The 55,152-nt window shown below is 53.5% G+C and carries 66 protein-coding genes (2 of these 66 cut by a window edge); 21 read left to right on the plus strand and 45 right to left on the minus strand.

Translation table 11 applies throughout. From position 1 onward, the window contains the following. The 3 genes from NTE_RS12895 to NTE_RS12905 all read right to left on the minus strand — a co-directional run. Window positions 1–149: the 5' end (the start) of a hypothetical protein gene (locus NTE_RS12895; RefSeq protein WP_148701387.1), read on the minus strand. 385 nt of this gene lie to the left of the window's left edge; only the first 149 of its 534 coding nucleotides appear in the window; its start codon is at window positions 147–149; its stop codon lies beyond the left edge, outside the window. 32 nt (window positions 150–181) lie between these two features. Further along, window positions 182–601 carry a hypothetical protein gene (locus NTE_RS12900; RefSeq protein ID WP_148701388.1) on the minus strand — a complete coding sequence of 140 codons (420 nt, stop codon included), beginning with the start codon at window positions 599–601 and terminating at the stop codon, window positions 182–184. Between the two features lie 175 nt (window positions 602–776). After that, the gene (locus NTE_RS12905) at window positions 777–1,646 is read right to left on the minus strand and encodes a plastocyanin/azurin family copper-binding protein (RefSeq protein WP_148702171.1); all 870 of its coding nucleotides are present in this window, start codon (window positions 1,644–1,646) and stop codon (window positions 777–779) included. A 110-nt stretch (window positions 1,647–1,756) separates the two neighbouring features. Between NTE_RS12905 and NTE_RS12910 the strand changes: the two genes are divergently transcribed. Further along, a complete protein-coding gene (locus tag NTE_RS12910) occupies window positions 1,757–2,671 on the plus strand; it encodes a cobalamin-binding protein (protein ID WP_148701389.1) in 915 nt (304 codons plus the stop codon). 6 nt (window positions 2,672–2,677) lie between these two features. Here the strand turns inward: NTE_RS12910 and rpsJ are convergent, their stop codons facing one another. Both rpsJ and tuf read right to left on the minus strand, forming a co-directional pair. Next, window positions 2,678–2,989, minus strand: coding sequence for a 30S ribosomal protein S10 (rpsJ, locus tag NTE_RS12915; RefSeq protein WP_075054640.1), 312 nt, complete (start codon window positions 2,987–2,989; stop codon window positions 2,678–2,680). A gap of 10 nt (window positions 2,990–2,999) precedes the next feature. Continuing rightward, on the minus strand, window positions 3,000–4,313 hold the full coding sequence (tuf, locus tag NTE_RS12920) for a translation elongation factor EF-1 subunit alpha (RefSeq protein ID WP_148701390.1): 1,314 nt from the start codon (window positions 4,311–4,313) through the stop codon (window positions 3,000–3,002). 189 nt (window positions 4,314–4,502) lie between these two features. Between tuf and fbp the strand changes: the two genes are divergently transcribed. The 3 genes from fbp (at window position 4,503) to NTE_RS12935 (ending at window position 7,439) form a co-directional block, all read left to right on the plus strand. Beyond that, window positions 4,503–5,627, plus strand: coding sequence for a fructose-1,6-bisphosphate aldolase/phosphatase (gene fbp, locus NTE_RS12925; protein ID WP_148701391.1), 1,125 nt, complete (start codon window positions 4,503–4,505; stop codon window positions 5,625–5,627). Continuing rightward, window positions 5,624–6,295, plus strand: a complete 672-nt coding sequence (gene tpiA / locus NTE_RS12930; protein WP_148701392.1) for a triose-phosphate isomerase — start codon at window positions 5,624–5,626, stop codon at window positions 6,293–6,295. The genes fbp and tpiA overlap by 4 nt, the downstream gene beginning before the upstream one ends. Window positions 6,296–6,383: 88 nt before the next feature. Next, the gene (locus NTE_RS12935; protein ID WP_148701393.1) at window positions 6,384–7,439 is read left to right on the plus strand and encodes a class I SAM-dependent methyltransferase; all 1,056 of its coding nucleotides are present in this window, start codon (window positions 6,384–6,386) and stop codon (window positions 7,437–7,439) included. Here NTE_RS12935 and NTE_RS12940 read toward each other — a convergent pair. After that, the gene (locus NTE_RS12940) at window positions 7,429–8,061 is read right to left on the minus strand and encodes a trimeric intracellular cation channel family protein (RefSeq protein WP_148701394.1); all 633 of its coding nucleotides are present in this window, start codon (window positions 8,059–8,061) and stop codon (window positions 7,429–7,431) included. The genes NTE_RS12935 and NTE_RS12940 overlap by 11 nt on opposite strands. Window positions 8,062–8,162: 101 nt before the next feature. Here NTE_RS12940 and ppdK point away from each other — a divergent pair, with 101 nt between their 5' ends. Further along, on the plus strand, window positions 8,163–10,847 hold the full coding sequence (gene ppdK, locus NTE_RS12945; protein WP_148701395.1) for a pyruvate, phosphate dikinase: 2,685 nt from the start codon (window positions 8,163–8,165) through the stop codon (window positions 10,845–10,847). Window positions 10,848–10,952: 105 nt separating this feature from the next. Here ppdK and NTE_RS12950 read toward each other — a convergent pair whose 3' ends face one another. Then, on the minus strand, window positions 10,953–12,455 hold the full coding sequence (locus tag NTE_RS12950) for an MFS transporter (RefSeq protein ID WP_226987011.1): 1,503 nt from the start codon (window positions 12,453–12,455) through the stop codon (window positions 10,953–10,955). A 375-nt stretch (window positions 12,456–12,830) separates the two neighbouring features. Beyond that, window positions 12,831–13,631 (minus strand): class I SAM-dependent methyltransferase, encoded by an 801-nt coding sequence (locus tag NTE_RS12955; protein ID WP_148701396.1) that lies wholly within the window; start codon window positions 13,629–13,631, stop codon window positions 12,831–12,833. A 160-nt stretch (window positions 13,632–13,791) separates the two neighbouring features. Between NTE_RS12955 and NTE_RS12960 the strand changes: the two genes are divergently transcribed. Beyond that, window positions 13,792–13,956: a TFIIB-type zinc ribbon-containing protein gene (locus NTE_RS12960; RefSeq protein ID WP_148701397.1), complete on the plus strand. Its 165-nt coding sequence runs from the start codon at window positions 13,792–13,794 to the stop codon at window positions 13,954–13,956. Here the strand turns inward: NTE_RS12960 and NTE_RS12965 are convergent. Both NTE_RS12965 and NTE_RS12970 read right to left on the minus strand, forming a co-directional pair. Then, complete coding sequence (locus NTE_RS12965; protein ID WP_148701398.1) at window positions 13,953–14,183, minus strand: C2H2-type zinc finger protein; 231 nt, start codon at window positions 14,181–14,183, stop codon at window positions 13,953–13,955. The genes NTE_RS12960 and NTE_RS12965 overlap by 4 nt on opposite strands. Continuing rightward, a complete protein-coding gene (locus NTE_RS12970) occupies window positions 14,184–14,621 on the minus strand; it encodes a hypothetical protein (RefSeq protein WP_226987012.1) in 438 nt (145 codons plus the stop codon). A 156-nt stretch (window positions 14,622–14,777) separates the two neighbouring features. Here NTE_RS12970 and NTE_RS12975 point away from each other — a divergent pair, with 156 nt between their 5' ends. Next, entirely contained in the window at window positions 14,778–15,122 is a 345-nt protein-coding gene (locus NTE_RS12975) for a P-II family nitrogen regulator (protein WP_148701399.1), read from the plus strand. Window positions 15,123–15,140: 18 nt separating this feature from the next. Here NTE_RS12975 and NTE_RS16965 read toward each other — a convergent pair whose 3' ends face one another. Continuing rightward, the gene (locus NTE_RS16965) at window positions 15,141–15,296 is read right to left on the minus strand and encodes a hypothetical protein (RefSeq protein ID WP_193354074.1); all 156 of its coding nucleotides are present in this window, start codon (window positions 15,294–15,296) and stop codon (window positions 15,141–15,143) included. A 218-nt stretch (window positions 15,297–15,514) separates the two neighbouring features. Here NTE_RS16965 and NTE_RS16745 point away from each other — a divergent pair, with 218 nt between their 5' ends. Continuing rightward, window positions 15,515–15,682, plus strand: coding sequence for a hypothetical protein (locus NTE_RS16745; RefSeq protein ID WP_158385557.1), 168 nt, complete (start codon window positions 15,515–15,517; stop codon window positions 15,680–15,682). Beyond that, window positions 15,669–16,313 (plus strand): DUF1326 domain-containing protein, encoded by a 645-nt coding sequence (locus tag NTE_RS12980; RefSeq protein WP_148701400.1) that lies wholly within the window; start codon window positions 15,669–15,671, stop codon window positions 16,311–16,313. Before NTE_RS16745 ends, NTE_RS12980 begins: the two co-directional genes overlap by 14 nt. Window positions 16,314–16,339: 26 nt before the next feature. Here the strand turns inward: NTE_RS12980 and NTE_RS12985 are convergent, their stop codons facing one another. From NTE_RS12985 to purM, 10 genes are all read right to left on the minus strand, one after another. Next, window positions 16,340–16,684, minus strand: coding sequence for a P-II family nitrogen regulator (locus tag NTE_RS12985; RefSeq protein ID WP_148701401.1), 345 nt, complete (start codon window positions 16,682–16,684; stop codon window positions 16,340–16,342). Window positions 16,685–16,832: 148 nt separating this feature from the next. After that, window positions 16,833–17,477 carry a hypothetical protein gene (locus tag NTE_RS12990; protein WP_148701402.1) on the minus strand — a complete coding sequence of 215 codons (645 nt, stop codon included), beginning with the start codon at window positions 17,475–17,477 and terminating at the stop codon, window positions 16,833–16,835. A gap of 87 nt (window positions 17,478–17,564) precedes the next feature. Next, complete coding sequence (locus NTE_RS12995) at window positions 17,565–18,329, minus strand: SDR family NAD(P)-dependent oxidoreductase (RefSeq protein WP_148701403.1); 765 nt, start codon at window positions 18,327–18,329, stop codon at window positions 17,565–17,567. Window positions 18,330–18,395: 66 nt separating this feature from the next. Further along, a complete protein-coding gene (locus NTE_RS13000) occupies window positions 18,396–19,355 on the minus strand; it encodes a DHH family phosphoesterase (protein WP_148701404.1) in 960 nt (319 codons plus the stop codon). Then, window positions 19,352–20,011, minus strand: a complete 660-nt coding sequence (locus tag NTE_RS13005) for an HAD family hydrolase (protein WP_148701405.1) — start codon at window positions 20,009–20,011, stop codon at window positions 19,352–19,354. The genes NTE_RS13000 and NTE_RS13005 overlap by 4 nt, the downstream gene beginning before the upstream one ends. A gap of 86 nt (window positions 20,012–20,097) precedes the next feature. Beyond that, window positions 20,098–20,544, minus strand: a complete 447-nt coding sequence (locus tag NTE_RS13010) for a hypothetical protein (protein ID WP_148701406.1) — start codon at window positions 20,542–20,544, stop codon at window positions 20,098–20,100. A gap of 81 nt (window positions 20,545–20,625) precedes the next feature. Continuing rightward, on the minus strand, window positions 20,626–21,042 hold the full coding sequence (locus tag NTE_RS13015; protein ID WP_148701407.1) for a hypothetical protein: 417 nt from the start codon (window positions 21,040–21,042) through the stop codon (window positions 20,626–20,628). A 52-nt stretch (window positions 21,043–21,094) separates the two neighbouring features. Next, entirely contained in the window at window positions 21,095–22,741 is a 1,647-nt protein-coding gene (gene lysS, locus NTE_RS13020; protein ID WP_148701408.1) for a lysine--tRNA ligase, read from the minus strand. A gap of 2 nt (window positions 22,742–22,743) precedes the next feature. Further along, window positions 22,744–24,348 (minus strand): tRNA uridine(34) 5-carboxymethylaminomethyl modification radical SAM/GNAT enzyme Elp3, encoded by a 1,605-nt coding sequence (locus NTE_RS13025; protein WP_226987013.1) that lies wholly within the window; start codon window positions 24,346–24,348, stop codon window positions 22,744–22,746. Between the two features lie 48 nt (window positions 24,349–24,396). After that, a complete protein-coding gene (gene purM, locus NTE_RS13030; protein ID WP_148702175.1) occupies window positions 24,397–25,434 on the minus strand; it encodes a phosphoribosylformylglycinamidine cyclo-ligase in 1,038 nt (345 codons plus the stop codon). 277 nt (window positions 25,435–25,711) lie between these two features. On the opposite strand from purM, the gene NTE_RS13035 reads away from it, so the two are divergent. The 3 genes from NTE_RS13035 (at window position 25,712) to NTE_RS16750 (ending at window position 26,528) form a co-directional block, all read left to right on the plus strand. Beyond that, window positions 25,712–26,023: a DUF190 domain-containing protein gene (locus NTE_RS13035; RefSeq protein ID WP_148701409.1), complete on the plus strand. Its 312-nt coding sequence runs from the start codon at window positions 25,712–25,714 to the stop codon at window positions 26,021–26,023. A gap of 100 nt (window positions 26,024–26,123) precedes the next feature. After that, entirely contained in the window at window positions 26,124–26,324 is a 201-nt protein-coding gene (locus NTE_RS13040; protein ID WP_148701410.1) for a hypothetical protein, read from the plus strand. A 51-nt stretch (window positions 26,325–26,375) separates the two neighbouring features. Continuing rightward, window positions 26,376–26,528, plus strand: coding sequence for a hypothetical protein (locus NTE_RS16750; protein WP_158385561.1), 153 nt, complete (start codon window positions 26,376–26,378; stop codon window positions 26,526–26,528). A 14-nt stretch (window positions 26,529–26,542) separates the two neighbouring features. On the opposite strand, the gene NTE_RS13045 is transcribed toward NTE_RS16750, so the two are convergent. From NTE_RS13045 to NTE_RS13100, 12 genes are all read right to left on the minus strand, one after another. Beyond that, complete coding sequence (locus tag NTE_RS13045) at window positions 26,543–27,493, minus strand: urease accessory protein UreD (RefSeq protein ID WP_193354075.1); 951 nt, start codon at window positions 27,491–27,493, stop codon at window positions 26,543–26,545. Next, complete coding sequence (gene ureG / locus NTE_RS13050; protein ID WP_148701411.1) at window positions 27,493–28,161, minus strand: urease accessory protein UreG; 669 nt, start codon at window positions 28,159–28,161, stop codon at window positions 27,493–27,495. Before ureG ends, NTE_RS13045 begins: the two co-directional genes overlap by 1 nt. Window positions 28,162–28,203: 42 nt before the next feature. Further along, window positions 28,204–28,905 (minus strand): urease accessory protein UreF, encoded by a 702-nt coding sequence (locus NTE_RS13055; RefSeq protein ID WP_148701412.1) that lies wholly within the window; start codon window positions 28,903–28,905, stop codon window positions 28,204–28,206. After that, window positions 28,895–29,419 carry an urease accessory protein UreE gene (locus tag NTE_RS13060; protein WP_148701413.1) on the minus strand — a complete coding sequence of 175 codons (525 nt, stop codon included), beginning with the start codon at window positions 29,417–29,419 and terminating at the stop codon, window positions 28,895–28,897. The genes NTE_RS13055 and NTE_RS13060 overlap by 11 nt, the downstream gene beginning before the upstream one ends. A 3-nt stretch (window positions 29,420–29,422) precedes the next feature. Continuing rightward, window positions 29,423–29,824 (minus strand): hypothetical protein, encoded by a 402-nt coding sequence (locus tag NTE_RS13065; protein ID WP_148701414.1) that lies wholly within the window; start codon window positions 29,822–29,824, stop codon window positions 29,423–29,425. 14 nt (window positions 29,825–29,838) lie between these two features. Next, window positions 29,839–31,395, minus strand: coding sequence for a TCP-1/cpn60 chaperonin family protein (locus tag NTE_RS13070; RefSeq protein ID WP_158385563.1), 1,557 nt, complete (start codon window positions 31,393–31,395; stop codon window positions 29,839–29,841). A 156-nt stretch (window positions 31,396–31,551) separates the two neighbouring features. Continuing rightward, window positions 31,552–33,279 carry an urease subunit alpha gene (gene ureC, locus NTE_RS13075; protein ID WP_148701416.1) on the minus strand — a complete coding sequence of 576 codons (1,728 nt, stop codon included), beginning with the start codon at window positions 33,277–33,279 and terminating at the stop codon, window positions 31,552–31,554. 20 nt (window positions 33,280–33,299) lie between these two features. After that, window positions 33,300–33,668, minus strand: coding sequence for an urease subunit beta (locus tag NTE_RS13080; protein WP_148701417.1), 369 nt, complete (start codon window positions 33,666–33,668; stop codon window positions 33,300–33,302). A 112-nt stretch (window positions 33,669–33,780) separates the two neighbouring features. Continuing rightward, entirely contained in the window at window positions 33,781–34,083 is a 303-nt protein-coding gene (locus NTE_RS13085; RefSeq protein WP_148701418.1) for an urease subunit gamma, read from the minus strand. A gap of 172 nt (window positions 34,084–34,255) precedes the next feature. After that, window positions 34,256–34,849, minus strand: coding sequence for a hypothetical protein (locus tag NTE_RS13090; RefSeq protein WP_148701419.1), 594 nt, complete (start codon window positions 34,847–34,849; stop codon window positions 34,256–34,258). 84 nt (window positions 34,850–34,933) lie between these two features. Further along, entirely contained in the window at window positions 34,934–36,049 is a 1,116-nt protein-coding gene (locus NTE_RS13095) for an urea transporter (protein WP_148701420.1), read from the minus strand. A gap of 257 nt (window positions 36,050–36,306) precedes the next feature. After that, complete coding sequence (locus NTE_RS13100; protein ID WP_148701421.1) at window positions 36,307–38,640, minus strand: sodium:solute symporter family transporter; 2,334 nt, start codon at window positions 38,638–38,640, stop codon at window positions 36,307–36,309. A 143-nt stretch (window positions 38,641–38,783) separates the two neighbouring features. On the opposite strand from NTE_RS13100, the gene NTE_RS13105 reads away from it, so the two are divergent. After that, window positions 38,784–39,326 carry an Lrp/AsnC family transcriptional regulator gene (locus tag NTE_RS13105; RefSeq protein WP_226987015.1) on the plus strand — a complete coding sequence of 181 codons (543 nt, stop codon included), beginning with the start codon at window positions 38,784–38,786 and terminating at the stop codon, window positions 39,324–39,326. Window positions 39,327–39,336: 10 nt separating this feature from the next. On the opposite strand, the gene NTE_RS13110 is transcribed toward NTE_RS13105, so the two are convergent. The 8 genes from NTE_RS13110 to NTE_RS13145 all read right to left on the minus strand — a co-directional run bounded on the left by NTE_RS13110 (window position 39,337) and on the right by NTE_RS13145 (window position 45,012). Then, complete coding sequence (locus tag NTE_RS13110; protein WP_148701422.1) at window positions 39,337–40,200, minus strand: ParB/RepB/Spo0J family partition protein; 864 nt, start codon at window positions 40,198–40,200, stop codon at window positions 39,337–39,339. Between the two features lie 404 nt (window positions 40,201–40,604). After that, window positions 40,605–40,808: a hypothetical protein gene (locus NTE_RS13115; protein WP_148701423.1), complete on the minus strand. Its 204-nt coding sequence runs from the start codon at window positions 40,806–40,808 to the stop codon at window positions 40,605–40,607. A gap of 209 nt (window positions 40,809–41,017) precedes the next feature. Continuing rightward, on the minus strand, window positions 41,018–41,491 hold the full coding sequence (locus NTE_RS13120; RefSeq protein WP_158385565.1) for a universal stress protein: 474 nt from the start codon (window positions 41,489–41,491) through the stop codon (window positions 41,018–41,020). Window positions 41,492–41,565: 74 nt separating this feature from the next. After that, window positions 41,566–42,069: a hypothetical protein gene (locus NTE_RS13125; RefSeq protein ID WP_226987016.1), complete on the minus strand. Its 504-nt coding sequence runs from the start codon at window positions 42,067–42,069 to the stop codon at window positions 41,566–41,568. A gap of 71 nt (window positions 42,070–42,140) precedes the next feature. Further along, window positions 42,141–42,323 carry a hypothetical protein gene (locus NTE_RS13130; protein ID WP_148701426.1) on the minus strand — a complete coding sequence of 61 codons (183 nt, stop codon included), beginning with the start codon at window positions 42,321–42,323 and terminating at the stop codon, window positions 42,141–42,143. A 207-nt stretch (window positions 42,324–42,530) separates the two neighbouring features. Then, window positions 42,531–43,052: a hypothetical protein gene (locus NTE_RS13135; RefSeq protein ID WP_148701427.1), complete on the minus strand. Its 522-nt coding sequence runs from the start codon at window positions 43,050–43,052 to the stop codon at window positions 42,531–42,533. A 77-nt stretch (window positions 43,053–43,129) separates the two neighbouring features. Then, window positions 43,130–44,653: a high affinity choline transporter 1 gene (locus NTE_RS13140; RefSeq protein WP_148701428.1), complete on the minus strand. Its 1,524-nt coding sequence runs from the start codon at window positions 44,651–44,653 to the stop codon at window positions 43,130–43,132. Between the two features lie 83 nt (window positions 44,654–44,736). Next, on the minus strand, window positions 44,737–45,012 hold the full coding sequence (locus NTE_RS13145; RefSeq protein ID WP_148701429.1) for a hypothetical protein: 276 nt from the start codon (window positions 45,010–45,012) through the stop codon (window positions 44,737–44,739). A 178-nt stretch (window positions 45,013–45,190) separates the two neighbouring features. Between NTE_RS13145 and NTE_RS13150 the strand changes: the two genes are divergently transcribed. The 3 genes from NTE_RS13150 (at window position 45,191) to NTE_RS13160 (ending at window position 47,599) form a co-directional block, all read left to right on the plus strand. Continuing rightward, window positions 45,191–45,949, plus strand: a complete 759-nt coding sequence (locus NTE_RS13150) for a ParB/RepB/Spo0J family partition protein (RefSeq protein WP_148701430.1) — start codon at window positions 45,191–45,193, stop codon at window positions 45,947–45,949. Between the two features lie 99 nt (window positions 45,950–46,048). Beyond that, window positions 46,049–47,197: an agmatinase family protein gene (locus NTE_RS13155; protein ID WP_148701431.1), complete on the plus strand. Its 1,149-nt coding sequence runs from the start codon at window positions 46,049–46,051 to the stop codon at window positions 47,195–47,197. 3 nt (window positions 47,198–47,200) lie between these two features. Next, the gene (locus NTE_RS13160) at window positions 47,201–47,599 is read left to right on the plus strand and encodes an urease subunit gamma (protein ID WP_148701432.1); all 399 of its coding nucleotides are present in this window, start codon (window positions 47,201–47,203) and stop codon (window positions 47,597–47,599) included. Between the two features lie 86 nt (window positions 47,600–47,685). Here the strand turns inward: NTE_RS13160 and NTE_RS13165 are convergent, their stop codons facing one another. Next, window positions 47,686–48,528 carry a HoxN/HupN/NixA family nickel/cobalt transporter gene (locus tag NTE_RS13165; RefSeq protein ID WP_158385567.1) on the minus strand — a complete coding sequence of 281 codons (843 nt, stop codon included), beginning with the start codon at window positions 48,526–48,528 and terminating at the stop codon, window positions 47,686–47,688. Between the two features lie 197 nt (window positions 48,529–48,725). Further along, complete coding sequence (gene nikR, locus NTE_RS13170; RefSeq protein WP_148701434.1) at window positions 48,726–49,172, minus strand: nickel-responsive transcriptional regulator NikR; 447 nt, start codon at window positions 49,170–49,172, stop codon at window positions 48,726–48,728. A gap of 129 nt (window positions 49,173–49,301) precedes the next feature. Here nikR and NTE_RS17390 point away from each other — a divergent pair, with 129 nt between their 5' ends. Further along, window positions 49,302–49,433, plus strand: coding sequence for a hypothetical protein (locus NTE_RS17390; protein WP_264357915.1), 132 nt, complete (start codon window positions 49,302–49,304; stop codon window positions 49,431–49,433). Here NTE_RS17390 and thsA read toward each other — a convergent pair. Continuing rightward, on the minus strand, window positions 49,427–51,136 hold the full coding sequence (thsA, locus tag NTE_RS13175; RefSeq protein WP_148701435.1) for a thermosome subunit alpha: 1,710 nt from the start codon (window positions 51,134–51,136) through the stop codon (window positions 49,427–49,429). The genes NTE_RS17390 and thsA overlap by 7 nt on opposite strands. 221 nt (window positions 51,137–51,357) lie before the next feature. Between thsA and NTE_RS13180 the strand changes: the two genes are divergently transcribed. From NTE_RS13180 to NTE_RS13195, 4 genes are read left to right on the plus strand one after another with little or no spacing between them, the layout of a single operon-like run. Then, window positions 51,358–51,660, plus strand: a complete 303-nt coding sequence (locus NTE_RS13180; RefSeq protein ID WP_148701436.1) for an urease subunit gamma — start codon at window positions 51,358–51,360, stop codon at window positions 51,658–51,660. A gap of 11 nt (window positions 51,661–51,671) precedes the next feature. Next, window positions 51,672–52,040: an urease subunit beta gene (locus NTE_RS13185; RefSeq protein ID WP_148702178.1), complete on the plus strand. Its 369-nt coding sequence runs from the start codon at window positions 51,672–51,674 to the stop codon at window positions 52,038–52,040. Further along, on the plus strand, window positions 52,037–53,749 hold the full coding sequence (gene ureC / locus NTE_RS13190; protein ID WP_148701437.1) for an urease subunit alpha: 1,713 nt from the start codon (window positions 52,037–52,039) through the stop codon (window positions 53,747–53,749). Before NTE_RS13185 ends, ureC (NTE_RS13190) begins: the two co-directional genes overlap by 4 nt. Before the next feature lie 54 nt (window positions 53,750–53,803). After that, window positions 53,804–54,058 carry a hypothetical protein gene (locus NTE_RS13195; RefSeq protein ID WP_148701438.1) on the plus strand — a complete coding sequence of 85 codons (255 nt, stop codon included), beginning with the start codon at window positions 53,804–53,806 and terminating at the stop codon, window positions 54,056–54,058. A 32-nt stretch (window positions 54,059–54,090) separates the two neighbouring features. Here NTE_RS13195 and NTE_RS17185 read toward each other — a convergent pair whose 3' ends face one another. Further along, window positions 54,091–55,152: the 3' portion of a DUF7475 family protein gene (locus NTE_RS17185; protein WP_226987018.1), read on the minus strand. Its footprint extends 141 nt past the window's final position; 1,062 of the gene's 1,203 nt are visible here — the last part of the coding sequence; its start codon lies beyond the right edge, outside the window — the gene reads right to left on this strand; the stop codon is at window positions 54,091–54,093.

The following is a 55,152-nucleotide window of genomic DNA, read 5'->3' on the forward strand; positions in this document are numbered from 1 at the left end:
GACCATTCAGGCTGAATAGCGATGTCAAGGCTTTTTTTGCCACCAGCGGCTGGCGCTCCTGTCTGCGCGTGTGCAGCAGGAATCACCGCAAACCCGGCGGCCAGGATTGCGGCAAGTGCGACGGAAAGGTATAGCGTTGTAGACACCATATTGCACCTAATGCCCCGGCCAAGGTAATAAATTATAGCCCCTTTTGGAACCTTGCGCGGAAAATCGTCGATACAAGCGCGATGCCGGCGGCAGCGGCTAGTATTATCATGGCAGGCGCAAACTCGGGTGTTACCGTCACGTCAAAATTGGCCCCCTCGCCAAGTCCGTCGATGTTTGCAATCTTGATCGTGTACGGCCCCTGTGCAGAAAATTCTACGGTCTGCGTACTTGCAGCGGCTGCTGCTTCAGAAGTCTGCGAGTGCCGGTGCACCACTTCCTGTCCGCTTGCCGACGAGACTATGATAAAATCGTAGGCGACGTCTTCCAGCTCTCTGCCGGTTTCAGGCTCGATGAATCGTATTTTGAAGGTGTTGTCTGTGCCAATGTCTGCCGGCGTCCATTCAATCTTTACCAGAAACGTCCCCTGATCGCTTGTAGATTCCAGCATCACCGGATTCGCGTTACCGGCGGCTTGTGCGAAGGCAGGAGGAGGTTGCAAGAAAAAAGGCAAAGCGAGCAATAGTGCTGCCGCAGCAAAATGCACTAACACGGACGACATTGTGTTTGTCTGCCAGTTCTAATAAAGAGTGTGGTGTTTGAAAAAGAAAAGGAAAAGGGAGGAGGTCTTATAGCCTAAATCCAAAGGCCTGTCCCTTAAAGCGCGCGACGCCTATCACTGCCACAAGCGACACTGCAAGTACCAGCGCTGCAATCACGCCAAACTCTGGCACGACCATGGTTCCAGTGATGTCAACCGATGTAGCGCCGGTCGGTGCTGTGAACTTGATCGTCGTCGAGTCTGTCGAGTTTGTTGACGTAAATTGCACGGTCTGGCCGTTTGCGGTGACACTCTGTATGCCACTTATCATGGCTTTTGGCAGCGTCAGTTCCATTTCGCCGGCTTTGTCAAAAGCCACGTTGACCGACTTGCCCGCGGTGATAGTTGCAGTAGTCACCTTGGAAGTTGCAGACTTGCTGGTCACTGTGTAGCTCTTGCCGTCAAGCTGAGCTGTGGCCGTTCCTTGCTGCATGGTTGCGTTTCCGCCGCCAGTAGCGTTGCCACCAGTAGTAGTGTTACCACCAGTAGTAGCGCCGCCTCCGCTGCCTGCCGCTGCTACCTTGAGATCGCCGACCATTGCAGGGTGGAGCGAGCAAAAGTATGGATAGTCTCCTGCCTCCGTGGCCTTCCATTCAAAAGTCTTGCTTGGAGGTATGAGCACGGGGCTTCCGTCTTCCTTGAGGCCGAACTTTTTGTCGGCGGTGCCTCCGGTGCCAGAGTTCACAGTGTGCAGAGCGCCATCCTTGTTGGTCCATATCACGGTATCGCCCACATTAGCCTGCGCCGGGTTTGGAGAAAATGCGTCGTTTGTCTTTGTCGACGCTCCCGGCACGATGGTGATGTTGACAGTGGCTGCAAAGGCGGCCTGGCTAGGGATAGCCAATACGGCCGCCAGAATAGCCGTCATGCCTACGGCTAGTGCTATCTTTGCGTTCATTGATAATTGCGAGTGCGATGGGGTTAAAAGACTTTTGGATTACTGCTCTGTAGGCAGACCCCAAGTATAAGGCAGGTTTTTAACGCACGCGCCGTTTTATTGGAGATACCGTGCGCATAGTCTCGTTTCTGCCAAGCGCCACAGAGACGCTGTACGAGCTTGGTCTCGGACATCACATAGTCGGCGTGACTCACGAGTGCAAGCACCCGCCTGCCGCGCGGAAAAAGCCGCAGGTCATACGCCCGTCTTTTGATCCTGCCAGCATGTCTGGAAAAGAAATTGACAGCAAGATAGTCGAGCTTGTGCGGTCGGGAGGCGACATTTACATAGTTGACGAAAAGGCGCTAAAAGAAGCCGACCCGGAGCTTATCGTGGCTCAGGGGCTCTGCGAGGTCTGCTCTCCCTTTACAAAAGAGATAGGAAGGGCGGTAAGCATCCTTGGCGGCAGGCCCGACGTGCTGGTGCTTGACCCGCACGACCTTGACGACGTGCGGGTAAGCATCATGGACGTGGCAGAAAAGGTCGGCAGGGTAAAGGAGGGCCGCAGGCTGGTGTCGTCGCTTCAAAGGCGCATCGACGCAGTGCGCGCATTGAAAATAAAAAACAGGCCAAAGGTGGCGTGCATAGAGTGGGTCGACCCGCCGTTCACCGCCGGTCACTGGGTTCCGCAGATGGTCGAGTACGCAGGCGGCACAAACGGCTTGAGCGCTGCAGGCGAGCAGTCGCGCAGAACAGATTTGGAAGAGATTTCAAAATTCGACCCCGACATCATTGTCATGATGCCGTGCGGCTTTGGAGTAAAGAGGACGCTTGAAGAAATGAAGGTCCTCAAGGGAAATGCAAAGTGGGAGTCGCTTCGCGCGGTGAAACAAAAGAACGTCTATGCGGTGGAATCGGGCGCGTATTTCAGCAAGCCCAGCCCGCGAACCGTCGTCGGCCTGGAGATACTTGCCAAGATAATCCACCCCGAAGCTGCGAGAAAGATAAAGGTGCCAAAGGGCAGTTACAAAAAAGTAGTAAAGTAGAGAAAGTTATTGGGTCAGCGAGACTTCGATGTAGACGTCGTCAGGGATTTTCAGGCGCATAAGCTGCCTTATTGCCCTGTCGTCGGCGCCCACGTCGATTACCCGCCTGTGGATGCGAAGCTCGTACTTGTCGTACGTGTTCGTTCCCTGGCCGCACGGCGACTTTCTCGTCACCACCTTCATGCGCTTGGTCGGCAAGGGGTGGGGCCCGCGCAGCTTGATGCCGCTCTTTTCCCCGATGCCCTTGATCTCGGTGCACACGCCTTCAAGCGTGGTGAGGTTCGTGCTTGTCAGTTTGATTCTTGCTGCCTGTGGCATTGAGATTCACTTACTTTTTGTTCGGGTCGTACTTTTCGGTGATGTTCAGGACGACGCCTGCGGCGATGGTTGTTCCCATGTCGCGGAGCGCAAACCTGCCGATCTCCGGAAAGTCCTTGAACGTCTCGATTGCAAGCGGCCTGACTGGCTTTATCTTGACGATTGCCGCGTCACCCGTCTTTAGGAACTTGGGGTTCTCCTCTGTCGTTGCACCGGTCCTTGGGTCAATCTTGCTCACAAAGTGGGAGATTGTCGCCGCGACCTGCGCAGTGTGCGCGTGAAGCACCGGCGTGTAGCCCGGAGCGATTGCGGTCGGGTGCGAGATGACGATGATGCGTGCCTCAAATTCCTTTGCGACTGCCGGCGGGTTGTCTGACGGGCCGATAATGTCGCCGCGCTTGATCTGCTTCTTGTCGACGCCTCGGAGGTTAAAGCCGACGTTGTCGCCTGCCTCTGCCGACTCGAGCACTGTGTGGTGAGTCTCGATGGACTTGATTTCACCGACGGCGCCTGATGGCATGACTACGACCTTGTCGTTTGGCCTCATCTTGCCTGTCTCCACCCTGCCTACCGGCACGGTGCCGACGCCTGTGATTGTGTAAACGTCCTGTATTGGAACCCTGAGTGGCTTGCCGATTGGCTTCTCTGGCGGCTCGAACGCGTCAAGTGCCTCCGCAAGGGTCGGGCCCTTGTACCACGGCATGTTCTCGCTCTTCTTGACAAGATTATCGCCCTTCCAGCCGGACACCGGCACAAAGTTGACCTTGGCTATGTTAAAGCCGACAGACTTTAGCATCTTCTCTACGTTGTCCCGGACTTCCTTGTAGCGTGCCTCCTGGTAGCCGACATCGTCCATCTTGTTCAATGCGACTACAATCTGGCCGACGCCGAGCGTCTTGGCAAGGAACGCGTGCTCCCTGCCCTGTCCTCCCGGCTCGATGGATGCCTCTGTCTCACCCGGCTTGACCGAGATGACGAGGATGGCCGCGTCAGCCTCTGACGCGCCCGTGATCATGTTCTTGATAAAGTCCTTGTGACCCGGAGCGTCAATCAGCGTGAAAAAGTATTTTCCGGTCTCGAATTTCTGGAAAGCAAGGTCGATGGTGATACCTCTTTCGCGTTCGTCCTTGATAGAGTCCATGACCCATGCGTACTTGAAAGTGTCACCCTTGCCGGTTGCCTCGGATTCTTTTGCATATGCATCAATAGTTCTCTGGTCAATTGCACCGAGATCGACGAGCAAGTGACCGACAGTAGTAGATTTACCATTATCGACGTGGCCTGTAACCACAATGTTCAGGTGTGGCTTTTTGCTAGCGCTCATAGGGCAAGAACGCTTCATGGGCTTTATTTATATTTCGCCTGCGATTCTTGCGATTTCTTGTACGCCTCACTCGCAAATTTTTTGCAGCCCATGCATGTGCGAGAGGCTTGATGTGCAAAATGTTCATTTGAACAGGAGAGAATTATCGGAAGAGTTTTAAGCCAAGAACCGCGACTTTTTTCTTCAGACATGCGGATCACGATCAGCGCAATCAAGGCAGACATTGGAGGCATTGGCGGCCACACCCGCCCAAGCGACGAGCTCGTTGACGCGGTAAAGAACTTTGTAGCCAAGAACTCAAAGGGGATGCTTATCGATCATTACATCGGCTATAGCGGCGACGACATTCACATCATAATGACGCACACGCTTGGAGTCGACAATGAAAAAATCCACAAGCTGGCGTGGGACGCGTTTACAGAGGGCACAAAGGTGGCCAAGGAGCAGGGGCTGTACGGCGCAGGCCAAGATCTATTGAAGGACTCGTTCTCTGGCAACGTCAAGGGCATGGGCCCGGGGGTAGCAGAGATTGAAATGGAGGAACGCCCAAGCGAGGTGTTTTGCATTTTTGCAGCCGACAAGACAGAGCCGGGCGCATACAACTTTCCGCTTTGGAGGATGTTTGTCGACGCAAGGAGCAACACCGGGCTTTTGATAAACGAGCGCCTTGCAGAGGGCGTCGTATTTCGGATAATGGACGTCATGTCCGGCAAGGTCGCCGATCTAAAGATGTGGCAGGACAAGGCAGAGCTTGAGGCGGCCCTGATGTATCCCGGCAGGTACGTGGTTTCCGCGGTGTTTTCAGCAGACATGTCTGAGCAGATAGTGTCCGCGTCCACGGACCGCCTGCACAACATCGCCGGCACGTACGTCGGCAAGGACGACCCGATCATGATAGTAAGGACGCAGAAGAACTTTCCGGCGACCGAAGAGGCGGGAAGCGCGTTTAACGACCCGCACTATGTGGCAGGCAACACGAGGGGGAGCCACCACATGCCACTGCAGCCAGTAAAACTCAATTCGCCGGCAAGCCTCAACTACTCCATACCCATCGTATCATGCCTGCTTTTCAGTATGCACAACGGCAAGCTGACCGGCCCGCACGATGGCTTTGGCACTGCAGACTGGGACCTCCAGCGCATGTGGGCGGCAGAGCGCGCCATGATAATGCGCAACCAGGGCTTTATCCATCCTGCAACTCTCATCCCAGAAGAGCTAGAGTACAACAAGGGCTACCAGGCGCGCATGAGCAAGCTGGAATCCAAGTTCCGCGACCTCGACGCGCAGAAGAAGGGCAAAGCTGGCAAGCGTTGAACCGGCCTTTCATCATCAATTTCAAGAATTATGGCGAGGCGTCTTCGGCAGAAAAGACGCTCGAGCTTGCAATGGCGGCGCAGGACGTTGCAAAAAGACTGGGAGTCGAGGTGGTGGTTGCGCCCCCGCAGCCGGCGCTTGCGCTCGTCTGCAAAAGCGTTGACATTCCCGTAGTAAGCCAGCACATCGACGACGCGCAGCAAGGCTCGACTACCGGGTTTTTCGTGCCAGAGATCGCAAAATTGTACGGCGCGTCAGGCTCTTTGATAAACCACAGCGAGCACAGGATCGGCGTTGATATTATCGCAAGCTTGGTAAAGAGGCTGCGCTCGCTGCAGATGACGTCAATAGTGTGCGCCCGCACGCCTGACGAGGTGGCAGCGATATCGAAAATGGAGCCGGACTTTATCGCAATCGAGCCTCCAGAGCTCATAGGCTCTGGCAGGGCAGTGTCAAAGGAAAACCCGGCCATCATAACAGATTCGATAAAGGCTGCAGGCGGCAGGTCAAAGGTGATCTGCGGCGCAGGCATCACCGATGAAAGCGACGTGGCAAAGGCAGTCGAGCTTGGCTCGTACGGCGTGCTGGTCGCTTCTGGCATAATCAAAGCCAAGTCGTGGCCTGACAAGATAGCCGAGCTTGCGCAGGGCATGAAGAAAATATCGTAATAATAATAGAAGATACGCAGAGTAAAGAGATTCTGTAAAGATCTGGAAAATTTCTTAAATATTCAGTCTTGCTGAAGTGCGCACAGATATGGTCGACGAGGCAAAGTTGAACGAGTTTATCGGCAAGGTGGTAAGCGACATGGGAGGAGGGGCAGGAGTACTCCTCGCATTTGTCGGCGACAGACTGGGACTGTACAGGGCGATGGCAGGTGCGGGCTCTATTACTGCAGACGCGCTTGCACAAAAAACAGGCACCAACCCGCGCATGATAAGAGAGTGGCTTGCAAGCCAGGCTGCAGGCGGGTACGTGTCGTACGACGCCAAAACAGGTGAGTACATGCTGCCGGAGGAGCAGGCGATGGCGCTTGCGCAGGAAGGAGGCCCGGCGTTCATGCAGGGCGGCTTTCAGATATTGGTGTCGCTTTTCAAGGACGAGCAAAAGATAATCGAGGCGGTAAGGACCGGAAGGGGGCTTTCGTGGGGCGACCACGACAAGTGCCTGTTTGAAGGCACCGAGCGCTTTTTCAGGCCGGCGTACAACGCAAACCTCATCAGGAACTGGATACCGGCACTTGACGGCGTGGAGGCCAAGCTGGTAAAGGGCGCCAAGATGGCAGACGTCGGCTGCGGCCATGGCGCATCGACGATACTTTTGGCCAAGGCGTACCCAAACTCCAAGTTCTACGGGTTTGACTACCACGAGCCTTCCATTGAATGGGCAAAAAAGCAGGCAGAAAAAGAAGGGGTTGCAGACAGGGTGACATTCCAAGTGGCCAAGTCCACAGACTTTGCTGGCGACGACTATGACGTTGTTGCGTTCTTTGACTGCCTGCACGACATGGCCGACCCATATGGCGCGGCGGCCCACACGTACAGGGCGCTCAAGAAAAAGGACGGCACGATGTTCATAGTCGAGCCGTACGCCGAAGACAGGCTGGAGGACAACCTCAACCCGCTTGGGAGGCTGTTCTACTCTGCTTCGACTACCGTATGCGTGCCGGCGTCACTTGCGCAGGGCGGGCCGGGGCTTGGCGCGCAGGCAGGCGAGAAAAGGATACGCGAGGTAGTCGAAAAGGGCGGCTTTACCAGATTCAGGCGCGCCATGAAAAGCCCAGTGAACCTTGTGTACGAGGCTAGACCCTAGGCCTCGGCAGGTTCCAGTTGTACTTCATCGCAAACATGCGAAGCCCCGTTACAAGCGCGATGCACGGTATGGCCGCGACGTTGACGTCGACTCCGGCGGCAAGCATCCCAAAAAACACGACCACGCCGGCAAAGCTTGCAGACGCGTACAGCTCTTTGACAAACACTATCGGCACTTCATTGACAAAAACGTCGCGCAGTATCCCGCCCCCGATTGCGGTCACTATGCCTGCAAACGCCATCGCAAGGAAATTCATCCCAAACACGCTGTAGGCAAACGACGCGCCGATTATGGTAAAGACGCCAAGGCCTACTGCGTCAAATTTCAGGATAAGCCCCTCGTAGTGCTTGAACGACCTGTAGAGGAAAAAGATCGCAACTGCCATCCCTATCGTTATTATAACATAGAACGGGTTTGCTATGGCGACGGGCGGTATCCTGCCAAATATCACGTCCCGGAGCACGCCGCCTGCAACGCCGGTTATCGTGGCAAGTATGATGATTCCGACGATGTCGGACTTATGCTCGACTGCCTTGAACGCGCCGGTGGCTGCGAACGCGGCAGTCCCAAAGAGGTCTAGGAACTGGATGAGCGTGGAAACGGAAAGGCCGGGGTCCGCCAAGGCCGGCTAGCTCTGGTTAGGCATTGATTTGAAACTATCGGTGTGTACAACGTTCATAACGTTTTAAACCAGCAGTTGGCAAGCTTTATTACAAAAAGAACATGAGCACAAGCGCGATTGCCAAGCCGATATACTTCTTTGACGAGGCTGACGGCAAGAACAGGGCACTCCTTGGAGGCAAGGGCGCCGGCCTTGCGGAAATGACAAAGCTGGGCCTGCCAGTCCCACCCGGCTTTATAATCACGACTGACATTTGCGAAAAGTTCTACGAGGCAGGCAAGCGCCTGCCGGACGGCCTGATGGACGAGGTGCGCAAGTCCATCCGGCGCCTTGAAACGATAACTGGCAAAAAGTTTGGCGACGCAAAAAACCCGCTTCTTGTCTCCGTCAGGTCAGGCGCGCCGGTGTCGATGCCGGGCATGATGGACACGATCCTCAACCTCGGCCTGAACGACCAGACGGTGGAAGGACTTGCCGCGCAGAGCGGCGACGTCAGGTTTGCGCTTGATGCCTACCGGCGCTTTATCCAGATGTTTGGCAAGATAGTGCTTGGCGCAGACGACAGGCAGTTTGAAAAAGCGTTTGCAGGAAATAATAATAATGGCATCTCTGGCGAAAAGGCGCTGCGGCAGGTCATCGCGTCGTTCCGCTCGCTGTGCGAGGCAACGGGCAAGAGGTTTCCTGACGACCCGTACAAGCAGATAGAGCTTGCAATCGACGCGGTGTTTCGCTCGTGGATGGGCAAGCGCGCAGTAGAATACCGCAGGCAGTACGGAATCACGCCGGACATGGCAAACGGCACCGCAGTCACGGTCGTGGCGATGGTGTTCGGCAACATGGGAAACGACAGCGCGACAGGCGTCGTGTTTACGCGAAACCCCGAGACAGGCGAGAAAAAGCTGTACGGCGACTATTTGGTTAACGCGCAGGGCGAAGACGTCGTGTCGGGCAAGGCAAACCCAAGCCACATCGACCAGATGGAAAGCGAGATGCCGAAGGTGTTCAGCCAGTTGAGCCAAGTCTGCCAGAAACTGGAAAACCATTTCAGGGAATGCCAAGACGTCGAGTTTACCGTCGAACGCAGCAGGCTGTACATCCTGCAGACAAGGACGGCCAAGATGAGCGCAGGTGCAAGCGTCAAGACGTCGGTGGACATGTACCACGAAGGCCTCATCAACAAGGTCGAGGCGCTGCAGCGAATTGACCCGGAGGGCCTTGAGCAGATACTGTACCCGAGGATCGACAGCCATGTAGTCAGGCAAAAGCCGGTTGCCACAGGGGTTGCGGCATCGCCGGGCGCGGCAAGCGGTATCGCCGTTTTTGACGTAGCAAAGGCAGAGGCGATGGGCAAGCGCGGAGACAAAGTCATCCTCGTCAGAGAGGACACCAAGCCGGACGACGTGCCGGCGTTCTTCCAGTCAGTCGGCATACTCACCACTAGGGGCGGCAAGACCTCGCACGCGGCGGTGGTGGCAAGGGGCATGGGCAAGCCGTGCGTAGTTGGCTGCTCGCAGATAGAGATAGACCCGGAGGGCGCAAGCTTCTCCGTCAACGGCAGGGTGGCAGTCACAGAAGGCCAAAAGATAACTATTGACGGATCGACAGGCAGGGTGTATACAGTTGAAGTGCCCACCGTGGCTCCCGAGATAACGTCAGAATTCAAGGAGATCCTGCAGTGGTCGGCCGAGATGAAGGCGATAAGGATCCGCGCAAACGCCGACACGCCCGAGAGCGCGACTCTGGCAAGGAAGTATGGCGCAGAAGGCATCGGGCTGTGCAGGACAGAGCGCATGTTCAACCAGCACGACAGGATCGCGCTTTTCACAAAAATGGTCATGGCCGAGACGGAGCAAGAGCGAGAAAAAGCTCTGGCGGAACTTGAGCGCCTGCAAAGGTCCGACTTCAAGGCGATATTCAAAGAGATGCAGGGGTTGCCGGTGACTATCAGGCTCCTTGACCCGCCGCTGCACGAGTTCCTTCCAAAGGAAGAAGACCTGATGATGCAGATTTTCGAGTTAAAGTCGGAGGGCGGGCACAGGGCAGAGGCAGAAATGCTAAAGCGCGAAAAGATGCTCAGGCGCGTGCGCGAGCTTTCCGAGATAAACCCGATGCTCGGCCACAGGGGCGTCAGGGTCGGGATAACGTTTCCAGAGATATACGAGATGCAGATACGGGCAGTGTGCGAGGCGGCGGCTGACCTCACAAAAGAAGGCGTCAGGGTAGAGTCGCAGATAATGGTGCCGCAGGTGGCAACCGTCAACGAGCTTGCAACCGTCAGGCACATGTTCGAGTCTGTAAAACGCGAGGCCGAGCACAGGCACAGGATCAAACTAAAGATAGTCTTTGGGAGCATGATCGAAGTCGTCAGGTCGTGCCTCGTGGCAGACGAGATTGCTCACGTAGCTGATTTCCTCAGCTTTGGCACGAACGACCTCACGCAGGCCACGTTCAGCTTTAGCAGGGAGGACGCTGAAGGCAAGTTCCTGCCCTTTTACCTCGAGAAGGGAGTCATAGCGGTCAACCCGTTCCAGAGCATAGACCAGAAAGGTGTGGGGCGGCTGATGAAGATGACGATAGAGATGGCAAGGAAGGTGAAAAAGGACATGGAGATAGGCATCTGCGGCGAGCACGGAGGCGACCCCAAGTCCATCGAGTTTTGCACCACCATCGGGCTTGACTATGTGAGCGCCTCTTCGCACAGGATACCCATCGCCATCCTTGCAGCGGCCCAGTCGGCCATCAGGGGCAACAAGAGCGGCAAGCTGTCCAGATTCCTGACTGATTGATCAAAAAATGTGGTTGTTTTGTCAGGTTCAGTCCAAGACACACATCCATACGCCCTATTGGTCAATTGTTGTTAGTGCTGCAGTTGTTGTCGCTATCAGTTGTTGCTAGTGTCCAGCGAATCCGCCTTTGTCTGCCTCTCGCTGTTCCCCAGTCATTACCGCAGGCGCGATTTTTCTCCTTGCCACAGAGAGCGCCATGACAACAGACGCAATTGACACCAGCGCCGCCGTGAGGAATATCATGTTGTACGCGGCCTCGGTCGGAAACGTGCCTGGAACTCCCGGGACGGTCCCCTGGTCCATCTGCTGGAACATTCCGGCAAACGACGGGCCAATCGACATTCCGACTAGGTTGAGGAGCATCGCCATCCCAAGGGCAATTCCGGTCACCTGCATCGGCACCGAAAGGAGTATCACGTTAAACGCGCCGGTGATTGAAAGCGAGAGCCCGGCTGCGATTATCCCAAGCCCAACCGATACAATGTCTTCTGTCGAATGGAACGCCAACAGGCTAAAGAATCCCATAGTGCTGATTGCAGTGCCTATCAACAATAGCCTGACGTTGCCGACTTTATTCAAGAGGAATCCCGACATTATCGTCCCTGCAAGCAGTACGATCATGAAGGGAAGCTGAACCCTTGCGGAGGTTATCGCGTCCCCTCCAAACCCAAGCGGCTCGGGGCTCCTCACCATGACAGGGATAGTCTGGTACACCATGAACATGGACATGAAGACCAGCATGATGACGATGACGGGAGGGAGGAAGAGCTTGCTGGTCATTATCTTCAGGTCTAGCAGAGGCATCTGCACTCTCTTTTCGATGGCGATAAATGCCGCAAGAGATGCCCCGGATGCCGCAAAGAGGCCTGCAAGCTGGTACACTGAATTGTCGCTGTTGGTTTCAAGCAGCGATATGCCTGCCAGAAATGTGACTATCGTGGCGGCAAGTGCTAGTGTTCCTTTTATGTCGATTTTCTGGGCATTTGATAGATTACCGCTGCCGCCCGCTTCCATTGTCGGCATTGGGATATGCCGGACGTGCACGAACTTTACTATCACAAGCAAGAGCGCAATTGCGGCAGGCAGTATCGCCAGAAACGTCGCCTGCCATCCAAAGTTCTGGATTATGGCCGCGCCGGCTACCAGGCCGATGACGGCTCCGCCGGAAAATGTAGAGCTGAATATGGTCTGGCCTATTGCAAGCTTTTTCTCCGGAAGGACTTCTCTGATGATTCCAAAAGCAATAGGGAACATCGCCATCCCGACTCCCTGCGCCACTCTCGCCGCGACCATTATTTCGATGCTGTGGGCAAACCGTCCTGAAAGGATGCCCATTGCATAGACTGCCATCACTATGAGCAGTATCTTTTTCTTGCCATAGATGTCAGAGAGCTTGCCGGCAATCGGCGTCATGACCGCTCCCGCAATTATGTAAGATGCAAGTATCCACGACGAGGTGCTGTACGAGATGTGGAAATCGCGGATGAAATCCGGGATCGCTGGCAGTATCATCGTCTCGTCAAACATGACAATCAGGCCAAGGCAGCTCAGGATTATGAGCGTCCTCCATCCCGAGCTATTCACGTCTTGTTTTTCTACGCTACCCACTCGCTTTTCAACTACCTACACGTATTCTAGAACCGGCTCGAAAGCCAAAGAGCTGTAAAGGTGCTAGGCAACGTCAAGCAAATCCCAGGCTCTCTGTCTTGCGCTGTCACGGAACGGTTATCTTGTGCCTTCTGATAATTAAACGTTTGATTCTTCAATCTCGGGTGTTTCTCAAACCGCGGCACGAATTGCCTCAGGTTTTGCGTAGCGGATCCGGCTTTATCGTTCACAGGTGTATGTTCTTGGATAGCATATAATGGATTCCGCCCCAAGGGGAGGTTTTACTTGCCGACTCTTGCAGGATCTAGAGAAATAAAATACGGCATCTGGCGGGCGGACAGCTTGAAAAGCTTTTCAAGCCTCTGCAAATGTCATCTAGTTCTTTTTGCCAACGATCATGGATATTGGGAAATAGAAATGGATCTTGTTTTCTTTTAGGTGGCTCCTCATGCCCAGGTTGTCCTTGGTCAAGTCTTGCTTGAACAAGAGGCGGATTTTGTCTGCATCGTTCTGGCTTGGACTGGACGCTTGAAGAATGCTTTCCAGCTCGACTTCCAAATCATGATGCTCGATTTCAATATCTGTCAGGCCTGCTTCCCTCATGATGTTTTCCAGTTCTGTCAGTGTTAATGCCCCCACGTGCGACGAATCGCGCAGTTTCTCTACGCGGTTGTAGGCGTCCACCTTGTCAGGGTCAGGCGTCACGTCAATGACCAGGATCTTTCCTTTGCTGGCACACACGCGCTCCATCTCTTGCAACACTTTTTTTGGCTCAAGTAAGTGATGGAAACTGTACCTTGTCACCACCATGGAAAACGACGAATCGTCAAAAGGAAGCGGTTTAGAGACGTCGCCAATCTTCCAGGTTATGTTTTTTAGTTGTTTTTCCTGTTGCGCTTGTTTTGCCTGCTCTATCATTGCAGGGGTCAGGTCAATTCCGGTCACATGGGAGACAAACTGTGCAAATTCACACGACACTATCCCGGTGCCGCAGGCCACGTCTAGGACCGTATCATCTGGCTGCGGCTTGCTTAATTTTAGCATCAGCTCCTTTCCATGCTGGTTTGAATGCTCCGACAATTGATGATAGTGAGCCGCGTTTTTTGTAAACTGCGAGATTATAGACGCGTTATGAGATTTGTCGTCATCATCATGATCAATCTGTTTGGCACCCATTTCCACTTCTCTAAACCATACATAGGATATAAACCAGATTTGTGCTCGGACCGTACAATTATCTCCAGTCTGGCTGCATAACTATTATTGCCATACTTCAAACCAAGACATAATTAATTAAAGCTTAAAATGTGGGGGAGAGAACGTCAATTGCGTACATATGTCTTCTGAAGGTACTGGCAGCGTAACCTACGAGTGCATGCGCTGTGGCACGCCCGTGACTGTCGAGGAGCTGTCACGCCTGCCAGAGATAAAGTGCATCTGCGGCTTTAGGGTGTTCCGCAAGGCAAGGCCGCCAATAGTAAAGCAGCTAAAGGCTGTCTAGCTGTTACTTTTCTTTTTCCTGTCGTCAAGCATCCTGTTGTACGAATGGAACTTTTTTGCGTGGTCGCGCATCTGCTCCATGCCGTCAAAGCCCATGCCGCACTTTTCGCAGACGTACTGCTTGTTTTCATGCGCCACCTGCTGGTGCTGCATGAATTCTTCGACCTTGCGAAACTTTTTGCCGCACTTTTCGCATTCGTGCTTTGCGGTAAAGAAAAAACCTGCCATTTACTTCCCCTGGCTGTTCCTTGCATCCCAGCATTTCCGGCACATCTGCCCCTTGATCTTCCAGGCAGGCTTGGGGTTGTAGCGGATAAATCCCATCTTGGCCCCGCAAGTGGCGCAAAAGTTCAGCCTTTTGGTGTACTCGGCCTCCTTTTTGTTAAAGCAAGGCTGGCACAAAAGCGTCCCGGGTTCCATTTCCCACTGCCAGCGCGCCTTGACTGCGACGTCGCCAAGCTCTGCCTTGCACACGGCGCAGTGGTCCGGCTCTTCTTGTTTTTGCTGCTGCGATGGCCTCGACGCAAACTCTTTCATCTTTTCGATGTGGCAGTCGCTGCACAAATAGCCCTCTATCTGCCATTCATCCTTGGGCTTGTACTTGTGTTTCAGCTCCCTGCCGCAAAGGGCGCACATGACTGGCTCTCTTTTACCACCAAAGAGCAAGATATAGCTGCTCTTGGCACAACGGGTAAAAAAAGTATGCGTGAGCAGGCGGCAAGATGAAAAATTGCATGAACGGTTAATATGACATAATATAATTGTGCAGTCTACAAAATATTTTAATAAAAGAACTCCCTACCCCGTCTCGGTATCTAAATTATGAAGAAAATCGAAGCTGTGGTCCCTCATGCGCGCGTCGAAAGGGCGTTTGCCGCCCTCAAGGAGCTTGACCTTGGCGGCATCACGTATTTCGAGTCAAAGGGCCGGGGAGAGATTCCGCGCCCCAAGATCCACTCTGGCAGGGGAACGGGCACCTACACCCCCGAGTTCAACGTCAACTCGACCATAATGGTGGTTGTAAAGGACTCGATGGTGGAAAAAGTGATTGAAAAGATACTGGAAAGCACCAGCTCGGGGCTAAAGGGCGAAGGCAAGATATTCATCTCTGAAATTGAAGACGTTATAGACGTAGGGACGAAAAAGCGCGGAGAATCGGCTCTCTAGTGTGTATAAAAAAGAGAGCTAGGTTGAAGCCAGCAACAGCTCTTCAATAGCCTGGCTTGCGTTTAACATGCCCTTTTTCTTGGCATATTCCTCGACCACCTTCAGCTGGTCGGGTGTGAAGCATATCGGCATCGTCCTCTTGCCTTGTTCTTCAGGTATAGTAGTTGCTTGCATGTCACATACTAGAGGGGGCAAGATTATAACTCTTTTCTTCTTCGACACTGGTGAAAAATCGGATGAAAACCGACTGCTGCTGGATTCGGGTCATGGCGTGTTGAATCAGGGTGATGCTAGAATTTTGCAAGTAGATAAACCAAGAATGACAATTTCATCAAATACTAATAGCAAACCTTTTCGTGTAATAAAATATGACCATGATTGACGCAAGACGCTTGGCAATCAGAACAAAATCGATATTCCAGCCACTCAGTCAACAGGAGGCAGCCATGAACATCACCCGCGTTCCGCTTCTCGTCATCCTCGTCGTCTTGGCGCAGCACGCGAGCATCATCATGTCGTCGGGAGGTAGTTCTGACGGAGGGCACCATGGCACAGGTTGACTGGTACATCGAAGGAGTCGAGTTCAGCAATTGCAACTGCGACTACGCCTGTCCTTGTCAGTTCGAGTCACGCCGGCCCACACACGGATACTGTCGCGGCTTCGCGGCCGTCCGCATCGATAAGGGCCACTTTGGAGATGTGGTGCTCGATGGCCTCGGCGCAGCCCTCCTCTACGCTTTTCCGGGACCGATCTACGAGGGCAACGGCGAGTGTCAGGCCGTCATCGATGAGCGGGCGGACGGCAAGCAACGAGACGCTCTTGCTACCGTCCTGTACGGTGGCGAGACCAACGAGGGGGCGACCCATTGGTGGGTCTATCGGATGATGTCAAGCATCGTCCATCCCCCGCTTTTCAAACACATCGAGTTTGACATGAATATCGAGCGCCGAAAAGCACGCATCGTGATCCCCGATGTGCTCGAGTCCACCGCCCGTCCGATCCGAAGCCCTGCGACTGGGGCTGAGCATCGCGTCCGCATTAACCTCCCGAATGGGATCGAGTTCGACCTCGCAGAGATCGGCAGTGGCATCACCAAGACGATGGCCTCAATCGCCCTCGACCTCAAGGACACCTACTGTCATTTCACTGTTCTGCGCCAGTCGGGCAAGGGGGTGGTCCACTCACGATAGAATCCAACCGTGTGTCTGCACTTCTTCTAGAGAGCTTCGTCGCCAGTCTCTTTGCTTCCAATGTCGTACGCTTCTGCCACGTCGTAGACAAATATCTTGCCGTCAGATGCCGAGCCGGTGCTAATGTTTTTGAGGATGTCGTCAATTATCGGCTTTGCCATCGAGTCGGCCACCAGCACCTCAATTTTTGTGCGGAACCCAAACTCCGGCACGTAGCGCATGACGCCCCTTCCGACTGCGACAGGCTCTCTTTTTGCGCGGCCCCTGCCTTTTATGTCGTAAAACGACATTCCTCCGACCTTGTGCTTGTGGAGGATCTCGTTAACCTCTTCGAGACGCTCGTGTGGAATTATCAGGTCCAGCCTCTTCATGTTTCTCTCTACAACCCAATTACTGTCGGCAAAACGTAATAAGCATTGCTAAACTAACAAATTATAAAATTATCATAAAATTTCTGTTTAAAGATATAATATAAAAAACAGAGGGATGAGAGGAAAAAAGAAAAGCCTCTCCGCCATGTCAGGGCGACTTTATTGTCCCGCCATTGACGATGGTTCCGCTGTTTTCAATGTGGCTCTTGCTGTCGATTACCCCGCTGTTGAAAAGAGTGCCGGCGTTTGCAAGGGAGCCAGTGTGGATAAAGCCGCTGTTGCTCAGTATGCCCGTCTTGGCGTTCTCGATGCCCCCGGGGGACGAGATTGCAATTGTAGCTGCGTTGTTCAGGACGCCATCGTTCAGAATGCTACCGCTTCCACCGACTTTGCCGGTGTTGTCAAAAGTGCCCTTGTTGTGGATCTTGGCTCCGGCGGCGATGTTGATCGCGCCACCGCCACTGTTCTGTATTGCGCCCTGGTTGACCAGCACTATCCCAGAGTCAACCGCAATCGCGCTGTTGCCGGAAAGGGCCAGAGCGGATCCTGCAGGAATGGCGCACTGGTGCTCAGAGGAGTTCCACGTTGCGTTCCCTCCGGACAGTGGGAGGGCTTTGCAGGACGCTTCGCCGCTGATGTGAAAAGTAGCCGCAAATGCTGGCGAAGGCAAGGCTATCGCAGGCACCGCCGCTATTATTAGCAGCAGTGCGATCGTCACGGCGAACGCTGGTATTGTTGTCGTCGTCATCGATATTGCCGCGTTAATTTTTTTTCTTGTTCTTCTGCCTTCCATGCACATCTCGGTGTCTTGCAGGCGGCAGTTCCTAATATTTACTAGGTAATTACAATGCAGACAAATTTTCAGTATTTCTGTTATAGCCTATTGCTTGGCTGTTACGCCGCCGTCGACCACAAGTATCGTCCCGGTCACCCACTTGGCGTCGTCTGATGCCAGGTACGACACCGCGCTTGCGACATCCTCCGGCTCGCCTATCTTGCGCAACGGAAAAGTCGATTCAAGCACCTTTTTGGCGTTTTCGTCCTGCAGGTACGGCTCTATCATCGAGCTTCGGATGGTGGAGGGCGCGACGCAGTTGGACCTGATCCCGTACTGACCGTACTCGACTGCGATGCTCCTTGTGAACATTATCACGCCGGCCTTGGTTGCGCCATAGACTGCAAGGGGCACCTTGGGTATGGAGCGTATGCCAAGCACCGACGAGACGTTGACGATGCTCCCGCCCTTGTTGCCGTTCATCATCACCGGGATGACTGCCTTGGTCATCTGGAACGTGCCTATCAGGTTGGTGTCGACAAGCCCGCTCCACTGGTCTTCTGTCATCTCGTGGAAGCACACGGGGTCGTTTATGCTGCCCGCGTTGTTGACCAGGATGTCTATTCTGTCAAAGGACGATATAGTCTGCTCGACCGCGCTGAGCACCTCCGCCTCTTTTGTGATGTCGGCTGCAACTGTCAGCGTGTTTTCCTTGTTCCCTGCCTCGGCAGCCGCCTTGGCAAGGCGGTCTCTGTTTCTTCCAATGAGGACCACCTTGCAGCCTTCTGAAACCAGCCTCTTTACTATAGCCCGCCCAACGCCGCCTCCAGCACCAGTGACGATAGCAACCTTGCCTTGAAGAAGGACCATATATGACGGCTAATTGGCAGCCTAAACTTTTAAAGTGTTTGAAAGCAGGTTCTCACGCTGCAAGAACTATTTATTCTCTCTCTTGACCGCCTTTGCCACGGCTGCCTCCAGCTCTCCGACAATTGCAGAAATGTCAGACGGATCGCTCTTGAAGGTGGCGCCTGCGGCATAGTCGTGGCCGCCGCCCTCTGGCAGGTACGATGCCACCTGTCGGCATGATATGCGGTCATTGTTCCGGCGTATGCTCACCTTGCCTTTTGCGCTGTAAAACATGGCAAGGTCGGCGCCGGTCGCGGCAAACACCTCTTCAGAGAAAAGGCTGCTGTTGAGGTACGGCGACGACTGGACGTATGCCACCTTTATTCCGTCAATCGGCCGGACCTGCAATGTCGAAAGCGCCTGCACCTTGGCCTCGTCGCGCAGCTTGGAATACCGGGCATAGTCTTCGTGCATGTCCGTGTCCCACAGGATGCCCTTTGCCGACTTTTTTGCAAGGGCTGACAGCCGCTCGTAAAAGTCCGGGAAATTCTGGTAGTAGCGTATAAGCTCTGTAATGGGCGTGAGGTACTGGTCCTTGGTGAAAAAATCCATCGTGTGGGCCATGCTTGCCAGCTTTTTTGCAAGGTCGTTTTCCGGCACCAGCCTTTCGTACATCAGGTCCGCTGCACATTTTGCGCCTGATGGGTCGTGCACCAGCTCGGCGTACTCCTTTACGGCGTCGATTGCGGCCTGCGACCAGGGGTGGTGGTCCACCCACATCAGCTTCCACCCGTTGCGCGACGCGTCTGCAAATATCTGCCTGCACGTCTCTATCGCGTCGTCGTTTAAGCCAAGGTCCGCGACTATGACAAGCCCGCGCTCTTTGGAAAAGTGTGTCGCAGAGTAGAGAAAGTTGCCCATCTTTTGCATGTTCTCGACGCCATAGCCGAGGAACACCGTTGCCGCCTGCGGGTAGCGCATGAGGCCGATTGCGGCAGAGTAGAGCCCGTCAAGGTCAGACTCGTGGGAAAATATGAAAACCTTCATTGTCGCAGGCACATTTCCTTTAGCAGACCCTTTAATGAACTTGTTTTTTCAAATATCCTGTCTTTTGCGATGACGCCTTCAAAATCAGAGCGCAAAAGGAGCGTGTTGTTCAGGGCGACGTAGCACTGTATGCCAGCGTTGTTTGCCGCGCGCACGCCCAAGGGCGCATTTTCCACCACTGCTGCGTCCTTGGCTGATACGTGCAGTTTGGAAAGCGCGGTATTAAACGCAAGCGGGTCGGGCTTGCCGCGCTTGATGTCGTCTGCCGTTATGATGACGTCGAATTTTTCTTTTCCGATTGTCTCGTCAAGCACCGACTCGACATCGTGCTTGTTGGAGCCGCTCACGACCGCCTTGGCACATGCAAGGCTCTCAATCATCTCCTTTACGCCTTCAAACGCTTTTGGCCTCTCCTTCGTTTCTTTGAACAGTCGGTCTTTTTCTGCAATTACCTTCTTGGCAAGCGACGCGTCGGAATTGTGGTCTGCAAGTATCTTTTCTGCAAGCTCTGCCCCGCGCATACCTTCAAGGACGTATATCACGCGCTTTTCAACTTGGATGTTGGCGACATTCTGAAAAGCCTGCACCCACGCCTGCGAATGCGACGGCATGGAATCTACCAGCACGCCGTCAAGATCAAAGATTATTCCCCGCACGACGGAGAAAAAGATCCGGATGCGCTATAAATTTGACACTACAAAATTTGTTCATAGCAAAAGAACTGCGCAAGGCAAACTTACTTTTACGGAACAGATACCCCACATCTATCCCTATCAATTATGTTTGATACGAGCTGGTCAAAGCTGTCTCCACGCAATTCAGAGGAAAGCTCTGTCATAGAAACAAGACACTCGTACATCGTAAAGTCTGCAAAACGGCTATTGTAATTCTGTAAAGCAGTATCAAGCATTATTATCTTGCATGAATCGTTCGTCACTCCTTCAACGGTTATCACCCAAGCCCTTCCATTTTCTCTCAGGATTGCGATCTTGTTGGGTGCCTCGCAATTTCGGATGATCCTTTCTCCACATCCGGAATCGATGCAGCTGGCGCCCGCTGACATTGATTGCCAAGATCCAACATCATTGTTAGCTATAGTGATTTGGATAGGAAGAAACTGGCTTGCAAGGATTAGAGAGACTATGGCAGCAAGTCCAAGCGCCATTGCCAGTACAATCTTGTCTATCACATCATCATCGCTTCAAAATACGTCTATAAAAGAAGTAACCGGGAATTGCCGTGTTCCACTGGAAGCACGCCCCTCCCCTATCTACCGGTATCTTTCCATCCACTCGTCGTTTCTGTAGTGGTCAGGGTTGAGCCTGAAGCCCTGCGTCTGCTCGTACGGGACGTCCTTGAGCTTTAGGTTATAGTCCAGCTTTTTCTTTTTCATTATTTTTGCGAGCCAGAGCACAAAGCGGTCCTCGATGGTGTTTGCCTCCTGCTTGTTGATGTCAGGATAGACGTCAATGAGCACCTCGACAAAATCAGGCTCAAAATACAGCATGAAAAAGTCCCATCCGAGGGCCTTGCCGGCGGACGAGCACTCGACGTTTCCCTTTGTGTGCGCGCCCCATTCCAGGCCGCCGATAAATTCCATTATCCGGGCGTGTTCCTTCTCAAAGTCGATGCAGGCGCCCTGGATCGCTATCATTGGTGGCTTGTCTGCAAACTTGCGGTTCACCAAGTCTACCTTAGATTCCCCGGCACTCTATTTAAATAGATTGATTGATTTCAGGCTAGAGGTAGCGCTTTAGCACCGAGGACACGCGTTCTGCGCCCAAGTCGAGGAAATAGTTGCCGATCCTCGGACCCCTGTCAGCGTTTAGGAACATCCTGTACAGCAGCGTGAAGAACTCTTTTGGCTCCATGCCGTTTGCCCGGGCGATGTCAAACACCCTTGACTGGAGGGCCTTGGCGTTTTCCGGCGTCTCTTGTACGCCTGCAAATTCTTCATTCATGACGCCAATAAGCTCTGTCACCGCCTTTCTCTGGTTGTCTGTCAATTGCACCTCGAATTTTTCGTCGCCGACGCGGCTGGCGTTATCGTCTGCCCAGTTTGCCGCAAGCTGGATCTTGCGCATTATCGCGTCGCTCTTTTCCTTGACCATGCCGTACTTTCCAAGACGCGCAAACACCTTTTCAAGCCTGTCAGGGTCGCTTGGGTATATCGACGCCTGCTGCACGAGAAAGTGGTAGGGCGCATGCGGCGCAGGCTGCTTTGGAGGGTTTAGCTTGTTGATGTATTCGTATATGCCCTTTATCTTGGTCAGTTTCGCCTGGTTGTCCTCCTTTACCTTTCCAAAGTAGAGGCCCTCGTACGAGTCGTACTCGTCCATCAAGGCCGGCACGTCTTCAAGCCCGACGTGGTGCGTGCCGGCGATGCGCTTGAACAGCAAAAGCAGTATTGATTCCGGCGTTCCGTACCTCAGCCACATCTGCGGGGTCAGGACGTTGCCGGCAGACTTGCTTATCTTTTTGCCAGACTTGTCAAGGAACATCTCGTACTTCACGTGCAGTGGGTGCGGGTGCCCAAGTATCTCGTCGCAGACCCAGTCGTTTACCCGTACGGAATCCATGATGTCCTTGCCGTACGCCTCAAAGCGGACGTCAAACGCCTGCCAGCGCGCGGCAAACTCGACCTTCCATGCAAGCTTGCCCTCGCCTTTTGTGATGTCGGCCTCGCCTTTGTGGCCGCAGCCGGCAACTTCATTCTTGCCTATCCTGCTTCCCTTGCAGGCGTACGTCACTTTTTTCTCGTCAGGCATGTACTTTTCAGCGGCCGCGGTGTACAGCCGGCCGCAGCTGGAGCACACTGGAAAGTAGGGAAGCACGCTTACGTACTTGTCCTGCCCCACAAACTCGGCTATCTTTTTTCCTAGCTTTTCGCTGCTCTGCAGTATCCTGTCTATCTGGCTGACAAGTTTTCCAGACTTGTACGCTTCGCGCCCGCTCTGGAACCGGTATTTTATCCCGGCCCCGTCAAGGCCGTCAAGGAGCAGGCTGCTCATGTGCGCGCCGTACGACGCATGGCAATTGCCGAAAGGATCCGGGATCTCCGACACGGGCCTTGCGATGTGCTCCTTGAGCCAGTCGGGCAGGCCGGCGGGTATCTTGCGCAGGCCGTCCATGTCGTCAGAGTAAGCAATCAATTCAGCCTTGTAGCCCATGTTCTGTAGCGCAAGCGCGATTCCGTACGCCCTAACTGCGTCTCCCATGCTCCCGATGTGCGGGATGCCGGAGGCTCCAAGGCCGCTTTCCACCCTTATCAGGTCGAGCTTGCGGCCCAGCTTTTTCTCCCTCTTTATCAGGGTGTCTGCTACCTTGTCAAGCCACGTACCCTTGCCAATTACCGATTGATGATTGTGATTATCCTCTTCCTTCATCTCTATAGCACCTTTGAAACGTAGGGCCCGTCTTGACGGTATCCTAGTCGTGTTTTATAGTATTCCCTTGTCCCGACTGCGCTGATGACCGCGATTTTCTTTGCGCCCAGCTCGTCCCTTGCAATCCTTTCTGCTTCCTGCATCAGCTTCATACCATAGCCCCGGTGCTGGTACGACGAGCTGTCGGCTTCAAGGCCTACTCCAAGCGCCTGCCCGTACACGTGCAGCTCGCGCACTATTGCAGCATCATCTTGCAACTCTTGCCGGTGCGGGCGGTTCACTTTTCTCAGGCGCAAAAAGCCAAGGATAGTTTCGCTGTCGGCGCTTTCGTACGACAGGAAAATTTCCCTGCCGCCAGACGCGGCATAATCAGCCCTCTTCATCACAACTTCATCTTCTGCAGGATACCGTCTCTGCAGGCCGGCCTCCCTGCATCTTATGCACGCGCAATTATGGCCTTCTCTTTTCAGGCGCGCAAGCACTATTTGCCGCAGGTTGCCGCTCTTTGGCCCCGCCATGATATCATCCGACTCTATCTCGCGCTGTACGCGCATTATACGCACGTACTGCGGAACCATTTTCTTCATTTCCACAATCACGCTTACAAGGTCGTCATCAGAATACGCGTGGTACTTGCCGGCATTGTAAAGCTGGTACAGGCCGGTGTGCTCCAGCACAAGCGTCGGGTAGACCTTGAGCATGTCCGGCTTGAATGCCTCGTCCTCAAACAGCCGCTTGAAATCTGCAATGTCTTTATCCGGCGAAGAGCCGGGGAGCCCGGGCATCATGTGCGCCACTATCTTGTAGCCCGAGTCGCGGGCTATGCGAAACGCATCAATGACGTCGTCAAGGGTGTGGCCCCTGTTCACCAGACGGTAGACCTTGTTATCCAGCGATTGCACGCCGATTTCTACGCGCGTGACTCCAAGCTCCAGCATCAGGTTGACGTGCGGCTCTTTGCAATAGTCGGGCTTGGTTTCAACTGTAAAGCCGACGCAGCGGTTCTCTGCGCGCTCGTTTGCGGCTATTGCATCCTGCAGGCTTTGCGATCTAGAGCCGTTCAATGCGTCGTAGCATGACTTGGCAAACTCGCGCTGATAGTCCTCCGGCATAAACGGAAAGGTGCCGCCCACGATGACAATCTCTGACTTGCCAGTGTCATGCCCCCTTGCCTGCAGCTGCTTCATCTTTGAGGAGACCTGCTCGTACGGGTCGAACTGGAATTTCTGCGCGGCCCTTGTGGCCGGCTCCGTCCCCGTGTACGAGAGCGGCGTGTTGAACTCGATTCCGCCGGGGCAATAGATGCACTTGCCGTGCGGGCATTCGTACGGCTTGGGCATCACCGCTATCACGGCCACGCCGGAGGCGGTCTTGGCCGGCTTGACCATCAGCAGCTTGCGATACCTGCTGCCTCTTGGCAGGTAGCTGATGATGTGCTCGTTTTTCGGCATCGTCGACAGGTGAAAAGAAGACGCGACATCCCTGACTATTTGGCGCACCTCGCCTGCCGACAACAACAGCGACGACTGTTTTTCAGCAATGAGCGCGGCTATGGTTCTGCACGCCTGCTGGTAGTTCGGGTCAGAGTCGGCCGCCGTGGCAAGCAATATTTTTCAAAAATGCCTTTGTTCGCATATTAATTTTTGGAAAGCCGTCTAGAGCTTGCTCTTCTTTTTTCCTTCCAGCGTTGCGACGACGCCTGCGCCTTTCTCAATCCTGCCAATGGCCTTGCAGCCCATCTTGTATCTCTTGAATGTGCGGATGACCTGCTCGGCACTTGCCTTTGGCGCAATGACGCAAAAGCCTGTCCCCATGTTGAACGTGCGGTACATCTCGCCTGTCTCTATGTTGCCGTCTACCTGTATCTGCCGGAATATGCCCGTTGGGGCAGGCAGATCGTCAAGGCAGTACTGCACGTTCTTGTTCAGGCGCGGGAGCTTTGTAAAAGAGCCTCCGGTGATGTTGGCAAGGCCGTGCACCGCGATTTTCTTTTTGAAAAGCTCCATCACTGGTTTTACGTAGATCCGGGTTGGAATCAATAGTTCTTCTCCCACAGTCTGGACAAGGTGCTCGGCGTTGTCGTCGACGGAGTATTTTGACAGCAACACCTTGCGCGCAAGCGTATAGCCGTTTGAATGCAGCCCGCTGCTCTCCACGCCAAGGACGACGTCGCCGGGCTTGATCGCGCTGCCAAGGAGCGGCTTGCCGCCATCCACGGTCCCAAGGACCATGCCAGCAAGGTCAAACGCGTTTTCCTCGCCTGCAATGACGTCCGGCAGGACAGCAGTCTCGCCTCCCACGATTGCCATCTGCGACTGCCTTGCACCTTCCACAAGCCCGTGCGCGATTTGCTCAAGCAGTTTTTCGTTTGCCTGCCTGAGCGCGATATAATCGATGAAGGCCACCGGCTTTGCCCCGACGCATATGATGTCGTTTACGTTCATTGCGACGCAGTCGATGCCCACGGTGTCAAATTTGTTCATGAGCTGCGCGACCAGCACCTTTGTGCCCACGCCGTCAGAATGCAGCGCAAGCGTCTGCGAGCCAAGCCTGACAAGCCCCGCGTAATGCCCAAAGCCGGAAAGCACCTTTCCGGCAGAGATCATATTGTGAGTGGCAGAAATGATGTCGCCTATCGACTTTTGCGCGGTGCGGATCTTGCCGACATCGACGCCGGCGTCGCGGTACGTCATCCTATCTTTCAATGCAGCTGGATAGGGCCAAGCACGTTATAAATAATAATACAATATTATTTCTTTGTCAGCCTTTTCTTTTTTGGACAAGCGCGGTGTGTCTTTGGACATGAATAGTTCAGTACGGCAAAACACCATCATATGGAAGAGTCTGCAATTACGGGCAGTAGCAACAATCGGTTTGAGCAGTTCTTGCAGCACCCTCAAATATTTCTCATGCGCATATACACTGTATGCGCGCGCATCAAGGGTAGCGCATGGCGGTGTTTGACACCAGATGAAAATGAAAATGTGGACTCTGACCATCATCTTCAAGAGAAATGACGAGGTGAGAGGAAAGAAGCTCTACATAAAATTGCTTGATTTTCTTAAAGACGCAGGGATTCTAGGCGCGACGGTGTGGACGGGTGTCGACGGGTTTGGCAAGCGCGGCAGGTCGTCTACCAAGCTTGAGGGGATTACAGTAAACATGCCCGTCTTGATCGAGATCATCGACGAGCGCTCCAAGATAGAGCCAATCCTTCCACAGATCAAGAGGATGGTCGGGGACAATGGAATCCTAACCATACAGGAAGTTCTTGCACTATAGTTCGTTTCCAAAATGAAGGCACGAATTGAGCTTGCGCTGAAAGATACATACACACGCAGCCCGGACAGCATAAATCCGGCGCATACGGTGGCCAACCCTGATGGCGGAAAGCGAAACGATGCAGGCGGTTATGGATCACGATCACATCACTGTAAGCATCGCAGTATTTGGAGGCGTGCTTGTCACAAGGGTGTTTGAGGGCAGCGGCTGCTACGACCAGTTTGTGGATTTTCTCAAGAGCCAGTTTGACAGGGGAAGCGCGATACGCTCTTCCATCATCATTGCGGCAGACAGCAGATAATGGCCAAGAAGGCTTAATAGCAAATTATCTACACAATATACATGACGCCAATTGAACGCGTTTGACAAGAGCAGGATAAGCATCACGGCCTGGTGCGAGGATTGCGAGTGCGTGTTTGACAACAACTGGGAAGTCGAAGCCCACAGGCAGGACAAAGGCCACAGAGTCAGAGTGACCGAGTTCTGGGTCACTGGCAGAAGATGACAACAAAAAGTAGTTTACGCTTTTCTGATGCCGCTAAACGGCGCATGAAGGATGGTCTTTCTTGCCGCCCTTACGACTTCAAACACCGCGTTGCGCAGCAGGCTTGCCGTGTCTCCAAGCATCCTGACTATAACCCCCGAGTTGTTCGGGAGGATGCTTGCGCCAAAGTAGAGGTCCTTTGAATAGCCGGCCAGGCCCGAGTTTATCTTGTCATGCAGTTCAGCAACATATTTCGAGGGCGCAAGCACGTACGTGCTTCCCACGGTATCATAGTTATCCAGCACTCCAAAAGCCTTCATGCTCCGCTTTTTTGGCTCCATGATGGCAACGTCTACAAACCTCATGTCGCCGTCCTGGTTTGTGGCCTGGGTCTTCATGTAGCAGATGTCGTAGGCAAACGACTCGCCCCTTGCAACCCTGCCGGGCGTCATTATCTCCGAGTACAGCATTGTAGCGCTGTCGTGGACGCGCAGGTTGGCAACCTGGTAGAAACGCGAATCAACATACGGTATTATCTGGTCTGGAATGTACTCAAAATAGCACCCTTCCCCAACGTCGACGTTCACTATCTGCGTTGCAAAGTTCTTTTCCATCCTGTAGATCCGCGTGGCTCCCTGCGTGGTAATGTGCGCAAGTGCGTTGTTGCGAAGCGTGATGTCCATTCTGTACCTGTCGCCCTGCAGGATGCCGCCAGACGGCGATATGATGTAAAGGTACGCCATTGACGGCAGCGCCTCTTCGAGGTACAGGGCGCGCCCCGTGTAGAGCGGAACCCGGGAGTACTGCTCTTTCACGGAGGTCTTGCCGTTATGCTCGTCCTTTTCCAGCCTCAAGATCAGGCCGCCGAGCTTGCCGGGGTTTCCCACGCCAAGCTGGTCCAGCTTTGATCCGTACGCCTGCACTTCAGGCGGTATCGCGTCTGGGATATAGTACGCCAGATCGTTGACGGTAGTTTTTGCCATCATCAAACAGCTGCAGCCTTTGGTGGTGATTCAAACAGGACGTCTCTTATGATGTGATCTGCAACCTGCTGGACGCCCTGGCCGGACTTGCAGTTGACAAACACGTACGGCTTGCCGCCCCGGATTGCCTTTGCATCGCCTTCCATCACGGCAAGGTCGGCGCCAACGTAGGGAGCAAGGTCTATCTTGTTTATGACCAAGAGGTCGCAGGTCTCTATCCCAAGCCCCCTCTTTCTCGGATACTTGTCGCCTCCGGACACGTCTATTATATAGATGAAATAGTCTGCAAGTGCAGGGCTGAAGGTAGTGGTGATGTTGTCTCCGCCGCTTTCAATCAGTATGAGGTCAAGGTAGCCGTGCTTGGACTCCATTTCCTCCACGACCGAAATGTTCATCGACGGGTCTTCCCTGACTGCAGTGTGCGGGCATCCGCCCGTTGCCAGCCCTATAACCAGCTCTTCAGGCATCAGGTGCTGCCGGGTGGCAAGGTTCTTTCGCATCCTGTCTGCGTCTTCACGTGAAATCACGTCGTTTGAAATGATGCCAGCCTTGTACCCCTTTGACGCTAAAATCGGCACCACCATCTCTATCAGCATGGTTTTTCCAGATCCGACCGGGCCTCCGATCCCCACCCGCGGAATCCTTTTTGCTGTTGCGGTATTGCTGCTCATATGTTTATTCTATCACTCACTAGCAATTTTAGTGCTCCCGGATCAAGTAATAAACATTTTAGAGGCCATCTTTTCGTGCGACATCTGCACAATGTCGATCTGCGGGGCAAACTGCCACATTCCCTCGACTGGCCTGCCTATGTTTTCGTTTACGGTCCTGACTATCACGGGCTTGAGCTCGTCGATAATCTTTTGGCCTTCGAAATGCTGGAACATGCCAAGCCGAAGAGCCGCTCCCACCATGCCTACTGAAAACGAGTACAGCATGGCAAGCCCTGCCTTCCTCTTTGGGATGGACAGCGCGTTGCACGCAACAGCCAGCGCGACAGGGTACGGGCCAAAAGCATGGCCGCTCTTTATCGCCGCGGCGTATTCGTTGAGCACCGTGTTTTCAGTCACGAAAAAGTTTGTGCACCGAAGCATCTGGGTCCCGGACCTTGCCGAGGCGTTTCTTATCTCCTGGACCAGCTTCATCGAATGCAGGATCTTGTCGACCCGGATGACATTTTGGACGTCTGACTTAGACGCATATTCGTAGGCGTTGCCAAGCGCCGCGCAGTCTGCCGGGCCCATCTGGTGCTCTATGAATATTTTGACGAGAGCAAAAAGTTCTGACACTTTGAGTTTCTTGCCGCTGTAAAAGAGCGCTTCAAGCCCGTTTGAGGTCGTGTACATTCCAGTTGGAAAGAACGAGTCGGCAAGCTGCATCATGCTCAGGTCCGCAATGTCACTGCTAGTGCTCATGTACGTCCATTCCCTCCTCTGGCTCAAACACCATCTTGGCGCTCTTTATTTCCAGGTGCTCGTTCATGTGCCCGAAAAGCTTGCGGAACATGTCAAGCTCGCTGTCGGTCTGTATGGGAAAGTAGATCTTGTTGTCCTCAAGCTTGATCGGCCTGTGCAGGTTTCCGATGGTGTGGCCTATCCTCACGGGCACCTCTATCAGGTCGTCTTTGTGCAGGGTATTTTCCTTGACTTGCACCACTGCAACATTTTCCGGCTCTAGCTCGACTACCACCATCATCTTCTTGTCGTCTGTCAAGAGTACCACGTCGCCGTGCCGAAGCCTGCTCCCTGGCGGCAGGGTGATTGCGATGTCCGTGCCCTTGTCAGAAGTTTTGCGCATCCTTACCCTCTGGGACTCTAGGCGGCTTATCCGTACTGTCTCGCCGGGGATCTGGCGGTATTTTTCCTTCAGCGAATTGTCACGGTAAATGTTGCCAAGAATGGAAGTTGCAGTAATCATCGCTGTCGTCATTATTTACTCGCTCAACCCCTTTTTCTTTTTGTCTGATGCTGATGATGATTTTGTTTCTGCCATCATCATGCCTTTCTTCTGTACTGCTTTTATCATGTCTGTCAGCCTCTGGGTATAGTCGACTGTCCCATAGTGCTTGTAGGCCGACCTGTCGACGGTCGCAAAGATCATGCCGTTGTCATCCATTTGTACGGGGGCGCCTTTTTCAAATTTTTCTGCGATGATGCAGGTCGTCACCCTGTGGTCCGGAAAGTCAAGGTTCAGGTGGGAGGCAGGGTCGACAAGGCCCGACATCGAGTCTATCTTGCCTGCAAGCACCGTGACGTGCCTTACCTGAGTAGGGTCTATCACCTTCATGTCTTCCTTGTCCACGTTTGCTTCTTCGACGCAGTGGCGGATTTGCAATTTTTGCTATCATCTCACCTTTTTGTTTCTGTCATTGCCTGCGGGCTCAGGTCTTCTGCTGCAAGGTTCCTGTCTATGCGCAGGACCGACTTGGCTATCTCGCCGGCGGCCTTTAGCGCCATCGTCTTGACCATGAGCGGGTCTACGACCCCGATCTTCCACATGTCCACCGGCTCTCCGGAATTGATGTCGATTCCATAACCGGGCGGAGATGTCTTGGCAGTCATGACCCTTTCAAGGCCGTTAAAACCCGCGTTGGTAAGTATCTGCCGCATTATGCTTTCAAGCGCGGAGGCCACCACTTCAAGGCCCACCTGCTCAAGCCCCTTGAGCCTTGCGTTTTTTACCTTGTCCATTATGTGTAGTTCTGCGGCGCCTCCTCCTGGCACTATGCCCGTGTTAAGGGCTGCTTCGGCTGCGTTTACGCCGTCAATTGCCGCCCGCCACCTCTCAAGCGACGTTTCCTTGGTCGTCCCAGAGACAACCATCGTCACCATGTTCTTGCCGGCGCCGCCCTCGATGTATATTATGCTGTTGTCCTCGTCTTCGTATACCCGCTCGGCCCTGCCCAGGATGTCCTGCCTTTTCAGGTCGTCAGCCACCCTCACGGGCTTGGCGCCGGTGTATCTTGTCAGGTGATCAATTTCTTCCACAGAGACCCTTGCGGCAAAGACGCCTTTTGCCACGAGCAGGTCCTCGACAGCCTGGTCCACCTCCGGCGACGCGATCAGGACTGCGTTGGTGCCGGTCTTGAGCATTGCGTCGACCATTTCCCGGGACTTGGCCATCCTGTCGTTTTCCATTAGCAGGATCTCCTGATAGTTCTTGTTCTCCTTTATCCACGATTCCTTGACGGGCTTTAGGTCCATCTTTGTGATCAGTATCCTTGCGCCCCTTACTTCCTGCGGGATCTCAGGGTCAAGCCTCTTTCGCTCAAGCACTATGCCATTGACCACCTGGTCTTCCATGCTGGTCTTGCGAAGCACCATTATAGCCTTGCCAAAGTCGTACTCGCCGTTGTACTTGGCGTTCTCGCCTACTGTACGGAGGGCGGTGATGACCATCTTGGCAAGCCGGGCGCCGTCCAGTTTTGAAGAGAGCGACGTCGTGACGACGTGCTCCAGTTCCAGGTCGTTGATGGTTATTGCCTTGGCGTCTTCCTCAAGGAGATGGCAGGCGTGCCTGACGCCGCTTTCAATGCCCTCCACCACCTTGGTCGGGTGGACTCCAAGTTCCTTTATCAGCCTCTTGCCTTCCTTTATCATCTCTGCAGACATTACCACTGCCGTGGTCGTCCCGTCCCCGACCAGCTGCTCCTGCCTCTCTGCTATCTCTACTATCATCCTTGCAACAGGGTGGATGGCCTTGAGCGACAGCAAAATTGTGACGCCGTCGTTTGAGACGTGCCTGTTCATCGCCTGGTCTATAAGCAGTTTGTCCAGGCCCTTTGGGCCCAGGGTAGTCCTCACGCAGTCGGCCACTGCCATGACCGCGCTTGAATTTGACTCCAGAGCGTTGTACTCTACGTGCTCTGCTATTGGACGCCAGACTCCATAATTAGGTGCAGACATATTGGCTGCCGTTTGCATTTCGGTCGAGATAAAGGTATATTGCGTTTGTATGCAAAAATTGAGCATTTCGACCAAAGGATTGAAAAGAAATAGAGAGAGAGAAAGGCAGAGTAGGGGCTGTTATGCCCACCACGCTACTAATTTTCTTTCCTTCTCTTAAGCCATAAAGTACCTCTGCGCCAGCGACAGCTCGTCGGCAGGTCCCACCGTTGCGATCTTGCCGTCCAGCTTGACCTCGTACGTCTCCGGGTCTATGGTTATCTTGGGCGTCTCGTCGTTCCACATCATGTTCTTCTTGCTGATGTTCCTGCAGTTCTTGACCGGCAGGCATACCTTTTCCAGGCCCAGCTTTTGCGGTACGCCCAGCTCCATTGCCCTCTTTGACGTAAAGGTGTAGCTCGTCTTGTGGACTGCCTTGCCAAAGGCGCCAAACATCGGCCGGTAGTACACAGGCTCGGGGGTCGGAAGCGACGCATTGGGATCGCCCATTATCGACCATGCGATAAAGCCGCCTTTCAGGACCATCTTGGGCTTGGCAGGGAAGAATGCCATTGGATACATCACAATGTCCGCGTACTTGCCCACTTCAAGCGATCCAAGGTAGTCAGAGACTCCGTGCGTTATGGCCGGGTTTATGGTGGTCTTGGCGATGTACCTCTTTGCCCTAAAGTTGTCGTTGTCGCCGGTCTCCTGCGGTAGTCTTCCTTTCATCTTTTTCATCTTGTCTGCAGTCTGCCACGCGCGGATGACGACCTCCCCTATCCTCCCCATCGCCTGGCTGTCTGACGAATACATGGAAAGCACGCCTTCATCGTGCAGGACGTCTTCTGCGGCGATGGTTTCTGCCCTGATCCTAGAGTCGGCAAACGCGACGTCTTCGGCGACTGCAGGGTTCAGGTGGTGACAGAACATCAGCATGTCCAGGTGCTCGTCCACGGTGTTCTTGGTGTACGGCCTTGTGGGGTTTGTCGACGACGGCAGCGCAAACATTTCTCCGGCTATTTTCATGATGTCCGGCGCATGGCCTCCGCCGGCTCCCTCCGTGTGGTACGTGTGGACCACCCTGCCGTCAATGGCGTTGATGGTGTCTTCGACGTACGCGCACTCGTTTATAGAGTCGGTGTGGATTGCCACCTGCGTGTCGGTAAGGTCTGCCGCCCTGAGCGAGGCATCCAGAACTGCCGCAGTGGTGCCCCAGTCCTCGTGATCCTTTAGGCCGCAGGCGCCTGCATCGATCTGCTCAAGCTGGGTCGCAAGCGTCGGGTGCGAATCGTTTCCCTTGCCCAGAAAGCCCCAGTTCATAGGGGTGTCCTCGACTGCCTCCATCATCCTGCTTATGTTGTACACGCCGGGCGTGCACGTTGTCGCGTTTGTGCCGTCTGCCGGGCCCGTGCCTCCGCCTATCATGTTGCAGATGCCGCCGCTTATGCCGTCTATGTACTGCTGTGGCGAGATCATGTGTATGTGCGTGTCAAAGTGGCCGGCTGTGCATATTGTGTGCTCGCCTGCGGTGGCTTCCGTGCAGGCTGACACCACCATGTTCGGGTTTACCCCGTCCATCGTGAGCGGGTTGCCGGCTTTTCCAACGCCGGCTATCTTGCCGTCTTTGATGCCGATGTCGGCCTTTACTATTCCAAGCACTGGATCTAAAATGACTGCGTTTGTTATGACAAAGTCCAGGGCGCCATTCTTATTTGTAACGCCGGACGTCTGGGCAAGGCCGTCTCTAAGGGTCTTGCCTCCGCCAAAGACACACTCGTCTCCAGGCGTTATCAGGTCTTTTTCTATCTGTATCACAAGATCCGTGTCTCCGATCCTCACCTTGTCGCCGGTGGTCGGTCCGAACAGGTCGGTGTATTGTTTGCGGGTTAGTTTCAGGACCATGTTGTCATATTCCTCCTATATTATGCTCCGTTAAAGCCCTGCTTCTGGGCTTTTTCGACTGCTGCGCGCATGACCATGCTGGAGTTCAGGCTTCCCATAGTCAGGCCGTTGAATCCATAGCATACTCGCGCTCCTCCTATCTCGCACAGCTCTACATCTTTGCTGTCTCCCGGCTCAAACCTTATCGAAGTGCCAGCAGGTATGTTGAGCCTGTAGCCAAACGCCTTTTCCCTTGGGAAGTCAAGTGCCCTGTTTACTTCAAAGAAATGCGTGTGCGAACCTATCTGGCATGGCCTGTCCCCCTTGTTCTTTACGGTGATTTTTACCGTCTTTCTGTTTGTGTTGCACATCACCGGGTCGGGAGCCAGAATGTATTCACCGGGCATCATTGGGCTTGATGTAACCTCCTCTTTTTTGGAGACCCGCTGCTGTTGACTTGCTGCCTTTCTTTTTTTTGTTGTTTTACCATTTTTCTTCACCATTTACCTACACTCATCATAATTATTGGACTGGATCATGCACGGTGACCAGCTTTGTGCCGTCCGGAAAAGTTGCCTCCACTTGGACTGTGTGAATCATGTCCGGTACGCCGGCCATCACGTCGTTTTTCTTCAGTATGGTTCTGGCAGACTGCATCAGCTGTGCGACGGTTTTTCCTTCTCTTGCGCCCTCCACGACATAGTTGGCTATATAAGCAACTGTCTCTGGATAATTCAGTTTTATACCTCGCTTTTTCCTTCCTTCAGCGATCTGGGCAGCCGTCCAGATCCACATCTTTTCCATCTCTCTTGGTGCAAGCATCATTTTTGCATGACCTCAGAGTTCGGTAGAGTAGTGAACTATTTTAGATTTAGAAGCAAGCAGCCCAATAAATAACGCACACCTACACCTGCCACCCACACAAATGCGCACATGCACAGGATAACCGGCGATTTAGCCGACGTCGACTGAATTTTTTTATCGGTTTGCCGTTATGTTACTTTTCTACTATCTTTATTGGAAGGGCGACTCCAAGCCAGAAAGAGACAGACTCGTACAGCCCGTTCTTGTTCACGGGCAGCGTAAAATCATGGATCTTGCCGTCGTCTGTCATGATGGTCAAAAAGTTTGACACTATGGCCCGGCCCATCATGTTGGTCACCATCGTTTCCCACCCCTTGCGGAGCGCAAGCTCGCGTATGTCAGAATACCAGACAAAGTAGTCCAAGTTCTCGTTTTGGAGAAGGTCTTCGGGGGTAAAGTTTGCCTGTTTTCGGATCTTTGAGGCATCGCCTGTATTCTTTTTCATGGTCAGCAAGTACGGGTACGGCGCAAGACCGGCCACGTACCCAAAGTCGGCAAATTTTGCAAGGAAGCTCTTCCTTGACACGATGACCCGCTCGGTGGTAAAGTCAAGCGTCAGGTTGTTTGACCAGCCGCCTTTGCTCTCGGAACTCAGCCTCAGTATGACTTCTTCCATGCGGTTTTCCTTGCACCATGCCATGTAGGTCCTCACCTTTTCCGAGTCGGACATGCCGGGCAATTTTCCCTTGTACCGTTTTTTGAATGCCTCAAAAATTTGCGGGTTCATTTCTCACTTGCCACGCACACATATGTAGAGAGACATCGCGTCGACGAAAAAAATTCGGGCGCCGGGACGACAACTCTCCCTTCCTCATGGCCTTGACCACCCTATCCCGGCGGGAATGTGCATGAACCCCGAAGTCGCAAGAAGGAAGACCCATGCCGTAAAGACGAACGGGCCTGTAAGCGCAGGCAGGCCCCACTGGCCAAAGAACCTCTGCAGTCCGGGCATCAGAAACGAACAGCCTATTGTTGCAAACACGGCCATCATGAAAGACTGGGGCGTCAGCGGGACAAAGCTCGTCAGCGCTATCATTACCAGCACCTGATTGAATCCGTGCAGCCCCATTCTTACCTCTGCGGTAGGCAGTTTTGTCAGTATGGCCATCGCCGCGCCGATGCCCGAACCAAGAAGGGCCATCAGCCCTGCCAGGTACAGCGGCGAAAACGGGTCCCACTGCGACGTGTAGGCGTTGGTGAACCACGGCCTATCCTGCACGCCGCTGATAAGGGGGGCAAGCTCGAAAGCAAGCGTCAAGCCGACTACCCAGAATACACCGGTCTTCCAGTTTTCAACAAACGTGACCTGCGATACGCCCTTGAGGGTCGCTATCATAAACTCCTTTGCAGTCCACCTGAAATTTTCGCCCGTGTTGTTGGGGTTGCTGCTATCCCTTATCAGCTCCTCCTTGGGCTGCGGAGCAGGAGCAGGCCATATGTCGTGGCCAAACCTCTTTGTAGCGTACATCATGGCCCACGTGGTAAATATGAACGACGACGTAAAGCCGGGTATTGCCCAGGAACTGGCGGTGCCGTTCAGTGCGAACATGTCTCCCATCAGGTGCGCAAAAGCCATCCACGTAAACGCGGTGATGGCAGCGCCAAAGACGGAGATGAAGAAGGTGGCCCTGTTGGCCTTGACAAACGGCCCCGACCAGAACGCCATGCCGGTGAGTATAGAGTTGTAGCCGAACAGGCCAAACGTCACAAGGTCGTATGACGCGCCTGCCAATATTGCGACGCCCGCGCCAATAAGGCCGGACAGCACCATCATCCCGCCTGCCTTGCGCGATGCCAGGAACACGCCTCCAAGAATCAGTATGCCGGTTATTGGAGAGCTGAAAAGCGGCACTTCCGAGATCCCGTTAAAGAGGGTGAAGAAGAAATCCAGTCCGGGATTCCCAGTAGAGAACGTTGGGATAGCCATTGATTTCCAGTGCGAAGAGTGCGGTTTAACAATTTGTCAGCAAGATGAATTTATTAACGCACATGGTAGCCGAAGCGAAAATGCGTGTGCATGTACAGTTACAATCGGGATAACGAAAAATTAGTCGACGTCGGCAAGTTTCTTCTTTCTGAATAAGGAGAGAGAGAGAGATACCATCCCAAGGTCGATATCAAAGAGAGACACATCCCTCTGGTCTGACCGCGTAAGGCCTTGTGTCAGTTGTCACGCCATCTATCTCATTTCATCAACACCACGGGCGTTGACGAGGCCTTTAGCACCTTCCGAGTCACGCTTCCCATCTCGGTTGCGCTGTTTATTCCGTTAATCCCCATCACTATCATGCTTGCCCCGATTTTTTCCGCAACTTCAATTATCTTGGAGGCAGGGTCCCCCATCTTTACAATCCTCACGTATTCCCCCGCCCTGCGCGGGACTATCACGCTGTTGAGCAGGATCCTTCCCTCCTTTTCCATCTTGGAGGTCAGCTCCTCATCGACAGATTCGTCACCGCCTTCTTCCTCTTCTGACCACTCGATCACGTAGAGCAGGTATATCTTGGCCTCGTTTATGCCATAGATGTTCGTTGCATAGTTGAGGGCGCGCAGCGACTGCCCAGACCCGTCTATCGGCACGAGGATTCTTTTGGAATAGTATGTTTCATCGGCAGCGGCGTTTGCTGACTTGTGAGACCTTTCCGCAACGATGTCCTGAGTGGCGATTGCGTTTGTCTTTTGCCCCATGATGCGAAGGGCCTTGGTGATCCCGACTCTGGCCTCGATCAGGGGCAGAAATATGATAACCGCCGCTGCAGTCGCCGCCCACGCGACTGCAATTCCAACCCAGACAGCATAGGTTGTCTCAGAAAAGACATAGCCGGAAAGGTAAAGCGGCATCGGCCAGGCCACGACCAGAACTATTGTGAGGGCGATGGCAACCTTGTAGCCGAACTTTAGGGACTTTTTCAGATATTCCTCGTTTTCGCCTTCAAACAATCCCTTGATCTTGCCGTCGACAACCAGTATCTTTTGCTTCATGAGGCTCAGGTCAAAGTTGCCGGGCCGAACAGTACTGCCTATGAGGGCGACGGCCGCTCCAATGGATATGGACGAGAGGTTGCCTGCAAGAAGAGGTATGTTGTGTCCTGTGGACTGGACCGATATTTCGCCATAGAGCACGTACGCTGTTCCTATCCAGACGCTGACGCCGCATACAAGGCCGGCAAGAGCGCCGGCCGTGGCGGCGACTCGGTTTGTCTTTTTCCACAGGACAAGCGTGACTGGGATCACGGCAGAGCCAATCAGGACCCCCATTGCAAGGTAGACGTACTGGAGGCTCACTCCGATCTGGAGGAGCGCCAGCGCCAGCACTCCCATGCCTATGCCAAAGGCCACTATCGAGTAGCGCGAGATGCGCATCAGCTCCCTCCCGCTTGCCGACGGCTTTAGGTAGGTCCGGTAAACGTCGTAGGTGACAAGCGACGAGGCCGCGACAAGTTCTGCCGAGCCGGCCGAAGTGACGGCTGTGAACAGTATCGTGAGTATGAGTATCGCTCCCAGTTCGCCAAGGACGTGCGAGGCGGCCGTTGGAGCCACCAGCCCCATGCTTATCTCTTCTGGCGAAAGCTGCACGTTGACTGCGACCGCCGCAAGTCCAAGGGTCGTGGCAAGCGTGAACGGTATTGCAAACCATGCAAGGCCGCCCACAAGAAAACCCCTGAACGCAGAGCGGGGTCCTGCCGCTATGGCCCGCTGCCAGTACGCCTGGTCCACAAAAACGGTCCCGAAATTTCCCGTTATGTTTATCACGCCAAATATCAGGGCTCCAGTCGACGCCAGCGTCAGGTACGAGCCGGTCGCGTTTCCGTCCACGGGCCGAAGAGCCGCCGCGGCGCTCAGCTTTTCAAACATGCCAGAAATCCCGCCTATCTGTGGATTGAGAAAGTACACGGCCGTGACAAAGACCAGAACCACGATAAAGAGAAAGACGGTGTTCATGTACTCTGCAAGAAAGGTTGCCTTGAGCCCGCCGGAGAACGTGTAGATTATCACGCCAACCGGGATGAGAAAGGCGGCAAGTGAGATGTTTATTCCGGTCAGCGAGCTTAATGCCGCGGCGCCTCCCAGGACAAGCATCGCGGTGACGACCGTGTTGGTCAATAGCGCAAAGAAGAGGAACACCTTGTGTGAGCCCTTGCCAAACCGGGCGTAGATTATCTCTGGAAAAGTGTGCGACGACGGAGCGTTGCGCTTGAGCGCCGTGGCAAGGATTGCAAACAGGACTACCTGTATGCTGGCCCCCGCCGCGTACCAGAACGGCCCGCTGATTCCAAACTGGTAGGCCACCGTAGATGACTGGAGGAGGGTTGCCGCCCACGTCCATGCCGACACCACCGACGACGCTATCAGCCCGACCTTGACGGACCTTCCCGCCGTCGAGAACCACTCAAAAGTTTTCTTTGTGCCCAGCCACTTGGTTTCCACCCTCACCAGCAGGATAACTGCAAGCGCCATGACCAGTCCCACCCCAAGAAGGATAAAGTACCCCAGGCCTTCAGAGAGGACCACGGCCATATGCCCGTAAGAATGTCAACAAAAATTTAAAGGTGTATAAAGCAAGGTCCCTTGCCCGCCATACTTTGTAATAAACGTACAACTGGGCAGTACCTTTCAAAATTACTTGAAAAACATCTATATACAAACTATGTTAACCCCACATGATGCCGGACGACACTGACGAACTTATCCTCTCGGCGCTGAGCAGAAATGCAAAGCAAGACCCCCTGGAGATCTGGGACTTTTTGAAAGGGCACGGCCACGACGTCCCGATCGAGGAAATCGAGTCAAGGATAACCAAGCTTGAAGATGAAGGCGTCATAACCGGCTACACGATATCGGTAGACACCAGGAAGCTCAGGCGCAGGGTCATCAGGGTCGTGCTTGCAACATTCAAGACTTCGCAGCACCTTCCAAAAAGACTCGAAGGGCTGAAAAAGTACGTGGCCGACGCGCCCTTTGTGCTGTTCTCCGGGCGCACGAGGGGAGGATACGACTGGATATGCGTCCAGGCTTTTCCGTCAGAGGAGATGGCCGACGAAGAAAGCGACATTTACAGGAACCTTTTTGGCGACATCATACAGTCCTACCAGGTGTACGATTTTATGCCCGTGAAAGACCCGTCCTTCCACTCGCTTGCGTACACAAGCAAGGAATACAAAAAGTTCCTTGACGAATGGATACCGCCGTTTCTGCCCAGATAATCCTCTCTAGCTAGTTTCGGTGCTGTTTTGCGCTGCTGTTCTTGAAGCGTATGCTGTCATCTATCAGCGAATGAATCTTGAGCCTGATTCCCATCAAAAAGTTGATGATTTCGGCTCGCTGGTCCGGCTCGACGGTGCTGTGCACCTCGTTTATGAGGTTGTCTATTCTGTTCAACGCGATCTTTAGTGTCAGGTACGTCTTTCTGGCAATGACCGGCGCCCTGGCCTTTGCGGCGACGACAAGCTCGTCCTGGCTTTCCTGATTTAGCGCGTTCTTTAGCTCGCGGATCTGCCTTACCGTCAGGTCGTTGTTCATGATGTGCTCCACTATCATGGACTGTTTTTCGCTAGAGATCTGGGCTATCTCGATTGCCTGGCTCACGTTGATGGACCTGTTTGCTATCTTTTCCTTGATCTCGTCAGGGAGCCTCAGCAGCTGCATGTGGTGGGAGACGTACTCTTCGCTCTTGCCTATCTTTTTTGCAAGCTCTGTCACCCCGCCCCATCCAAAATCCACGATGTACCTCCGGAACGCTTCGGCCTCTTCCAGCGGGTCCATCGATTTTCTCTGGACGTTTTCGGTGAGCTGGATTTCGTACGACTGCTTGTCGGTCAGCTCCCTTATTTTTGCCGAAATGAACCGCCACCGGAGGTTCTTGCAGGCGTGATACCTCCTGTGGCCTGCCACGATTTCAAAGCCGGCGGTAAGCGGCCTGATGAGTATTGGCTGCAAAAGCCCGTGCTCGCGGATGCTGTTGACCAGCGTCTCGAAATCTGGATCATCTTTCTGAAATGTGTCACGGATTGCAAACTGCGACGGCCGGATCATCTTCATCTCAATTTGCTCGACAACACTCGAATCGATAAATTCCATTGTAATGTTACTTTTTCGATGCTACTTATCTTTTGCTTATCCTATCATAAATCCTGAAAATTATGATATGTTGTACAATATTTCTAAATAACCTTATAGAATTTTGTAGTTAGAATAGCAACATAAAATTTCTATTATTACTTATATTTTTTCTATATCTTATTACAATTTATATTATTTTGCATAGCATGTTTTTGCATTAGGATTTGATCCAGTAAAAAGGAACCTGCAATATCTTCATGCACAATGCATATGGCTGCTTTTCCAGCCGCCAAGTCTTTTGCAAGTCACCGCCCGGCATTTTTGCCAGCCGCGGGACAAGCTGCAGGAAGGCTAGCTATCTAGTTCAAAGATTCCTGCCGCTTAAACTGAGCACAAAGAATGCAAAAGAGTTTTGCAGCATCTCAGTGAAGATAAGATTCGCCGCTCTTCATGATGCGCTTGGCCTCATTAAGCGAAAGCATACCCTTTGCAACCATTATCCTCAAAAGCGTGGGCACGACGTTTTCCATGTTGTAGGGAAGACGGGTATCCATGAACAGCGATAGCGAGGGTAGCTCTTCGTCTGAAATGTTAGAATTGTTCTTCTCGGTCTCTCGGGACAACATATGACAATTACAAAGTTGTCGTATTTATGTAATACTTTTTTATAAGTATACTACGTAATTTTGTGAAAACAATCGAGAAACAGGCAAAGTAGTTTACGGATAAGATCGGCAATTGCCTATGGCAATCAGAGAAAAAGACGAGAATGGGGCGGCTATGGCGTGTGCTGCTGCAAAAGACAAAATCATCAGGCATAAAATGAAAAAAGAGACTAGCGCACGACAAGGACAGGGCACGGCGAATGGTTTATCACGGCGTTAGTGACGCTCCCAACCAAAAGTTTCTTGAACGTGGACTGGCCCCTTGAGCCCATGACGATGAGATCCGCGCCATTTTTCTTGGCATATTCTGTTATCACGCCCACTTCGTGGGTGCCGTCGTCAGACAGTATTTCAGTCTTGGCGCTGATGCCTTGGCCGGCGGCATTGTCCATTATCTTGGACATCCATTCTTCGGCGGACTTTATTCTGGCTCTTTGAAAACCCTCGACGAGCCGGACGTTTCCGTACCGGGCCTGGAGTCCTATGGCGCCCCCCTGCTTGACGTTTTCAACGACGTGCATTATGACCAGCTTGGCGCCTTCCATCTTGGCCAGGTGCATTGCGTACTGCGCCGCTTTGTTAGAAACAGGCGACCCGTCAACGGGAACAAGAATCTTTTTCACCGAGACCTCCGAGCCGGTCATGATCATTATTTTGAGATCGCCTAGAAAAGCCTTGCCTGTTTAGTCGTAGATTACGTATGACATCATCATCTTCATCATCGGCCTTGCAATAGCACATAATCGCGTCCAAACACAAAGCCAATCCACATCACCGCGCCCTTTTGGAACACGACTGCCATCTGCGATATAATCTCGCCAGGCGCAACGTCGCTTTTTCCTTCCTTTTGCGCGAGGGTTATTTCATCAGGCTGCACAAACAGCGGCACCTTTACTTCCGGCAGGCCTTTTCCCTTGCGCATGTGATTCAACATTTTCAGTACCAGTTCAAGGTCATGCTTGACGTCGGGAAGCAGCAGGTTTTCTTTGTATACAGCAGCAATGTTTGCATTGTTTTTGACTCTTGTGACCCTAAACACTGCAGGAAGTTTTTTCCACTCGGGATAAAATTCAGCCAACGCGGACACTAGCTCGTCAATTTCGCCTTGAAAGGCCGACAGGTCGTCTTTGCTTCCGCGCTTTTGCCGCGCGATTATTTTTTTGATCTCGGATTTTACCTGCGAAACGTCGTTGAGCGGCCTGGCGCTGCTAAAGAGCATCACACAGATAGGCGACGCTTGCTTTTCAATGTTGCCGTTGCGTAGAAATGAAAAAGATGATGCAGGAAAAAAAGCTACTGCTGATTGTTATTGTTGTTATTGTGCGCCCTGTGCAGGGATTCCGGCCTTTCGTACGTGGCGCTTTCAATCCTTTCAAGGTCGCGCTCTATGCCCGGCTGGAACTTGCTCTTTGCGTACCAGACGGCAGCGGCGCTTCCCCCTATTATCGCTGCAACTGTGATCGCTTCCTCGAACATATATGCAAGATTCTATGACAATTGTTTGCATATAAACCATGATTGTATGATAATATAGAAAACCACAAATATTATGCTACAGAAATTCTGCATTATTATTTGCAAGATACAAGAATTATCACGCTACAAGCTTGCAAACAGCATATTTATTGCAACTTGCATCATCAGGGAGAATTTGTAAACTACGGACGCATATGTGCATTTTTGCTACAAGGTCAGCATGCGCTTGGCCTCGCTGACCCTGTCGAGCAGCTGCCTTAGAAAAACGTCGGCAAACTGGTCAAACGTGAACACGGAATATTTCTGGCGGTACTCTTGCTTGCGCTTTTGGTACTCTTCCTCCAGCCACCGGAAATCCGACTCTTTCAGCTTGACGATGAAATTCTGCGACTTGGCCTTTGACTCAAACATGTTGAGCATAAAGTAGCTGGCAAACTGGGTAAAGCTGTTTGCGCGGTATCGGCGGTTGTATTCCTCTTTGTATTTTTCATAGTTTTCATCAAGCCACGCCTTGACGTCTGACCTGATGGTAAGCGACGTGTAGCGGCCGCCAAAATCCTCCCTTATGGCGCACGTATCCACTGTGTAATAGCCGCGCTTTATCTCGTTCATCAGGATGATGAGGGCGCTGGGGAGGAACATGCCTGGATAGTACTCGTCTGTTATCTGCTGCAGCTTTGCCAGGATGGCCGGCTTTAGGCCTATCGTGGCGTATCCTTGGCTAGGCATATAAAAGATTCAAGCCCTCTGGCAGTTAAATAACCTTCTTTTTATAAAAAGAAGAGGTTTTGGAGCCCGTCTTTCTCTTACCTCCCCACGGGCTCCATGTAGCCCTTCAGGTCCTCGCCCTTGACGACGTCTTCTTCTGGCGGGACGTATTCGATGACGCCGTGCCTCTGCGCGCCGGGGTACCTTTTCTGCGTGGCAAGCGCGACTATGACAAACGCCGCAAACGATATTGGCGGAGGTATCATCGTGTCCAGGCCTGCAAGGTCTGGAGGCATGGTCAAGAACAGCAAGAGCCGGATGGAAGAGCCCACGATGAGCGACGTGATCGCGGCAGGCATGTTGGCCTTTTTCCAGAACAGCCCAAGCGTGAGCGGGGCCCACGCTCCGGCAAACACAATGTCAAACGCAAGCACTAGATAGATTCCCGGCTGCGGGAGCAGGTATCCAAGGATAAACGCCGCAACCATCATCGGAATGGTAAAGAGGCGCGTTGTCATGAGCAGTTTCTTGTCCTCCATGCCGGGGCGCTTGAGCATCCTGCGCAGGATGTCGCGCTGGATGATGTTTCTTGACATGACTGACGATATGGCAAGGAGCCCGCCGTTGGCTGTCGACATTGACGCGCCAAGCACGCCCATCATGAGCGCGGCCCCTATTGGAAACGGCATGTGGTTTATCGCAAGCTCCGGGTACGCGGTGAACGGGTCTGCGATGTTTGGAAGGACAAAGAGCGCGATTATGCCCATCATGCTGGTCGGTATGACAGTAAACAGGGTGAGGCCGGCGCCCATGAACGCCCCGCGCTGCGCAGTCCTGCCATCCCTTGCCGCAAAGACGCGCTCCATAAAGTCAAGCGCCACAATGTCGCCAAGGCCAAGCGCCATTATGCTTGCCCAGTTGACGTACGCGCCGTTTGCTGGGTCGACAAGCCCTGACAAGTCAAGGTATGCAGGCGGCGCGTTGCCAAGGATGGTCCCAAAGTCGACGCCGTAAAAGCCGCCCGCAAAAAACAGGAACGCAGCCCAGAACGCCCCTATTGCAAGATATATCTGGAAAATGTCAGTATAGGCAGACGAAAAGAGGCCGCCTGCGTACGTGTATACTAGGACTATCAGCGCGGCGATTAGCATCCCCCAGAAAAGGTCGATCCCAAAGACAGATTGCAGGATAAAACCACTCGCCGCAAAGTTGCCGGCGACAAGCACGATGAAACTTATCATCATGAGCACGCCGGAGATGCCCTCGGCGCCGTTGCCAAAGCGCCGGTAGTAAAAGTCAGGCAGCGTCAAGAGAGCCATCTTGTTCAGCCTCTTGCCGTAAACAGTCCCCGTAAGTATGAGGCATACGCCAAGGCCAATCGGGATCGCCGCGCCGGCCCAGAACCCAAACTGGTATACCAAGGACACGTTGCCAAGCGACGAGTTGCCGTCAATCGACTGGGCGGCAAGCATCGTCCCCACGAAAAACAGTGGGAGACTTTTTCCGGCGACCATGTACCTCTTGCTGCTTTTCTTTACAAGCCTCGATGTCAGCGTGCCGACGACAAGCGACAGCACAAGAAATGCCGCAATAGCTATTCCAAACCCATCCAGCCCAGCCATACCCTTATCTTATATATTTAGTAAATATATAAGATTTGCTAAGATAAAAGGTTCGACTGTCGAACACGTACGCATCTACGCGACTAGGCGCACTTGCAGATGCCAAGCATCTTTAGAACATAGAAGGAAAAACTGATGTCCTCTTTGGCGATGTCAGGGATAGGTTCGCCTGCTTCATGCTTCAGGTCCTGAAGAAAGTCATAGATCTCGTCTACGGTGACTGGAGCGTTAGGATAGCCAACCTTTTCATTCACCGTGTTGTACATGGAAATATAATAGCTAAGGAAGGTAGTCTTCATCAAAGTCTTGTCCGCGCCGGCAGTCGCTCGGACCACCCGGGACGTGCTTCCTCCTTTCATGCTTCAAGGGTGCCTGCGAACGATATAAGCATTGAGATAAAAACTGTAAACTACGTATCCAGCCTCGCAGCATGATGCGTAGACTACAGCTTGTCGGGAAAAACCGCCGGAACGTCCATTATTGCAGGCGTTTTGCGGGATAATTTATAAATATACGTAGATTACTAATACTTTTGCGATGCAGGTCAAGAACATCCCTGTCAACATGATAGACATAGCAGAAGAAAACGTCAGAAAGGACCACTCTTTTGGGGAGGACGACAAGGACAGGCTCATCAAAGAACATTTGTCAAAGTTTGACCTGCTGCAGCCGGTCGTGGTTCGCTTTGACGACAAGAGCAGGCGCTACAAGCTGCTGATAGGGCGCAGGCGCTTTTTTGCGCTCAGCGCCAAGGGCGAGACGCAGATACCGGCGGTCGTCACTGAACTGGAGGGCGCAGAAGCAGAGGCTGCGTCGCTTTTTGAGAACCTTATTCGCAAGGACCTGTCGCCGCTTGAAAAGGCCAGGATGGTCAAGAGGCTTGTTGACACCACCAAGGCAGGCATCACGGGCGTTGCGGCAAAGTACGGCCTGCCAAAGAGCACGGTAAGCGAGTGGCTCAGCATATTGTCATTGCCGCAGGTGCTGCAGGACAACATCGAGCAGGGCAGGATAACGTCGTACGAGGCCATCAGGATAGCAAGAAAGCCAAAGACCGTGCAAGAGAAACTGGTAGCTGCGGCACAGGAGGGCAGGCTGCAGGAAGAGATGGCGCAGGCAGGCGTAAAGCGCGGGGCGCCAAGGGGTCTGCTGACGATTCGCATCGTGTTTGACCCGAGGAGGAAATCCGACAAGCAGCTGTGGGAAAAGCTCAACGCAAAGGCAGAGGAGAGCGGCCTTGACGTCACCGACTATGCAAGGAGCATCCTTTCAGGGCACGTGCAGAGAGACACGTAGATTACGTTCTTTGGCAGGCGCGTGCGCAAAAAGCGGCACGTAGATTACTTAGCAATATTTAAGAAATACTTACTAATTACTTATAGGTGCTGAAAAGGCATGGGAATGGAATTCTACGGTGATTCGTACAAGGGAAATGACGAGCCGATTTTTGTAGGCATACCAACCTTCCTGAAGCTGCCCTGGCTCAAGAGCAAGGCAGAGCTGGAAAAAGTCAGGCCGGACGTGGCCATCATAGGAGAGCCGTTTGACTTTGGCACCACCATCCGCCCGGGGGCGAGGTACGGCCCAAGGGCAATCCGCGCGGCCTCGACCGTCCCGTCCCCGCCGTACGAGCACTTTAACATAGAGACAGGCGTCGACCCGTTTGGCGTGTTCAGGTCTGTAGACTATGGCGACGTCAACATATCGCCCGGTGACGTGGTAGAGTCGCACAGGCGCATGACGGAGAAGGTCAAGGAAGTGCTTGACATCGACGGCATCCCGGTGATGCTTGGCGGAGATCATTCAATTACGTTTGCCAACGTGCGCGCCTTTGCAAAAAAGTACAAGAACATCGGCATGATCCACATCGACACCCACGCAGACTGCGCGCCGCAAGGGTTGACGGGCTTCAAGTACGACCACGGCGCCCACATCCGCAGGATAATGGAGCTTGGGTGCCTAAAGGGCAAAAACTACACGCTCATCGGCCCGAGGGGTTACTGGCCCGGGCCGGACCTGTACAAGTGGATGGCCGACCAGGACTTTCAGTGGTTCACGATGCTTGACGTGGAGGAGCTGGGAATAGACAAGATAGCAAAAGAGGCGGCAGACAGGGCAAACGACAACGTCGACGCAGTCTATATCAGCTGGGACATTGACACGTTTGACCCCGCGTACGCGCCGGGAACAGGCGAGCCGGAGCCAAACGGCCTGACGTCAAGGGAGGGAATGCGCCTCATGCGCCTGCTTTCGACGTCGTTTGATCCGGACAGGTTTGCGTTTGACCTGGTCGAAGTCGCGCCCAACTATGACGTAAGCGACGGCAGCTCGTACAACGGAGGCATCACGTCTGGCCTTGCCAACAGGCTCATAGTTGAACTGCTTGCAGGATTGTCGCTGACAAAGAAGGGCAAGACCGAGGGGAGCCCGGTGAGGCCCAAGTTCTACCGCGGCAAGGGCCACACGTACGACTTTGGCAACGGCCCAAAGGCCAAGGTGCCAAAGAGGCCGCCCTTGGCCTACGGCCCAAAGATAAAGAGGTAGCAGATGATCTACATCAAGGCGGTTGCAAAGGGCGAGCCCGACGCGGCTCCCCTTGCCAAGTTTTTTCAATACATTGATTCGACTGACGAACTTATCCTGAAGCATTCCATAGAGATGGTAAAGGACAAGATGGACAGGAACTTGAAGCTGAACGTGAACGAGGCGTTTTTGCTGTACGCGTATTTCGTGGCAACACAGGTGCGCGCCAAGAAAAAGGCGGCCGAGATCGAAAAAGACGCCAATTCGCTCCTTTCCTCGGACCAAGTCATGATAGGCGTCCCGGAGACTTTACGGACTATTACGTTTGACGCCATAGTCGACGGGAAAAGGGAGTGGATAACTTTGCAAGAGCCCATGTCCGTTTCAAGCTACGTAATGGCCAACAATTCAAGCGGTAGCTAGCTGTAGCCAAGTTGTTTTTTGTTTTCTTGTGTTAAAGGAAAAAGAGAGAGTGTGTGTCTGTGTCCATTTGACAGACATACAGCGACTCAGTTGTGCGAGTGGTGCGGGTCGGTCGTCTTGTCTTCTTTTTGCATGATCAAGTCCGCGCGGCCTGCCTTTCTTCGGGCGGCAAACGAATAGCCAAACGAGCCGGCTATTATCACGCCTGCCAGCACGGGCCCGGCCAGCTCCGGGATTATCTCTGCGCCGGTGAGGTTCTCGTACGTTGCCAATGCGGCAACAGCCATCGCGGCCCCACTCAGGGCGTAGGACATGTACCTGAACCCCTTTGTGTCAAATATACGCGACAGCGCCGAGCGCAGCAGTATGCTGTCAAGCGTATCCAAGGGGATCATGCCAAGCGCAAAGAACCCTGCAAGGGTCAGGGCCACCTGTACGCCAAGCGTCGCAGACGCCACTGCCGACAGCGTGATTGCCGAAATCTGCGTTGCAGTGTCAAAGCCAAGGCCGAATACCATTCCCGTGACAAGCGACGACACGAACGGGTTGTACGAGCCGGTCCTTGCCAGCACCTTGCTTGCAAGGATCGCAGAGCCGGTCTTGCCCCATTTTTTCATGGCATAGATGTTTATAGCTCCTATGGTCCCAAGAGCCGCTGCTCCGATGATCCCTCCCCAGAAAGCCAGCACGTCGGCGCCGGCGATGCCGCCTATGACGAATATGATAAACACCATCTCGGCCAGCACGGATATCATGTGGCCTACGCTAAAGCCGGCCCCCACCCACCTTGACTTGCGCGATGCGTTGTGAAGCCTTACCATGTTGTCAATAGCGGTAATGTGATCCGCGTCAAGCGCATGGCGCAGGCCGAGCAACACCATGGTAGGGATAGAGACTGCGACGAACGTTGCAATGTCGCCTTCTACCAATTGCGGCAACATCCTCCAACCAGGCGTATTACTGTTTTACATCCTAGTAATACTGATCGCATACATTGTAATTCGGTCGCATGTATAAAAATATGCCATCATTATCTGTAAAGTGCTAAAGCTTGCTTGGAAACGGATGCGTAGAATACATACGAGCTTTCTGCCGACATCGGCTAAATGCTCGTATATACGTATATTCAGACGACTGAAACAAAATGCACTTTCAGGCTTTTTATCCCGCGGCTTTCCGACAGCTTTTTGGCAAGCTCCTTTATCCGCCTTATTTCGCCCCTCACCATCACAGTCTCTAGGCAGTTGTCGTGGTCAAGGTGCAGATGCGTCGAGGCGCTGATGATGTCGCTGTAATGGTGCTGTACGTGCGTGGACTCGGAATCGTGGTTGTACGCGTGGTTGTCGTACAGCATCATTATTGCGCCTGCGCCGTTTCGGCTGTCCTCGCCCTTGTCCCAGTCATACTGGGCTATGAACGAGTGCAGGGCGGCCTGTATGGCCTTGGACCTGTCTGAAAACCCGGCCTTCTTCATCGACCTGTCAAATTCGGACAGCAGGTCCGGCGAAAGGGACATGCTTATGCGGTCGACGGGCTCTTTTTTCCGGTGGCTGTGCGAATGGCGCTTTGGCAAGGATATGCATGGTTGATATAGTCTTGAGCAATTTTAAAGTTTAAAAAGAGTAATACTTTTTATCTAAAATTTATTACTGAGTACAGTACATCTGCAATTGCATGGCGCCCAAGCCGGTTATCGTCAAGCTTGCAAAGAAAAGAGGTAGCAGGGACGGGCGCATACAGCGATGAAAAATACGTCTTTATCAAGATGCCGGGCAGCATCGATTCTGCAAGGAAGGTTCCAAAAGAAGCTAGAAAAAATAACGTGTCTCAATAGTAGTGGTGCATCGGGCGCTGCTGCCTGCCCAGCTTGTCAAAGTGGTCGTGTGCCTGCTTGCCTCCGCGGTGCGAGTGGGTTGTGCCGTCAGAGTGGGTGTGGGTATAGTAGGCAGGCTTGGCCATCACCACGTCATCAACGCGCAAGAGCAAGTCGGCAACCTCAGCCGCCGTATTCATTACCTGCTCCTTGACTGCAAGCGGTTCTATGACGCCAAGCGCAAGCATGTCGTCCTGCACCCTGCGTGAGAAAGCGTTTACGCCGCACCAGCCTTTTCCGTCCTTGGCGCCGGCAGCGCGCAGCTGAGCCTGTGCGTCAATGACGTCCATGCCGGCGTTTGCAGCAATTGTCAGCGGGATCTCTTCGAGCGCGTCTGCAAATTTCAGGATTGCAAGCTGCTCCCTGCCCTCCACAGTCCTGGCGCTTTCCCTCACCGCCCTTGCGGCAAGGGCCTCTGCAGCGCCCCCGCCTGCAACCACTAGGGGACTTGCGACAAAGTCGCGCAAGACGTTTAGCGCGTCAAGGATGGAGCGGTGGAACTCGTCAAGCACCTTGGCAGAGCCGGCGCGCAAAAGTATCGTGACAGAGCGGGGGTTTCTGCACTCCTCCACAAAGACCATCCTGTCATCTCCTACAAACCTTTCACAGACCCTGCCTGCAAAGCCAAGGTCCGACTGCGAAATGCTGTCAAGGTCCCTCGTTATTTTTGCGCCCGTGGCTTTTTCCAGCCACCACAGGTCGTTTTCTTTTACCCTGCGTACAGACATGATGCCGGCGTGCGCAAGCATGGTCTGCGCAAGGGTGTTGATGCCCCCGCGCGATATCACTACGTTTGCGCCCGAATCGATTACGGCTTGCACCTTCTTTCGCAGCTCAAACGCCTGCTCGTCAAGGTATGCCCTGATCTGCGCTGGAATTGTGATCCCTATTTCCGCGTCGGTGCGCGTGTTCTTTTTGTCAAGGTCGTAATCGATAAGGAGGACTTTGGCGTTTTCAACGGACTTGGGCATGGCCGAGCTGTCGACCGTCTTGTCGATGACGACGCCGGCGACAAGCTGCGTGTCTTGTACGCTGCCGGGCTTTTGCTCCACCTTGACGTCGTCGATTTCCACCTTGGCGGATGCAGGGTTGCAAACTGCCATTATTGCGTCAACCACAAGTTTTGCGATTCGCTCCTTTTCCATGCAGGACGATATAGCCTTTGATTCCATGCACGTCATGGCAAGGCGCTCCATCGTCTTTCTGTCAGAATTTGTGTACTTTACCGCGTTTGACAAAAGGGCATTCGTCGCAGTGGCAAGGGCCCGGCGGTAGCCGTCAGAAATAGTCGACGGAAGGACGCCAAGCTCTAGCAGCTCCTCGGCATTTGCCACAAGAGCGCCTGCAAGGACGACCACCGAAGTCGTTCCGTCGCCCACCGCATTGTCAACCGCGTTTGAAGCCTCGATGAGCACCTTTGCGGCAGGATGCTCGACATCGATCTTGCGCAAAAGTGTCGCCCCGTCTTTTGTCAGCGTCACCTCGCCCATGATGTCAACAAATACCTTGTCCATGCCACAAGGTCCAAGCAGCCCCTTGACCATCTCCGAGATGAGCCTAGCGGCAAGCATGTTGTACCTGCGCGCTTCGCCTCCGCTTGTCCTTTTTACCCCTTCTCCAAACAGCCGCTGTTGCTGCTGGTTTTTTGTCTGCGCGGCCATCATAGAATGTACATCATGCTCCTGCAGCAGTCACTTGATCCGACGACAACGATGGCAAAACCAAGTGGTGGCATGTCTCTCTGGTGTTTGTCTGACGCTTCTTTGTATTTATGCAGTTCTCGCCGGTCTGTATAATACGAAACCGTGCGCGCAAACGCGCAAGTAGTTTACGCATAAAACGACACCAATCATAAATACATGTTCTATAGTAATTTGTAATTGAAATGATGTTTGCTCCACGAGAGATAGACAAGCTGTACATTTTCATGGCGGCAGAGGTGGCGCGAAAAAGGCGTGCAAGGGGACTAAAGCTGAACTACCCGGAGACAGTGGCGCTCATTTCCGACCACATTGTAGAAGGGGCGCGCGACGGCAGGTCGGTGCCAGAGCTGATGAGATCGGGCAGGCAGGTGCTTTCAAGGCAGGATGTGCTCCCCGGCGTTCCAGAGCTTGTCAAGCAGGTGCAGGTGGAGGCGACGTTTGACGACGGCACGAAACTAGTGACCGTGCACAACCCCATAGTGTGAGTGATCTCTTTCTGATGCCGGGAGAATATTTCATCATTTCAGACAAGCTGGTGATGGCAAACCCCGGCAGGAGAACAACCAGGGTCAGCGTGAGCAACACAGGCAGCAGGCCGGTGCAGGTTGGCTCGCACACGCACTTTTTCGAGGTAAACAAGGCGCTCTCGTTCCCGCGGGAAAAGGCGTACGGGTTTCACCTGAACATCCCGGCAGGGACGTCGCTGCGCTTTGAGCCCGGCGATACGCGAGAAGTCGAGCTTGTAGAGTACGGGGGCAGGAAAATAGTGCATGGCTTTTCCGGCCTTGTTAACGGCAAACTGTCGGCGGCAAAAAAGAAAGAGGCATTGGCAAAAGCAAGGGCAAGGGGGTTTGCGGGCGCCTGACGCTTGAAATCCCGCGCAGGCAGTACGTCGACCTGTACGGTCCTACCAAAGGCGACAAGGTGAGGCTTGCGGACACTGACCTGATAATAGAGGTTGAAAGGGACCTGCTTTTTCCCGGCGACGAGCTGATGTTTGGCGGCGGAAAAAGCGTCCGCGACGGGGCTGGCCAGGCAAGCGGGATAACAAGCAGGCAGGCGCTCGACCTTGTCATAACAAACGCGATAGTGATGGACCCGGTGCTTGGAATCGTAAAGGCAGACATCGGGATAAAGAACGGCAAGATAGCTGGAATTGGCAAGGCTGGCAACCCGGACGTCATGGACAACGTCGACATGATAGTTTCCTCGGCTACTGAAGTAATCGCCGGCGAGCATACGATATGCACGCCCGGCACGATTGACACGCACATTCACTTTATCTCACCCCAGCAGGCAACAGAGGCAATATGCGCCGGCACGACTACGATGATAGGCGGAGGCACGGGCCCCGCAGACGGCACAAACGCGACAACGTGCACGCCGGGGCCATGGAATATCCACAGGATGCTTGAAGCACTCGACGAGCTCCCGCTGAACTTTGGGCTCCTTGGCAAGGGAAACGACTCGCGCGAGCCGGCGCTCATCGAGCAGATAGCGGCTGGCGCCTGCGGGCTGAAACTTCACGAAGATTGGGGCTCTACGCCGGCAGCAATTGACGCCGCGCTCCAAGTCGCAGACAGGACAGACACGCAGGTGGCAATCCACACCGACACGCTCAACGAGTGCGGCTTTGTGGACGACACGATTGAAGCAATAGCTGGGCGCACCATCCACACGTACCACACGGAGGGAGCCGGCGGAGGCCATGCGCCGGACATTTTAAAAATTGCCGGCGAGAACAACATACTGCCGTCGTCGACAAACCCGACAAGGCCATTTACCGCAAACACGCTTGAAGAGCACCTTGACATGATGATGGTGTGCCACCACCTGAACCCCTCGATACCAGAGGATGTTGCGTTTGCTGAATCCCGAATACGCGCCGAGACCATAGCGGCAGAAGATGTCCTGCACGACATTGGCGCGCTTTCCATGTATTCGTCAGACAGCCAGGCGATGGGCAGGGTGGGAGAGGTCACGTCAAGGGCGTGGCAGACTGCAGACAAGATGAAAAAGATGGCCGGCAGGCTGAAAGGCGAAAAGGGAAACAACGACAACCTGCGCGCAAAGAGATACCTGGCAAAGCTCACGATAAACCCGGCGATAGCCCACGGCATCTCTTCCTACGTCGGCTCGCTTGAAAATGGCAAGATAGCAGACATTGTCATCTGGACGCCGCAGTTCTTTGGGGTAAAGCCAAAGATGGTGGTAAAGGGAGGGTTTATCGCGTATTCGCTCATGGGCGACCCAAGCGCGTCGATACCGACTCCAGAGCCTGTCTATTACAGGCCGATGTTTGGGTCGATGGGCGCGGCAAAATATTCCACGTCGTTTACGTTCACGTCAAAGCTGGCAATCAGAAACGGCGTCCGCAAAAAACTTGGACTGAAGAAAAAGCTGTTGCCCGTGAAAAACTGCCGCAAAATCGGCAAGCGCGACATGCTGTACAACGACCTTGCGCCAAAGATAGACGTCGACCCAGAGACGTACGAGGTAAGGGTGGACGGCAAGGTGGCGGCAAGCGAGCCGGCAAAGAGCCTTTCAATGTCAAGACTCTACAACCTCTTTTAGAGTTCGGCAGCCGAATGTGAATATTTATATACTTAGTAAGTAGATAAAAGAGCCATGACTCCTGTAAGGAATCAAAAAGACGTCGAAAAAGCAGCAAGCCGCGCCATCGAGGCCCTCTACGGGCCAGAGGTCAAGGACCTGAAGATAAGGGTGCTATTGCCGTTCCCAAACGAGCATAAACAGGAGGGCTGGGACGCAAATGTTACTTTCCTGCTGAAGGGGATGCAGTACACGGTCGACCTCCTGATAAACCAGGACGATGGCCAGATAACAAACGCAAGGCTCATCGACACGATGATGCCCATCTAAACTTTTTTGGCAACGATAGATTGTGAAATAGTCTAGGATCGGTTTGCCTCTACGCCGATGTTAAACGTGCCAAGGTAGCCCGGCCCATTGTCTTTTGTAAGGTTGAGCATCAGGTGGGAGCCCGTGTTGCTTTGCAGCATGCCGTCAGTTGACGGTCCGGTGTAGATAAAGTCCTGATTGTTTTTGAGGGGGCGGGGACCGTGGTCGCTGTACGGGGCCTGCGCTTCTATCTTGTCTGAAACAGAGTCGTCAAGGTAAAACTGCGACGTCCACTCGAACGTCTTTGCAGAACCCTCAAAGGTGCGGACCTTGACGTGGATGTGCAGAGCCCTGCCCTCGTACCAGCCGGGGTAGACGGTGGTGAACCGGACCGTGCCGTTACCGTCAGTCAGCTGGTATCCCCGGAGGAACTTTTTCCCTTCAGTGCCAATGCTTGCAATGTCAGAGTAAAGCCCTTGGGAGTTTGTCTGCCAAATGTCTACCTGCGCGTTGCGGAGAGGGATGCAGGAGCCATTGTCAACGTCATAGACATTAAGCAAAAGTCGCAGCGGGACGCCGTCTTGGACCGAGCCGTCGGACGGGTCCGGCCGGATGTCAGAGCGTTCCAGCTTTTCATCGACAAAGTACGGGCCTTCTATCTGCTGCGGCGTGTCTTCGACTTCAATCAGCGACGGAGTCAGGGTGCATTTTTGTACAGCAGCGACAGGTTGGGAGGCGCTGCCGGGCTGACTTGTCGGCCCCATTGGGCGACCCATCGACATTGGTACAAACGATCCTGCCAGTATTATTGCCGCAACGACCCCGACAAGAGCCAAGAGCTGATTGTTGTTTTTCTTCTCTGCAGGCGCAGCCCTGTAGTCAACGACCTGTTTGCGGATTTCATAAACCAGAATTGCAGCCAAGAGCCCGACAAAGGCCGCCTGAGAGACTTCGATGGCTATGGCTATCGGGTTGACGGGGCCTCCTCTTCCTGTAATCGGGTTGCCCGGCATCCTGGTTATGGCCCATAACGCAATAAGCACCAGCGTCCCTGCAATGCCTGTGTAATACCACGGCCTGCCCCACCTTCTCACCACAGGTATTATCCAGAACAC

Source organism: Candidatus Nitrososphaera evergladensis SR1 (genome assembly GCF_000730285.1).
GTDB classification, from domain to species: domain Archaea; phylum Thermoproteota; class Nitrososphaeria; order Nitrososphaerales; family Nitrososphaeraceae; genus Nitrososphaera; species Nitrososphaera evergladensis.

Coding starts and splice junctions, on each gene's coding strand:
- purM (WP_148702175.1), bottom strand. CDS start 25,434: ATGACGTACCGCGACGCCGGCGTCGATGTCGGCAAGATCCGCACCGCG.
- tuf (WP_148701390.1), bottom strand. CDS start 4,313: ATGAGCGCTAGCAAAAAGCCACACCTGAACATTGTGGTTACAGGCCAC.
- NTE_RS13160 (WP_148701432.1), top strand. CDS start 47,201: ATGATCTACATCAAGGCGGTTGCAAAGGGCGAGCCCGACGCGGCTCCC.
- NTE_RS12905 (WP_148702171.1), bottom strand. CDS start 1,646: ATGAACGCAAAGATAGCACTAGCCGTAGGCATGACGGCTATTCTGGCG.
- lysS (WP_148701408.1), bottom strand. CDS start 22,741: ATGAAGGAAGAGGATAATCACAATCATCAATCGGTAATTGGCAAGGGT.
- NTE_RS12960 (WP_148701397.1), top strand. CDS start 13,792: ATGTCTTCTGAAGGTACTGGCAGCGTAACCTACGAGTGCATGCGCTGT.
- rpsJ (WP_075054640.1), bottom strand. CDS start 2,989: ATGCCACAGGCAGCAAGAATCAAACTGACAAGCACGAACCTCACCACG.
- NTE_RS12955 (WP_148701396.1), bottom strand. CDS start 13,631: ATGGGTGCCAAACAGATTGATCATGATGATGACGACAAATCTCATAAC.
- NTE_RS13100 (WP_148701421.1), bottom strand. CDS start 38,640: ATGGCCGTGGTCCTCTCTGAAGGCCTGGGGTACTTTATCCTTCTTGGG.
- NTE_RS13195 (WP_148701438.1), top strand. CDS start 53,804: ATGACTCCTGTAAGGAATCAAAAAGACGTCGAAAAAGCAGCAAGCCGC.
- ureC (WP_148701416.1), bottom strand. CDS start 33,279: ATGGTCCTGAAACTAACCCGCAAACAATACACCGACCTGTTCGGACCG.
- fbp (WP_148701391.1), top strand. CDS start 4,503: ATGCGGATCACGATCAGCGCAATCAAGGCAGACATTGGAGGCATTGGC.
- NTE_RS12990 (WP_148701402.1), bottom strand. CDS start 17,477: ATGGAAGGCAGAAGAACAAGAAAAAAAATTAACGCGGCAATATCGATG.
- NTE_RS13070 (WP_158385563.1), bottom strand. CDS start 31,395: ATGTCTGCACCTAATTATGGAGTCTGGCGTCCAATAGCAGAGCACGTA.
- NTE_RS13155 (WP_148701431.1), top strand. CDS start 46,049: ATGGGAATGGAATTCTACGGTGATTCGTACAAGGGAAATGACGAGCCG.
- NTE_RS13080 (WP_148701417.1), bottom strand. CDS start 33,668: ATGATGCCCGGTGAATACATTCTGGCTCCCGACCCGGTGATGTGCAAC.
- ppdK (WP_148701395.1), top strand. CDS start 8,163: ATGAGCACAAGCGCGATTGCCAAGCCGATATACTTCTTTGACGAGGCT.
- NTE_RS12935 (WP_148701393.1), top strand. CDS start 6,384: ATGGTCGACGAGGCAAAGTTGAACGAGTTTATCGGCAAGGTGGTAAGC.
- thsA (WP_148701435.1), bottom strand. CDS start 51,136: ATGATGGCCGCGCAGACAAAAAACCAGCAGCAACAGCGGCTGTTTGGA.
- ureG (WP_148701411.1), bottom strand. CDS start 28,161: ATGAGCAGCAATACCGCAACAGCAAAAAGGATTCCGCGGGTGGGGATC.
- NTE_RS12995 (WP_148701403.1), bottom strand. CDS start 18,329: ATGGTCCTTCTTCAAGGCAAGGTTGCTATCGTCACTGGTGCTGGAGGC.
- NTE_RS13095 (WP_148701420.1), bottom strand. CDS start 36,049: ATGGCTATCCCAACGTTCTCTACTGGGAATCCCGGACTGGATTTCTTC.
- NTE_RS13140 (WP_148701428.1), bottom strand. CDS start 44,653: ATGGCTGGGCTGGATGGGTTTGGAATAGCTATTGCGGCATTTCTTGTG.
- NTE_RS13060 (WP_148701413.1), bottom strand. CDS start 29,419: ATGACGACAGCGATGATTACTGCAACTTCCATTCTTGGCAACATTTAC.
- NTE_RS13135 (WP_148701427.1), bottom strand. CDS start 43,052: ATGCCTAGCCAAGGATACGCCACGATAGGCCTAAAGCCGGCCATCCTG.
- NTE_RS12965 (WP_148701398.1), bottom strand. CDS start 14,183: ATGGCAGGTTTTTTCTTTACCGCAAAGCACGAATGCGAAAAGTGCGGC.
- NTE_RS12980 (WP_148701400.1), top strand. CDS start 15,669: ATGGCACAGGTTGACTGGTACATCGAAGGAGTCGAGTTCAGCAATTGC.
- NTE_RS13045 (WP_193354075.1), bottom strand. CDS start 27,493: ATGATGGCAAAAACTACCGTCAACGATCTGGCGTACTATATCCCAGAC.
- NTE_RS13090 (WP_148701419.1), bottom strand. CDS start 34,849: ATGAACCCGCAAATTTTTGAGGCATTCAAAAAACGGTACAAGGGAAAA.
- NTE_RS13180 (WP_148701436.1), top strand. CDS start 51,358: ATGATGTTTGCTCCACGAGAGATAGACAAGCTGTACATTTTCATGGCG.
- NTE_RS16965 (WP_193354074.1), bottom strand. CDS start 15,296: ATGCAAGCAACTACTATACCTGAAGAACAAGGCAAGAGGACGATGCCG.
- NTE_RS13120 (WP_158385565.1), bottom strand. CDS start 41,491: ATGACCGGCTCGGAGGTCTCGGTGAAAAAGATTCTTGTTCCCGTTGAC.
- NTE_RS13110 (WP_148701422.1), bottom strand. CDS start 40,200: ATGGAATTTATCGATTCGAGTGTTGTCGAGCAAATTGAGATGAAGATG.
- NTE_RS13130 (WP_148701426.1), bottom strand. CDS start 42,323: ATGTTCGAGGAAGCGATCACAGTTGCAGCGATAATAGGGGGAAGCGCC.
- NTE_RS13035 (WP_148701409.1), top strand. CDS start 25,712: ATGAAAATGAAAATGTGGACTCTGACCATCATCTTCAAGAGAAATGAC.
- NTE_RS12975 (WP_148701399.1), top strand. CDS start 14,778: ATGAAGAAAATCGAAGCTGTGGTCCCTCATGCGCGCGTCGAAAGGGCG.
- NTE_RS13040 (WP_148701410.1), top strand. CDS start 26,124: ATGGCGGAAAGCGAAACGATGCAGGCGGTTATGGATCACGATCACATC.
- NTE_RS13055 (WP_148701412.1), bottom strand. CDS start 28,905: ATGAGCACTAGCAGTGACATTGCGGACCTGAGCATGATGCAGCTTGCC.
- NTE_RS12985 (WP_148701401.1), bottom strand. CDS start 16,684: ATGAAGAGGCTGGACCTGATAATTCCACACGAGCGTCTCGAAGAGGTT.
- NTE_RS13085 (WP_148701418.1), bottom strand. CDS start 34,083: ATGATGCTTGCACCAAGAGAGATGGAAAAGATGTGGATCTGGACGGCT.
- NTE_RS13150 (WP_148701430.1), top strand. CDS start 45,191: ATGCAGGTCAAGAACATCCCTGTCAACATGATAGACATAGCAGAAGAA.
- NTE_RS13115 (WP_148701423.1), bottom strand. CDS start 40,808: ATGTTGTCCCGAGAGACCGAGAAGAACAATTCTAACATTTCAGACGAA.
- NTE_RS13145 (WP_148701429.1), bottom strand. CDS start 45,012: ATGAAAGGAGGAAGCACGTCCCGGGTGGTCCGAGCGACTGCCGGCGCG.
- NTE_RS13000 (WP_148701404.1), bottom strand. CDS start 19,355: ATGAAGGTTTTCATATTTTCCCACGAGTCTGACCTTGACGGGCTCTAC.
- NTE_RS13105 (WP_226987015.1), top strand. CDS start 38,784: ATGATGCCGGACGACACTGACGAACTTATCCTCTCGGCGCTGAGCAGA.